This is a genomic window from Cryobacterium aureum (genome assembly GCF_002954245.1).
GTDB classification, from domain to species: domain Bacteria; phylum Actinomycetota; class Actinomycetes; order Actinomycetales; family Microbacteriaceae; genus Cryobacterium; species Cryobacterium aureum.
In genome coordinates this window covers 1-57,671 of record NZ_PPTG01000001.1, presented here as the reverse complement: position 1 = coordinate 57,671, position 57,671 = coordinate 1, and the positions used below count along the sequence as shown (strand labels likewise).

Sequence of the window (57,671 nt, the reverse complement as noted above, 5' to 3'; positions counted from 1 at the left end):
GATCGTGATCTTTCCCTGAAGATCGGTACCATCCTCCCGCAGAGTGGTGGACTGGCCTTCCTCGGCCCGCCCGAAGAAGCCGGCGTTCAGCTCGCTGTCAACGACATCAACGAGGCGGGGCTCGGCATCAACGTGGAAGCAATCTTCCGCGACTCGGGCGATACCACGACCGACACCGCCACCGTCTCCGTGACCGACCTGCTGTCGCAGGACGTCACCGCGATTGTCGGTGCCGCCTCCTCGGGTGTGTCCAAAACCGTGATCGACCAGATCACCGGTGCCGGCGTCGTGCAGTTCTCCCCGGCCAACACATCGCCGGACTTCACGACTTACGCCGACAACGGCCTGTACTGGCGCACCGCGCCGTCTGACCTGCTTCAGGGCGAGGTGCTGGGCAACCAGATCGCCGACGACGGCAATGCCACCCTCGGACTCATCGTGCTCAACGATGCGTACGGAACCGGCTTGGCCAAGGCCACTCGCGCGTCGTTTGAAGCCGCCGGCGGAGAAATCGTCGCCGAGTCGCTCTTCAATGAGGGCGAGTCCAACTTCGCGTCACAGATCGCAGAGGTCACCGCTGAGGCGCCGGACGCCATCGCTCTGATCACCTTCGACCAGTCCAAGGTCATCGTTCCTGACCTGGTCGCCGGTGGTTTCGCTGGTGACAAGCTGTACTTCGTCGACGGCAACCTGAAGGACTATAGTGCCGACTTCGCAGCCGACCTCATCACCGGTTCCAAGGGCACCCTGCCCGGCCTCGACACCGCCACGCTCGGTGACTTCACCGCGCGCCTGCTCGAGGTCGATCCGACTCTGACCGACTATAGCTACGCGGCGGAGTCGTACGACGCCGTGATGCTGATCGCGCTCGCCGCTTACGCGGGTAACGACGTCTCCGGTGAGTCGATTGCCAGCTACCTGCGTCAGGTCTCCGGCGGAACCGGAGACGGCACTACCGTCACCGATTTCGCAGAGGCTGCAGACGCGTTGGCTGCCGGCGAACAGATCAACTTCGACGGGTTCTCCGGTCCCATCACCTTCGATGAGAACGGCGACCCGACCGAGGCGACCATTGGACTCTACGAATACAACTCCGACAACACCTACTCCCGCACCAACTAGCTCCACCGCACGACCTGGCTCTACCGCCTGAAGGAAAGGGCCCCGGCTTCGGTCGGGGCCCTTTTGCATGCTCCTGAGGCCGGCCAAGGTCGAGCGGAGCGGATGCACCGGCTATGCCCCCGGCATCCGCTCGCCAGAGCCTGGGAGAGCACACCAGAAGCGGCGCCCGAGAACATCTCGGACGCCGCTTCTGGTTGGTGCGGGGCTGGGGCGCTAATCCTGCCCGAGAGTGCCCAGGTACAGGCCAATCACCTTGGGGTCGTTCAGCAGCTCGCGGCCGGTGCCGGTGTAGGCGTCACGACCCTGGTCGAGCACGTAGCCGCGGTCGCAGATTTGCAGGCAGCGACGCGCGTTCTGCTCGACCATGATCGTAGTCACACCGGCCTTGTTGATCTCCTTCACGCGCAGAAAGGCTTCGTCCTGGCGCACGGGGGAGAGACCGGCGCTCGGCTCGTCGAGCAGAAGCACATGCGGGCCCATCATGAGCGCGCGGCTCATCGCGACCATCTGGCGTTCACCGCCGGAGAGTGATCCGGCACGCTGCGACATGCGCTTGCCCAGCTCTGGGAAGATTTCGGTGACGAAGGCCAGGCGTTCGACGAGCCCCTTGGGCTTGAGAAAGATGCCCATCTCGAGGTTCTCGCGAATGGTCAGCGTGGGGAACACGTTGTTGTTCTGCGGGACAAAACCGACGCCCTGTGCGACGAGCTTGTTGGCTTTGAGGTTGGTGATGTTCTTGCCGCGCAGCAGAATCTCACCGTCGCGGACCCTGACCTGGCCGAAGATCGACTTGAGCAGCGTCGACTTACCGGCACCGTTCGGGCCGATGATGCCGATCAGCTCACCGTCGTAGGCGGTGAGCGAGCAGGAGTTGAGGATGTTTACGCCGGTGACGTAGCCGGCCGTGACGTTGTTGACCTCGACTACTTTTTCCCGGGTCTCGGTCGGGGCCGGGGCGGCCAGCGGTTCAGCGTTCGTCATCGAGCAACTCCTTTATGGCTGACACGTTCTCTGCTTCGGTGCTCTGGTCTTCGCCGATGTCTTCGTCGTGGTGCTGGCCGAGGTAGGCGTCGATCACCGCCGGGTTCTTCATGACCTCGTGCGGGTCGCCCTCGGCGACCACCTTGCCCTCAGCCATCACGATCACCCAGTCGGCGATGTGCCGCACCATGTGCATGTCGTGCTCAACGAACAGTACGGTCATGCCCTGGGACTTGAGGTTGAGAATGTGGTCGAGCAGCGACTGAGTGAGGGCCGGGTTGACGCCGGCCATCGGCTCATCGAGCATCACCAGGGTCGGGTCGCTCATGAGCGCCCTCGCCATTTCGAGGAGTTTGCGCTGGCCGCCGGAAAGGCTGGCCGCGTAGTCGTCCTTCTTGGTATCGAGCTTGAAACGGGTGAGCAGATCGAGAGCCTTGGCGCGGTTCTCTTCCTCTTGACTGCGCCAGAGGAAAGGCATCAGCGCGCGGAACATGTTCTCGCCGGTCTGGTCCTTGGCACCGAGCAGCATATTGTCCATGACCGTGAGCAGACCGAGCGCCTTGGTCAACTGGAAGGTGCGGATCTGGCCCATGCGGGCCACCCGGTAGGCCGGAACGCCGGCGAGGGAGCGGCCGTCGAAGGTCCACTTGCCGTCGTCGGGCTTGTCGAAGCCGGTCAGCAAATTGAACAGGGTCGTCTTGCCGGCACCGTTGGGCCCGATCAGCGCGGTGATCGCGCCGCGCGGAACCTCGACATGGGCGACATCGACAGCGGTCAGGCCGCCGAAGGTGCGCCGCACATTGTCGACGACGAGAATCGGGTCGACCTTGGCGCAGCCCGGTTCGGCTTCGCCGATGTGCAGGCCGGTCGTTTTGATTGGTTTTTGGGTGGGTACCGGCGGCTCGAGCGGAGCCGCCGAACCCTGAGGACCAGCGTTAGCGGACAAAAGCCAACTCCTTCTTATTGCCGAAGATGCCTTGCGGTCTAAAGATGACGATTAACATAATCGCCACTCCTACCAGGATGAAACGTAGCTGGCCACCCTGGATGGCCGTCATGAACGGCAACCAGCCCGCCTCCACGGCTCGGGCGACGAAACCGGAGAAGAACGACAAGAGCACCCAGAAGATCATCGAACCGATGATCGGGCCGAGCACCGTCGCGGCCCCGCCGAGCAGCAGGATCGCGTAGATGAAGAAGGTCAGCGTGGTTTGGTAGTTCGAGGGAACGACCGCTCTCGGGAGGGCGAAGATCATGCCGGCGATGGTGCCGAGCACGCCACCGAAAATGAGCGACTGCATTTTGTAGGCGTAGACGTTCTTTCCGAGCGCTCGCACGGCGTCTTCGTCTTCACGAATTCCCTTGATGACGCGACCCCACGGGCTGCGCATGACCTGCCAGACCAGCAAGGCTGCGAGAATCACAATCGACCACGCCACAATGCGAAGCCAAGTGTCGTAGGCGTTGTTCTGAAACGGGCCGAAACCGTAACTACCCTCGGCGAGCGGGTTGAGGGCTGCGAATTCGTTCTTGTAGCCGCTGAGTCCGTTGGCCGAACCGGTGACCGAGGCGAAGGTGTTCGTCGTGAACAACAGTCGCACGATTTCCGCGGCCGCGATCGTGACGATGGCCAGGTAGTCTGCCCGCAGTCGCAGGGTGGGAATACCCAGGATCAACGCGAAGACAACGGATGCCCCCACGCCGACCAGAAAAGCGCCCCAGACCGGAAACCCGAAGGTCAGAATCGAGATCGCGTAGCCGTAGGCTCCGAGAGCCATGAATCCGGCCTGGCCGAAGTTCAACAGGCCGGTGTAACCGAAGTGCACGGCGAGCCCGAGAGCGGCGAGTGCGTAGGCGGCAGTGGTCGGGCTGATCAGCTCGACGGCAGCGTTGCTAAAGATTGCTCCCCAGTCCATGTGAACCCCTAACCAATTCTCTCTTTGCGGCCCAGGATGCCTTGCGGCCGGAACAGCAATACCAGGATCAAAACGACAAGTGCGCCGACATACTTCATGTCGGACGGAATCCAGAGGGTCGACAACTCGACGAAGAGACCGACCACGATCGATCCGATGAGGGCACCGAATGCGGTTCCGAGGCCACCCAGGGTGACGGCGGCGAAGACCAAGAGCAGCATCTGGAATCCCATGTCCCAGCTGACGCCCGGGCGGAAGTATGCCCAGAGCACCCCGCTGAGGCCGGCGAGAGCCGCTCCGACCACCCAGACGGTGCGGATCACTCCGTCGACGTCAATGCCACTCGCCGAGGCGAGGCTGGGATTGTCAGATACGGCGCGGGTGGCCTTTCCGATGCGGGTGCGCAACAGGAAGTAGGCGACGCCGAGCAGCACCACGACGCTGATGCCCATGCTGGCCATGTCGATGGGTGACAACGAGATCGGACCGAACTTGAGGTCGGTCATTCCCGCTCCGGGAAGCTGGCTTGTGCTGCCGCCGAAGAAATACTGGTAGAGGTAGCGCAGGGCGAGAGACAGGCCGATGCTCACGATCATGAGCGGGATCACCGCGACGCCCTTGCGCCGTAACGGTTTCCAGAGCACCGCATCGAGGCCGTACCCCAGCACGCCGCTGAGCGCGATGGCGATCAGAATGGCGAGCCAGACCGGTAGCCCTAGATTGACTGAGAAGACCAGAGTCATCAGGGCGCCAAAGGTGATCATCTCGGCGTGCGCGAAGTTGCTCAGGCCCGTGGTACCGAAAATCAGTGAGACCCCGATCGCCGCGAGGGCGAGCAGCAGTCCAAAGTTCAAACCGTTCACGAAGCGGTTGACGAACTGGTCGAAGAAGCTGACCGTGTTGCGGGTGCCTTCACCGAGGAAGAAGTTGACCGACTTGCGATCGGTCAGGCCGAATTCCGTATCAATGACGTTACCTCCCTTGGCGACGACGACGCCCTTCGGCAGGGTTTCCTCGTCGAGGGTTACTTCGTAGGTGCCCTTCTCGGGAACACCGATCGCCCACTTGCCCTCGGCATCTGTCACCGTGTCGGCCGTGTAGCCATTGCCGTCGACGGCGATGGCCACGCCGTCGAGGGCTTCGCCATTGAACTTCACGTTGCCAGAGAGAGTGAAGTCGAACTCTGTGCCCACCTCATCGGCGTGCGCGCTACTCACCGAGAAGGTGGCCATAGTGAGAGCTGCGAGAAGTGTCACGAACAGGATGGCGAGCATCCTGGGTATGTATCTCTGAGCCGTATGTGTGGGCTGCACGGGACCTCCATGTTGGTGCCGACCGATGGGTAACCGGGCGGGCGCCGGGTGACTACTGCCAACGTCGTTGTTGAGAGTATTTGCCGATTATGTCCTATAAGTTTCGAAACTTTGCACCACACGGCAAATGTGAGCGGAATGTGATGAGCCCAAACACGCTTAACATTGAAGGAGCGGTAATTTCAGATCACGTCCCATGGCGTGATCACGCGTTTTGCCGCATATTTTTTTTGTTTTTAGCTACAGGTAAGGGGTTTCATGGATCAGCCAGATCCGTTCGGATTCACCGGGCTCACCTACGACGACGTGCTGCTCCTGCCGGGGCACACGGATGTCATTCCGAGCGAGGCGGTCACTAAATCCAGACTGACCCGGCGCATCGACGTTTCGCTGCCGCTGCTCTCCAGCGCCATGGACACCGTCACAGAAACCCGCATGGCGATCGCCATGGCCCGCGAGGGGGGCCTCGGAATTCTGCACCGCAACCTGTCGATCGGCGACCAGGCCGAACAGGTCGACCTGGTTAAGCGCAGTGAATCCGGCATGATCACCAATCCGGTCACGACCTCGCCCGACGCCACCGTCGCCGAGGTTGACGCCCTGTGCGGCCAGTTCCGCGTCAGCGGGCTGCCCGTCATCGACGGCGACGGAATTCTCGTCGGCATCATCACTAACCGTGACATGCGCTTCGTGCCGCACGCCAGGAAGGCGCTCACCCGAGTGAGCGAGGTCATGACGAGGTCGAAGCTGATCACCGGCAAGGTCGGAATGGCTCCCGAAGACGCCCTCGCTATCTTCGCCAAGCACAAGATCGAGAAGCTCCCCCTGATTGACGCCAACGGCAAGCTCACCGGCCTGATCACAGTGAAGGACTTCGACAAGAGCGAGGAATATCCCTTCGCCACCAAGGACGACGCCGGACGCCTGCGCGTCGGCGCGGCCATCGGCTTCTTCGGCGACGCCTGGCAGCGCGCGACCGCCCTGCTCGAATCGGGCGTTGACGTGCTCGTGGTCGACACCGCCAACGGCGACAGTGCCGGCGTGCTGGACATCATCCGTCGACTGAAGGCGGACCGGGCGTTCGTCGACGTCGACGTAATAGGCGGAAACGTGGCCACCCGCTCCGGCGCTCAGGCGCTCATCGACGCGGGCGCCGACGCCATCAAGGTGGGAGTGGGCCCCGGCTCAATCTGCACCACTCGCATCGTGGCCGGTGTGGGAGTTCCCCAGATCACGGCGGTCTACCAGGCCTCCCTCGCCGCTCGCGAAACCGGCATCCCGGTCATCGCCGACGGCGGATTGCAGTATTCCGGCGACATCGCCAAGGCTCTCGTGGCCGGCGCCGACACCGTCATGCTCGGCTCCCTGCTCGCCGGTTGCACCGAAAGCCCCGGCGAACTCGTGTTCGTCAACGGTAAGCAGTTCAAGACCTATCGCGGCATGGGTTCACTCGGCGCGCTGCAGACCCGCGGCACGAAGACGTCCTATTCCAAAGATCGTTACTTTCAGAGCGACGTTCCCAGCGACGAAAAACTCATTCCAGAGGGCATCGAGGGTCAGGTCCCGTTCCGCGGACCCCTCGCCGCAGTGGCATACCAGCTCATCGGTGGCCTGCGCCAGTCCATGTTCTATGTGGGAGCCCGCACCATCGCCGAGCTCAAGCAGAAGGGCAAGTTCGTGCGCATCACGCCCGCCGGGCTCAAGGAATCGCACCCGCACGACGTGCAGATCGTGGTCGAAGCTCCGAACTACCGTCGGTAGTTGCACCCATCCGGGACCGCCAGCGAGCTGCTGGCGGTCCCGAACTTTTTATGGGACGGTGACGACGGCGCTCACGGTCGAGGTGTTTCCGCCGTAGTCGACCACGTTGAGCTCAACGTAGAGCTCAGTACCCGAATCGAGCCTCACGAAGTCGTACTGTAGGTATGGCAGGTCGGCGTAAAGCCCGTAATCACTCGTGGCCAGCCATTCTTCGGTGCCGTCAGCGAGCACGTTGAGTACCTCGGGCACGATGATGCCGGCCGGATCCGCAGTGAGCTCGCCGTACGTGCCGAGGTCGGCGTTGAAAGCGTAGTAGGTTTCGGTGAGCACGTCCTGTGTCTCTGCATCGGTCGTGATCGTGAGCAGCACGTCCTGGTAGGTCTCGCCGTCCACGTCGTCCGGCGCGTAGTACGCCATCGGAACATCGATCGTCGTCACCCCGGCCTCCTCGTCGGTATCGAGCTGCAGGTAGGCGTTCACGATGTCTTCGTCGTCGCTGATCGTCATGGTGGTCAGATCGAAGAAGCCTTCGGCCAGGCCGGAGCCATCGGTGGAAAAGGAGGCTTCTTCCTGCCCCAGAAAGGTGATCGAGCCATCCGCTTCAACCAGACCGTAGCGGATGCTGGCTTCCGACAGGTTGTCGGCGGAGGCGAACGGTGCGGAGATGTACAGTCCGTCGTCGGCAAAGGAGACCTCGCCGTCGGCGGTGGTGAACTGTGCCTGTTCGGCGGCTGGGATGCTTTCGCCCGCACCGTAATAGGAGGAGAGAAAATCGCTCCAGCCTCCGGTGGGGTCAAGGTCGAGGTAGTCGGCCGAGAAATATTCTTGCTGTGGCGGAAAGTAAATTGAAAGCCCGGTGGCGCCAAGCGTCGACAAGCCGTCGACCTTGTCCAGCACGGCGTCGTTGATCGCGCGCACGAGGGCGTCGGCGGCCTCCGAGATATCGAGGGCCTCAACACCGATTTCCCCGGCCAGAATGCCCAGGTCGGTCATGTGGGTGTCTTCGCTGGGGTCCGGGCTGCGGCCGAAGCCCAGCGTTCCGGCCAGACTCACGCCGACGACCGGGGCCACGGCTGCACCACGGTCGACCAGAGCGCCGCTGAATGTGGCAAGGGCGTCGTCGAGGGCGGGGAGTTGGGTCAGGTCGACGAGCGAGAGCGTGATCTCCGCCTCGTTGCCCTCATCGGCGGCCTGGGCGGCGAAACCGGCCAGCAGCGCGCTGCCGAGAGCCTCGCCGTTGACGGGGTCGCTGGCGGTGTCGAGAGCGGTGTAATCCCAGCCGTGGCCGGGTTCGAGCTCCTGCGACGCGAGCAACAAATCGGCGCGCGGTGCGAGGGTGCTCGCGACCTCGTAGGTGGCCATGAGGCAAGCATCGAAACCGAGCAGGTCGAGCTTGTCTACTCCGGCCGCATCCAGGCCGGAGGCGAGAGCCTCGTCGATCTCGGCGAGGCTGAGCGAGTCGTAGTCGCTCGACTCATCGCCGCCGACGCCCGGCCAGGAAGCACCGTGGTCGGAGATGATGAGTGCGTAGTTGTCGGCGGGATACTCATCGATACCGCGGGTGATGAAATCGGCCAGAACTGCGGGGTCACCGGTGTTCACGTCGCCCAGATCCTCCAGCTCGGTGGCCGAACCCGCGTTGATTTCGAGCAGTTTGCCGCCGGTCCAGTCGTCTATCCCCAGCACGGGATCAGAACTGTAGTCCGCGGCGCGGTCGACGAGGGCGACGATGCTTAGGTTCTCGCTCGAACCAACCTGGCCCATTTCGTCGACGTCGACCATCATGTACGGCTCGAGGTCGGTATCGGCGATCGAGTAGGTGAGCACGGTCCAACTGCCGGCGCCTTCGGAGGAGGCATCGGCATCCGCTTCGAAACTGCAACCGCTCGCGCCGAGCAGGATCAGCCCGAGCATGACGGCGGCGAGGACCGGGCGGGCCACTCTGCGGTTCATCACAGCCCGACGAACGGGATGCCCGCGGTCAGCACGCCGGCGACCACGAAGATCGCCATTCCGATTCCCATCAGCACGATCTGTACCCGCGCCTGCCGCACCACGGCGGCAACACCGAGGAGGAACAACGAGATGGCCATGAGCACGGTGTTCAGGGTGAGCCGGTCGCTGAGGCTGTTGAACACGTCGCCCTCGGCGATCATGGTGTCGGCTTCGGCCTTCTTATCGGACCAGCCGGAGAAGAGAAAGTCCTGGTAATCCTCGTTGTCCTGCGGGTTGTGGTAGAACTCTGCGTCAGAGATGTCCTCGGCCTCGCCCCAGGCGATGGCTGCGCTGAACTCCTCGGAGACCGACATGAAGGTGAGCTCGTCGATCTTGTCGCTCGCATCCAGGGCCAGAGCCTCGTCGGCACTATTGGTTTCGATCGCCAATTCGCTCAGCCGGTTCAGAACCTGGGTGTCCTGGATGAACTGCTGATTGCCTTCGAGGTAGAGCGACTCCGCCTCGGTGGAGAGATTGGAACCCTTCGTGTAGTTGCCGGCCATCTGGCTGTCGTAGAGCGCCGCCTGGAACGAGGCGTACGCGGTCACGATCGAGACCAGACCGAGCAGCACCGCGATCACGAGCTCCAGGTTGCTGAACATGAGATTCAGTCGAGGCTTGTTCGCCTTGGTGACGTGAGTTTCAGACATGGTGCTCCCCGGTTTCTGTGTAGCGGCATTTGGAGCTTAGGGCGCTGGGTAGTCATACCGTATACAGAGCGATCACCCAGTTCTGGGGGAGAAACATCCCACCGGAATGCTGTATCCCCGCGCGTAAAACTGCGGGCCGCACTGGTGTTGATACTCAGATTCAGCGCCCCAAAAATAGTTACCGGTCAGCACTTTTGTGTGGGTACACTTCGGGCGGGGTGAACCGTGTTGGGGGCGCCCGACAAGCTGCAATCAAGGAGCAAAACATGACTGGAACCATCTCCACGCCCGAACTGGGTACAACATCGACCGGTGAAAACCCGGGCAAAAAGCTTGGCGTGATCGGCCTCATTCTCGCGTTTCCGTTCAACGTGATCGGCCTGATCGTCAGCATCGTCGCGCTGCGCAAGTCGAAGAAGGCTGGGTTCAAGAACCTCGCCGCGGTCTGGGGAATCATCGTCGGCCTCGTGGGCGCCATCGGCCTCGCGATCCTGATCATCGTCTCCGTCAGCACCCTGGCCGCGACCGCCTCCTTCTGCGCCGAGAACGGCGCCGGCGTCTTCGAGAACAACGGTGTCACGATCACCTGCGGCTAGCACTACGCCACGCGTGCCGTCGCATCCGCTGTCTGAGAACAGAACAGCACCACAGCGGATGCGACACCCCGCGCCGGTCGGTCGGTGGCTCCCTCTAAACTGGAACCATGGAAATCGAGATCGGCCGTTCCAAGCGCGCTCGCCGCGTATACGCCTTCGACGACATCGCGGTAGTGCCGAGCCGGCGCACCCGCGACCCGGAGGACGTGTCGGTCGGCTGGACCATCGACGCGTACCAGTTCGCCATTCCGGTACTCGCCGCGCCGATGGACTCCGTCGTCTCACCTACTACGGCCATCATGATGGGCCAGCTCGGCGGCGTCGGCGTGCTCGACCTCGAGGGCCTGTGGACCCGGCACGAAAACCCGGAGCCGCTGCTCGCTGAAATTCGCAGTCTGCCCGACACTTTGGCGACCGCGCGCATGCAGGAGATGTACTCCGCTCCGATTCAGCCCGAGCTCGTCACAGCCCGCCTCGCCGAGATTCGCGCCGGCGGCGTCACTGTGGCCGGTGCACTCTCGCCCCAGCGCACCCAGGAACTCTACGAAACCGTCGTCGCCGCAGGCGTCGACCTGTTCGTTATTCGCGGCACGACCGTGTCGGCCGAGCACGTGTCGCAGAACCAGGAACCGCTCAACCTGAAAAAGTTTATCTACGAACTCGACGTTCCCGTCATCGTCGGTGGCGCTGCCACCTACACGGCAGCCCTGCACCTCATGCGCACCGGTGCCGCCGGCGTTCTGGTCGGCTTCGGCGGGGGAGCCGCGTCGACCACCCGCACGACCCTCGGCATCCACGCGCCGATGGCCACGGCCGTAGCGGATGTCGCCGGCGCACGTCGCGATTACATGGACGAGTCGGGCGGGCGCTACGTTCACGTCATCGCGGACGGCGGCCTCGGCACCTCGGGCGACATCGTCAAGGCCGTCGCGTGTGGCGCTGACGCCGTCATGCTCGGCACCGCACTGGCTCGGGCAACGGATGCCCCCGGTGGCGGATTCCATTGGGGCGCCGAGGCGCACCACCCGCAGTTGCCGCGCGGCAAGCGAGTGCAGGTGGGCACAGTGGCGCCGCTCGAAGAGATTCTCTACGGCCCGGCCCCGGTCGCCGACGGTACCGCCAATCTCATCGGAGCCCTCCGCCGGTCGATGGCGACCACCGGCTACTCTGATCTCAAAGAATTTCAACGGGTTGAAGTGGTTGTCGCGCCGTACCGAGTGAACTAGCTTCAGAAGAACTAACGTCTAAGACAGACGTACTTTTCAGCTTCGCCCGCAACAATGTTGTCGCAGCACGCCCTGACCTCTCGTCTTGATCACTGAGTCTGAACAGGAGTAGCAATGGCCTCCCACAATTCGGTCACCCGGTCCGCCAAGTTGGGGCCTGAGGAGCGGGTCGCCGCTCTCGCCAAGCTCAAAGAGAAAGAGCTCGACATTCTCGTCGTCGGCGGCGGCATCGTCGGTGCCGGTGCCGCCCTCGACGCCGTCACGCGTGGCCTGAGCGTGGGCATTCTGGAGGCGAGGGACTGGGCGTCCGGCACGTCGAGCCGGTCGTCTAAACTCGTGCACGGCGGCATCCGCTATTTGGAGCAACTCGACTTTCGTCTGGTGCGCGAGGCGCTCACCGAGCGGGGCCTGCTGCTGCAGCGCATCGCACCGCACCTGGTGAAGCCGGTGCGGTTCCTGTACCCGCTCAAGAAGCGCTTCACCGAACGTTTCTACATCGGCGCCGGCATGCTGCTCTACGACATCTTCTCGTACACCGGCGGTCGCCCGCCCGGCGTGCCGCACCACCGCCACCTGTCGAAGAGCCAAGTGCAGAAGCTCATTCCGAGCCTCGCCAACGGTGCCCTGGTCGGCGGCATCACCTACTACGACGCCCAGGTCGATGACGCCCGCTACGTCTCGTCGCTCGTGCGCACCGCCTCGTTCTACGGCGCCCACGCGGCCAGCCGGGTGCGAGTCGAGGGCTTCATCAAGGTGGGGGAGCGCGTCGTTGGCGTCCGCGCCCACGACCTGCAGACCGACGAACACTTCGAGGTGCGGGCCAAGCAGGTGGTGAATGCGACCGGCGTCTGGACCGACGACACCCAGCGCATGGTCGGCGAACGCGGTACCTTCAAGGTGCGGGCGTCGAAGGGCGTGCACCTCGTGGTGCCGCGGGACCGGTTCCAGAGCGCCATGGGGCTGCTGCTGCGCACCGAGAAGAGCGTTCTGTTCGTCATTCCGTGGGGCCGCCACTGGCTCATCGGAACCACCGACACCGACTGGTACCTCGACAAAGCGCACCCCGCCGCGACGGCGGCCGACATCGACTACATCCTGGAACACATCAATTCGGTGCTGAGCGTGCCGCTCACCCGCGAGGACGTCGAGGGCGTTTACGCCGGGCTTCGGCCCCTGCTGGCCGGTGAGAGCGACCAGACCTCCAAGCTGTCCCGCGAACACCTCGTCGGGCACTCCGTGCCCGGCCTCGTCGTCATCGCCGGCGGCAAATGGACCACCTACCGCATCATGGCCAAAGATGCAGTGGATGCAGCGGTGTCGGCTCTCGACGGCCGCATTCCCGCTTCGACGACCCAAGACATCCCCTTGCTGGGGGCCGAGGGTTACCAGGCCGCCTGGAACAAGCGAGGCAAGATAGCCAGGGCGTTCGGTGTGCACACCGCGCGGGTCGAACACCTGCTCAACCGCTACGGCACCCTCACCGACGAGCTCCTCGACTTGATTCGCGCGAACCCAGCGCTCGCCGACCCGCTGCCCGGCGCCGACGACTACATCGGTGCCGAGGTCGTGTACGCGGCCTCGCACGAGGGCGCCCTGCACCTCGAAGACGTGCTCGCCCGCCGCACCCGCATCTCGATCGAGGCCTGGGACCGCGGGGTCTCGGCCGCGCCGGTCGCCGCAGCTCTTATGGCCGGCGTGCTCGGCTGGGACCAGGAGCGCATCGACCGCGAGGTCGGCTTCTACCTCACCCGCGTCGCCGCCGAGCGAGCCTCACAGGAGGAGCCGAATGACGAATCTGCCGACCGGGTGCGCCTCGAGGCCCCCGACATCGTGGTCACGAACTAGCGCCGCCCCTCGCCCGCCAGCGTTCACCGCTCCAGTTGCCGGTGACGGCGCCACCCATAACTGGCGCGCTGACCCGCACCGGGCGCGGCGAGGGCTCGGATCACCCGGCTCGGCAACGGTTCGACCAGGTAGGGAGCGCTACCGAGCCCGAGGGACCCCGATGCGCGCGAGAAATGCACCGAAGGCCGTGAGGTTGCGTGCGATCTGCCAGTCCCACCGCGAAACGGATGGACCGCACGCGCGAATTCGATCTTCACGGCGCTTCTCGTCCATTACGACTTCGGCGGTCGTGCGGCCCCGGGTGTACGCGTCCTTGACGTATTTGCCGAGCCCGTCGAACTCGCCGACCCTGTTGATGCTTCGCCAGAAGAAATCGACAAAAGCAACGAACCCCGCGGCGTCGTCGAAGCGCACCTGCAACTCGGGGGCGGCGAACCCGAGAAGGAACATATGAGCGCGGCTGATCGATTCACCGCCTGAATCGGACTGCGTTGACGCGAAGTCCCCGGCGCGGAGTGCGGCGGTCTTGCCATAGCGTCGGCCAGAGCTTTCGAGGGTGTCGAGGGCTGCCTGTAACTCGTCCCGTGTGGCCAATGTCGTTCCCGAGCTGCCTCCGGGAAGTACCATGCGGGGCACGTGGATGGCCCGGTCCATCATCGCGACGGACTCCGGAAATGGCAGAATGCGGGCCATCGCGACAGCGGTCTCGGCCGCCGACGTGACCAACAGACCACCGCGCCTGACGGCCCCCGTTGATAGCGAGCCCTGGTCGGTGGCACCGTGCCGCACGATACCGGGTTTGGAACGACCGCCGGATGCCGGCGGGACGGTGACATGGACCTCCCTCGGCCAGTGTGACGGCCGGGGAAATCCCCAGATCACCGCCGCAGAGTGGTGGGAGAACACTTGCGGATCTGCGCTGACCGCAGCGTAGGCGCGGATGCAAAAGAGGTAGCGCGCGTCGAGATCGAGATGTTCCCAGTGCGCGGTGGGCAGGTAGACGCCCCGCCGCAGTCGCGTGATTCGGTGGTGGGTGAACTCTGTGCGGAGCGCCTCATGCAATCCGACCGCGGCAGCATCGGATGCGAGGATGAGCCCATCGGGTCGAAGGAGGGCCGCGATCAGGTAGTTTGATGCAGATTCCGAAGACGCAGTGGTTGCCATGACCCGAGAATGGCAGCGACTGTAGCGGTTGGGACGCGCGCCGGAGGATCTGTGCATAACTCGGCCGTACTCACCACTCACCGCGCCAGCTGTCGGTGGCCGCGCCACCTATTACTGGCGCGCTCACCCGCGCCGGGCGCGGTGACGAAAAGAGGCTCCGGTAGAATAGCCGCACTGCCCCTAAACCTCAGGAGTCATGACAATGGTTGATGTTCGGCGGGTCAAACTTCCCGGCGTGGGTGTGCTGCACACCTTCATCACGGATGACGGTGGCAAGGTCGGCGTTATCGCCCACCGTTCCGGCCACAGCGACCTCATCACCTTCGCCGACGACGAGGGCGGCCCGGACGCGAGCAAGGTCTCACTTCGGCTCAACGAAGACGAGGCGCACACCCTCGCAGAGCTGCTCGGCGGTACCCAGATCACCGAGTCGCTCAGCGCCCTCGACCAGATTCCCGGCCTCAGCATCGACTGGTTCACTGTCGACTACGAAGACCACATCGCCGGCCAGGCGCTCGGCAATCCCGCCGACCGCGGCATCGCCGGCCTCACCGTGGTGGCCGTCGTACGCGGCGACTCCGCCAACCCGGCGCCCGCAGCCGACTTCAAGGTCTTCCCCGGCGACATCCTCGTCGTTGCCGGCTCGCCCGAGAAGGTCGTCAAGGCCTTCGCGTTTTTCCGTACCGGTGAAGTGAAGGCCAAGACCGTCGACGCTCCACCCGGGGGGTAACCGATGCACGTCGGCGAAGACCTCCTCGTTCTCGGCATCCTGCTCGTCGTCGCCTACGTCCTTGGCCGCCTGGGCAAGCTAATCGGGCTCCCGTCCATCCCGATTTACATGATCGTGGGCGTTCTGGCGAGCCCGAACACCGACTTCTTCCCCCTGGACTTTGAGTCCGGCGACATTGAACTCATCGCGGTGTTCGGCCTGATCCTGCTGCTCTTTAGCCTCGGCCTTGAGTTCGACCAAGAAGAATTCTTCGGCAATGCCAAGACCCTGATCATCTCCGGCGGATCCTGGGTGCTCATCAACATGGGTGCCGGCTTCATCTTCGGCCTGCTCGTGGGCTGGGGCCCCCGGGAAGCCCTTGTGATCGCCGGTATGACCGGAACCTCGTCGAGCGCGATCATCACCAAACTCCTCATCGAACTGCGCCGCCTCGCCAACAAGGAGACACCGATGATTCTCGGTGTCACGGTCGTCGGCGACATCTTCATCGCCATCTACCTCTCCATCGTCTCGGTCGTGCTCAGCGGCAAGACCGAGATCTGGCCGATCGTGCTGCAACTCTCCATCGCATTCCTGTTTCTGGTGGCCATGTTCTCGCTCGCCCGCTGGGGTGGCCGCGTTGTCTCGCGCCTCATGCGCACCAAAGACGACGAACTGTTCACCATTTTGTTCTTCGGGCTCGTGGTGTTGTTCGCCGGTATCGGCGAGATCATCGGAGTGACGGATGCGATCGGTGCGTTCCTGATCGGCGTCGTGCTCGGCGCGAGCAGCTACCGCGCCAAGATCGAACGCGTGGCCGTGCCCCTGCGGGATATCTTCGCGGCATTCTTCTTTCTCAACTTCGGACTCGCCCTCGACGTGGCCCAGTTCGGTTCGGTGATCGGCGTCGTGCTCATCGCCATCGTGATGACCTTCGTGCTCAGCCTGCTCTCCGGGGCGCTGCTGGCCTGGCTGCACAAAATGGGGCCACGCGAAGCTCTCAACACCGCCGCGATCTTTGTCAACCGCGGCGAGTTCACCCTGATTCTCGCCACGCTTTCGGTGTCGGCCGGGCTCGATCCAAGGCTGCAACCGTTCGCGGGCCTCTACGTGTTGTCGATGGCTATCCTCGGCCCGCTGTTTGCGGCCAATTCCGAGAAGATCGGGTCGGCTCTGCGTCGCCGGGTGCCGGCATCCGTTGTTGCGCGCGCGCCGCGCAACCCGATGCGGGGCGAGGAGATCGCACTCGTCGAGGCGGCAACCGCGGCCCAGGCAGCGGATGCCGACGAGCACACACGCCGTGCGGCCAAACGCGACTCGGCCAATTCCCAAGCGGCGGAAGATACGGTTGCCAGAGCGAAACGCACGCATTCAGACGTAGATTCAATGGCCGATTTCGCTCTCGGTCAGCACTCTCCAGAACCCGATGACGCGGCCGAGCGACCGGCACGCAAACCCGGGCGAGAAACCCACACAGGTGACTATTCGTGATCAGAATGATGGTGCGCCCCCGCTGGGTGGCCGCACTGCTGCTTGCCCTCGGCGTTGCCGCGGCGTTCGCCCTGCTCGGGCACTGGCAGTTGGAGCGCGCCATCGAATCCGGAGTGGTCGTGGAGCGCAGCACCGAACAGGTCAAGCCGCTCGCCGAGGTGGCGCAGCCTGACGGAGGAGTGACGCAGATTGCTACCGGCCAGATGGTCAGCGCTGACGGCACCTGGGCGCCCGGCGACGAGACGCTCATCACGACGCGGTTCAATGGCGGTGTCGAAGGCTTCTGGGTGGTCAGCCATTTTCAAACGGATGCTGCCGTCAGCATCGCCGTCGCCCGCGGCTGGGCCGCGGACAAAGCCGGTGCCCAGGCCGTCATTGATGATCTCCAGACCGAGCCGGAGGACACCCCGGTCACCATCACCGGACGTTTTCTCACCGGCGAGGCGCCGGAGCTGCCAGACCCGCAGGGTGACTCAATGGAACTGACCAAGGTGGCGCCATCCGCTTTGATCAATCTGTGGGCTGATTTCACCGATGAATCGGTGTATTCCGCCTATATCGTCGCCGCTTCGGCCCCGGCCGGGCTCGACGTGATCGACTCCCCGGTGCCCCAGGTCGACCAGTCGCTGAACTGGCTGAACATCTTCTACGCCATCGAGTGGGTCGTCTTCGCCGGGTTCGCCGTGTTCCTCTGGTATCGCCTGGTGCGGGATGCGCTGGAGCGCGAGCAGGAACAGGCCGAGCTCGAATTAGCCGCTGCAAGCACTCCCAGCACGGGCACGTAGAATTACCCCATGCCACTTGATCCCAAGCCCGCCGATATTTCCCGAATCCCCGGTGCGCTTCGGCTCTACCAGGTGTCGTCCATCATTACCGGTGTCTTTTTGCTGTTGCTCTGCGCCGAGGTCTACGCCAAATTCGTGCTCGGCTACGAACTTGAGATGAACGGCTCCGAAGGCTTTCTCGCCTTCGTGCCGCGCGACACGGTCGCCGCGATCAACCTCAGCACGATCATTTTGATCGTGCACGGCTGGTTCTACGTGCTGTACCTGTTCGCCGATTTCCGCTTGTGGAGCCTGATGCGCTGGCCGTTCCCGCTCTTCGTGCTGATCGCCCTCGGCGGCATCATCCCCACGCTCTCGTTCTTCCTGGAAGGCCCCATGACCCGCCGCGTCAAACGTTCCCTTGAGCAGCTCGAAGCGAAAAAGGCCGCCGAGGTGCGTTCATGAGTGCGCTCGTCGATAGCGCGTCAGCGGATGCCTCACGCGCCAATTCAGGTGCAGTCGCCGACTCTGGGCTCGATCGCCCCGTTCTCGTGGTCGACTTTGGTGCGCAGTACGCGCAGCTGATCGCACGGCGCGTGCGTGAGGCATCCGTCTATTCGGAGATCGTGCCGCACACCATCACCGCTGCCGAGGTGCTCGCCAAAAACCCGCGCGGAATCGTGCTCAGCGGTGGCCCGTCGAGCGTCTATGCCGAGGGTGCGCCCGCCTTCGACGCGGCGATTTTCGAGCTCGGTGTGCCCGTGCTCGGCATTTGCTACGGCTTCCAGGTTATGGCAACCGCCCTCGGCGGTACCGTCGCCCACACCGGAGCCCGCGAATACGGCTCGACCCCGGTCGTGGTGAGCAATGCTGACAACGTTCTGCTGGCCGACCAGCCCGACAGCCAGACGGTGTGGATGAGCCACGGCGACTCGGTTGCTACCGCGCCCGAAGGCTTTACCGTGCTGGCCTCGTCGACGTCGACCCCGGTCGCGGCGTTCGCCAATGACGCGAAACGGCTCTACGGCGTGCAGTGGCACCCCGAGGTCAAGCACTCCGAAAACGGCCAACACGTGCTGGAAAACTTCCTGCACCGCGCCGCCGGCATCAACCCCGACTGGAACAGCGGCAACGTCATCGCCGAGCAGGTTGCCAAGATTCGCGCCCAGGTTGGCACCGGCAAGGTCATCTGCGGCCTCTCCGGCGGAGTTGACTCCGCCGTCGCTGCGGCCCTCGTGCATAAGGCCATCGGCGACCAGCTGGTGTGCGTCTTCGTCGACCATGGCTTGCTCCGCGAAGATGAGCGCCGTCAGGTCGAGGAGGACTACGTCAAGGCCACCGGCATCCGTCTGGTCACCGTTGACGTGCGTGAGCAGTTCCTCAAGGCGCTCGAGGGCGTCAGCGACCCGGAGACCAAGCGCAAGATTATCGGTCGCGAGTTCATCCGCACCTTCGAGCAGGCGCAGGCAGAGCTCATACTCGAAGCCAAGGAAACCGACGGCGACCCCATCGCTTTCTTGGTGCAGGGCACGCTCTACCCCGACGTCGTCGAGTCGGGTGGCGGCAGCGGCACCGCGAATATTAAGAGCCACCACAACGTCGGCGGCCTGCCGGACGACCTCAAGTTCGAACTGGTCGAACCGTTGCGCACCCTGTTCAAGGACGAGGTGCGTGCGATCGGTGCCGAGCTCGGCCTGCCGGCCGAAATCGTGCAGCGCCAGCCGTTTCCCGGCCCCGGCCTCGGCATTCGCATCGTCGGCTCGATCACCCAGGAACGCCTAGACCTGCTGCGCAAAGCGGATGCGATCGTGCGCTTCGAGCTGACCGCCGCCGGCCTCGACCGCGAGATCTGGCAGTGCCCGGTCGTGCTGCTCGCCGATGTGCGATCGGTGGGCGTGCAGGGCGACGGACGTACCTATGGCCACCCGATCGTGCTGCGTCCGGTGTCTTCAGAGGATGCCATGACCGCCGACTGGACTCGACTGCCCTACGACCTGCTCGCCAAGATCTCCAACCGCATCACCAACGAGGTCGACGGCGTGAATCGTGTCGTGCTCGACGTCACGAGCAAGCCGCCGGGAACCATCGAGTGGGAGTGATCCCCAAGTAAGAGGGGCCGACTCGTGCTGAGCCGGCCCCTTTTTGTGTGCCCGGTGTGGGCATCCGTTCGTGGCCGCGCCCGATACGGGTGAGCGCGCCCGCAATAGTTGGAGCGACCACCCGTAGCGGGCGCGGTCGTGCGCTGGGTCATCGTACGGGCCGCTCGAGCAACGAACGGGCCACGTCCCGAGCGACTTCGACAGGATGCGGGAATGTCTCCATGCCGACCGTGACGAGCGCGCCATCGTGGAGGAGCATCATCCGCTTGGCCATGGCCAGCGGGTCGACCATCCCGGCCTCGTGGCACAGGTCAGTGAACAGGTCGAGCAGCCACACCTTCTGCCTTGCGACCTCCGGGAACAGGGGATGCCCGTCGTGGCCGTCGCCGATCTCCGCCCGGGCGTTGATGGCGCTGCAGCCCTTCGGGCCGTTCTCGCCGGACCAGGCGATTGCCGCGTCGAATACCGCCAACACGCGGTCGGGTCCGGGCGTTGGAACCAGGGCAAGGTGGGTGGCGAGATGCTTGCGCCACAGCGCGTCACGGTGCTGCAGGTATGAAACGACCAGCGCTTCCTTCGACCCGAACCGGTCATACAAGGTCTTCTTGGTCACGCCGGCCGCCGCGGCGATCGTGTCAACGCCGACGGCGTGGATGCCGCGTTCATAGAACAGCTCCGACGCGGCGGCGAGCACACGCCGGGCGCCGGGAGTCAGCGGGGCGAGGTCGGGAACGGTTACCATGATCCGATTATACAGATCTGTATAGTTAAGATCATGAATAAACAGATCGGTATACCGGGTTCAGCTGTCACGGTGTTGGCCGCTATCGGGTTCATCGCATCGTGGAGCTCGGGATTCGTCATCGCGGCGGTGGCGGTCGTGGACGTGTCGGCCACGACCCTGCTGCTCTGGCGGTTCGCCCCTCTGGCACTGGTGTTGCTCGTTATCACAGCAGCCTCCGGTGCGGCCCGTAGCGTCACTGGCGCCGAGCTGCGACAGCAAGCCGTCATCGGCCTGTTCGCCCAGCTCGGCTACATCGTCTTCGTCTACGCTGCGATCGGGGCTGGCATCACAACGGGAACCACTGCCCTGATCGATGCCGTGCAACCGCTGGTCGTGGCGACCCTCGTTGGGCCCCTGCTCGGGCTCCGGGTGCGCGGCGCGCAATGGGCCGGGCTCGGCGTCGGTGCACTCGGGGTCGTGCTGGTCGTGCGGTCGCAGATCGGCGGCGCGGCGGCGCATCCGCTTGCTTATGTCCTGCCCGTACTGGCGATGGTCTGCCTCATCGCGGGCACGTTCGTCGAGCGACGCTCGCGCGTGAAGATGCCGGTGCTCGTGACGTTGACCGTGCATGTGACCGTGACATCCCTGGCACTCGTGGTGATTGCGGCGGTGACGGGCACGCTCGTTCCCCCGGCCACGCTGACGTTCTGGCTCGCAACAGTGATCTCGGCGATCGTGCCGACCCTGGCGGCCTACGGCCTCTACTGGTGGCTGCTGCGCCGGGTGGGCATCACCGTGCTCAACGCTCTGCTGTTTCTGGTCGCACCCGCGACGGCCCTGGCCGGTGCCGCGCTGCTCGGCGAGCCGCTGACCCTTCTGACCCTGGCCGGTTTTGCGCTCTGCGGCACGGGTGTCGCGGTCGTGCTGGTCGCTGAGGCTCGCGCGACCAAAGCGGATGCCGGCCCCGCGACGCTGCCGCTGAAAGGTGAGCCCATCATCAGGTCCGCGCCGGTTTGAGGTCGAGCGCCCGTTAGGCTCGCCAGATGACGGACCACCAGCACGTGAGACTGACCTGGCCGGAGTTGCCCGCTTCGATTCACGCCACCGTCGAGAACATTTTGGGCGGATGCGTCGTTGACGCACAGAGCCAGGCCAACGGATTCTCGCCCGGAAGCGCAGACCGAGTTCGTGCGGACAACGGCCGCAGCGCCTTCGTGAAGGCCGTGAGTCGCGAGCGCAACTCCGACACCCTCGACCTCCACCGGCGAGAGTTGGCCGTGCTGCGGATGCTGCCAGAGTCCCTGGCAGTGCCCCGGATTTTGGGGTCCTTCGACGACGGCGAGTGGGTCGCGCTGGTCATCGAGAGCATCGATGGCGGACACCCGAGCGAAACTCCGCCCCTGCCAGAGATCCTCGCTGTTTTGTCGGCGCTCGAGTCACTGCCCAAGATTCGCGGATGCGCGGGCTGGGCCGGTTTACCGGATGCGACGGCGGAGCTGGATTCTGCGTTTGCTGGTTGGCGCAGCATCCGCTCTGAGGGGCGCACGGAGTTGCTGCCGGATGCCGCCAACGAGCACCTCGACGAACTCGAACAGCTTGCCGCCAGCGCTGTACGGGGTGTCCATGGCGACTATCTTCTGCACCTTGACCTGCGGAGTGACAATATCCTGCTCGATGACACCGGTCGGGCATGGCTGGTCGACTGGCCGTGGGCCGGCGTCGGCGTGCGGTGGCTCGACGCGCTCACGTTCCTACTCGACGCGCGCCTGCGCGGAAGTGACGCCGACGCTGATGAGATCATCGCCACGCATCCGCTCTTCGCTGAAGCGGATGATCACGCCATCAACGCCGTGCTCTCGGGTCTGACCGCCTACTTTCTGAACGCAGCTCAGAAACCCGCTCCGGAGAATATGCCGACCCTGCGCGCTTTTCAGCTCTCCGAAGGGCTGGCCGGTCTGTCCTGGCTGGGAGAGCGGCTTGGCTGGACGGCAAATCGCTAGCCATTTGCGCGGGCAGGATCGAGGGGGAGGACGACGACGGCCAGCACCGCACAACCCACGAACACTGCACCACCGACAGCGATCGGCAGTGCGAGGCTCGTGACGGCCAGAAGGCCGCCGAGGGCCGAGCCCAGCGCCAGCCCGAGCAGGCTGAACACGCGTGACGCCGCGTTCACCCGGCCCCGAAGGGAGTCGGGCACGAGTCGCTGCCGGAGGGAGGTAGCGCAGATTCCCCACACCACGGCGTGCAGAATATAGATCGCCAGTAGCAGCGCGGCAACGGCGCCATTCGTCGTGATGGACAGCGCGGAGAGCGAAGCTGCCCCCGTGAGCAGGCTCGCAACGATCGTGGCTCGGTAACCGATCCATCGGGCGACCCGCGCCGTGGTGAACGACCCGACCAGCCCGCCCAGAGCCGAAACGGCAAGGATCACTCCATAGCCGACGGCATCGAGTGCAAGCCGCTCGTCGGCGAACAGCACGAGAATCGAGAATGGGAGCATGTAGCCCACGCTCGCGAGAGCGCCGATCAGGGCAAGACCGCCCACGGTGCGGTTACCCGCGAGCCATCGCGCTCCGTCCAGCGCCTCGCGGAAAACGGGCTGGCGAAGCGGGAGCTCAGGACTCGGCCCACCGAGCCGCCGGAGCGGCAGCGCCAGCGCGAGCAGACCGGCCGCAGCCCAGAGCCCGCCCATAAGATACATCGGAGCCGCGGCCAGGGCGGCAAACAGCAACCCGCCGAGCGGTGGCCCGGCGAACTCATCGGCAATCAGCTGTGCAGCGGAGATGCGGCCGTTGGCCAGGTCCAAATGCCGATCCGGCACGATCGACGGCAGCACAGAAGCGGATGCGTTATCTGCCGCGCTCTCCAGCGTTCCGACCACGGCAAACGCCGCGTAGAGCAGCGGCAGCGAGCCGACCTCGAGTTGCACGGAAATAGCCAGGGCGACCACGACGAGTCCGCGAAGGAGGTTCGCCACGATCAGCATCGTTCGTCGATCGATCCGGTCGACCCACACCCCGATCGGGAGCGCGACCAGAAGTCGCACCAGTGCGTACGTCATTGCCAGACCCGCGACCAACCGCGGATCGTCGGTGAGCGACGCGGCCACAAGCGGCATCGAGACGAAAGCGACGCCGTCCGCCAGATTCGAGGCGGCACCTGCTGCCCACAGCGCTCGAAATGGACGACCGAGAGACATGATCCCGAGTCTAGGGCAGGCAACCCGCTGCGCTCAGGGCGAACCTCGGTCTCACGGCGTCACTGATGCGTTTGACTGGGCAGATGACGCGCACACTCAGTCTTGGCCGCGAGATGGGCGAGCGGCCCGTGGCAGAACGGAGATCATGACCAGCCCTGACCTTCCTGACTGGCCGGAGAGCGACCCACGATTCCGCCGATCGGACGTGTCGGCGATCGTGGGGCGAGGTGACGCGGTCTGGGAGCGCTCCTCCCGGGATGTGCTCCGGTGGCGGGTGAAGACCGCGAGCGGGTTTGCGGTGGAGTCACCAGGTGCGGTGTCCCGTGGCGACCGTGTAATCGTCACGGCAAGCCTGTTCAACCTGACCGTCGTCGAACCGGTGGAGGTCGTGGCTGTCGTTGACGAGCCGGAACGAGTCGGGTTTGCCTATCGCACCCTGCCCGGGCATCCGGTCAGCGGTGAGGAGGCCTTCATCGTGCATCGCCACGGCGACGAGGTGCATATCACCGTGCGCTCGCTCACGAGGGCGGCCCCGCAGCAGCCGTGGCGAGCCCTCTACCCACTGCTCAGAATCGCTCAACTGGTCGCACGTCGGCGCTACCTGCGTTCGCTCCGCTGATCGACCGGATGCGCACTAGACGTTTTCTGATGCTGGGTTAGCGTGGCTTGACCGATTGTAATAAGGAGAATGACGATGATCGACACATCCAAAGGATTCACGATCGTTAGCACCTACGACGCGACCCCCGACGAGGTTTGGACGGCCTGGACTGACGCCGACGCCGCAGCGCAATGGTGGTTTCCACGCGGAACGCGCACGCCGCGAGAAACAGCCGAAATCGACGCGCGCGTGGGTGAAAGCTACGTGTACACGATGGTAAACGACGCCACCGGGGACAAGGTTGTCTCCGGCGGCATCTTCCGCGAAGTCAGGCCTCTCGAGCGCTACCTGGACTAGTCGCCAGTCGCCGCAGCGCCAAGCCTCTGCAGCAGCCCCACGAGGATCGCCTGCTCCTCGCTGCTGAGAATCGCGGTGATGGCGCGCTCGGTCTCGACGTGCGGGGCCAGGGCTGCGTTTATGAGCTGCTTACCGGCATCCGTCAGCGCCACCAGCGTGCCGCGGCCGTCGTGGGGGTTCGCCTCGCGGCTGACCAGACCTCGCGTCTGCAGTTTGTTCAGGCGCTGCGCCACTGCGCTCGTCGAGATCATCGCATCGCGGGCCAGCGCCGCCGGGGCGATCCGATAGGGCGAGCCGCTACGCAGCAGCGTGGCGAGCACGTCGAAAGCGGATGCATCCAGGCCATACCGCGCAAACGTTGCGGCCAGGCGGGAGTCGACAGCCAGGGCCGTGCGGCTCAATCGGCCGATGACGGCCATCGGGGAAACGTCGAGTTCGGGCTTCTCGGTGCTCCACTGCTCAAGGATTCGATCGACGTGGTCTGCCATGGTTCCAGACTAGCAATTGCTAAGCACTTAGCTACACTAGCTAAGTGCTTAGCAATCGACTTCTTCTGTTGACCATCACCGCCCTGGCTCCCATGCTCTGGGGAACGACGTACCTGACGACCACGCTGTTCCTGCCCGCGGATCGGCCGCTCCTCGCGGCATTCCTGCGCGCACTGCCAGCGGGGATCCTGCTCTTGATACTGTGCCGGCGGTTGCCGCGCGGCGAATGGTGGTGGAAATCCTGGGTGCTCGGCGTGCTCAACATTGGGGCGTTCTTCGCCCTGCTCTTCATTGCGGCGTACCGGCTTCCCGGCGGCGTGGCAGCCATTGTCGGCGGCCTGCAGCCGCTCGTGGTCGCATTGCTCGCCAGTCGAGTGCTGCACGAGCGGATGACCGGACGCGTGCTGGTGAGCGGCGCGGCCGGAGCATTCGGCGTCAGTCTCATCGTGCTCCAATCGCAAGCGAGGCTGGACGCTATCGGAATCCTGGCCGCGGTCGGGGGCACCTTCTGCATGTCGTCGGGCATCGTGCTCTCCAAGAAGTGGGGGCAGCCGGCACCGCTGCTGGCGACGACCTCGTGGCAGCTCATCGCGGGCGGACTCAGCCTCCTGCCCGTCATGATCCTGCTCGAAGGCATTCCGACCACGCCGTTGACCGTGACCAACCTCGCTGGGTACGCGTATCTCTCTGTGGCCGGCACAGCATTCGCCTATGTTGCCTGGTTCCACGGCATTACGCGCCTGCCGGCCAGCACCATTGCATTCCTGGGCCTGCTAAGCCCCGTCGTGGCCATCGTGCTCGGCTGGGCGATCGCCGGAGAGCAACTTGCCCCGATTCAGATCGCTGGAATCGTCATCGTTCTGGGGTCGATCTCAGCGGTCATCGTTGCCAGGGCTCCAAAGCCTGCCGGTTCCCGGCGCCGGCGCAGCTGCGCTCGTGGCCGCGCCCGAAACTGGTAGCCGCTAAGGTAACCGGCGTAGCGGCCACCCGTATCGGGCGCGCTCATGCGCTGGCTGTGCGGCCAGTCGGGTGCGGGCATCCGCTCTGTTACTCTTTGGGCGCCTTGAGGTAGCGACGGATGGCGTGGACGACGACATAGGCCAGGCCGAGAAGCCCGATGGCGCTGCCGGTCGGCCGCCTAGCCTGCACCTTCCAGCATGTCAGTTTCGGTGTTTCCGATGTTGCGAATCACCGCGGGGCGATTCCTCGCGAGGTGCACGTACCACGCGATTGCCACGATCATCGTGGCAAGAAAGATGAACGGAATCACATTTAGCGGGTACGCGGGAACGGGATACACATTCGCGATGAAGACGTAGACCATGCTCACCACCGCAATCACGGCACAGATCCAGACGAGGGTGTTGTTCATTCGCTCGCGCCGGGTGTAGACGACGCACGCGACGGCCACGAGTGCGTAAGCCACCATGTAGCCGTAGGTGCCAAAGGTATCGACCCAGACCACGATATTCATGGCATCGACGCGGAAGGCAAGCATGATGACGTCGAGGAGGATCGCAGCGGGGCCGAAGACGAGCAAGACCCGGTGGGGGGTGAGGTGGCGTTCGTGGGTGCGACCAAACGCGGCCGGAAAGACGCCTTCCTTGCCCATGACGTAGAAGATGCGGCCGACGACGTTCAGTGGGGCGACGACAACGGCGAAGAAGGATGCTCCGACACCGAAGGTGAGGATCGGGGCGAACCACTCGGGCATCCCAATGGTTGTGGCAATTTCCTCCAGCGGGCTGGCGCTGCTCGCGAGGCCAGTGCCGAGCACAACCACCTGCGTGTAGGCGGCGAATACGTACAGCACGCCAACTCCGACCGCACTCCACATGATCACGCGGGGGATGGCGACGTAGGGGTTCTTGGCTTCACGCCCCAGGGCGTCGGCCGACGAGAATCCGACAAAGCCGAGAATACCCAGAACCATACCGACCGCAACGCCCCGGAAGGGAACGCCCTCAAAGCTGAACTGCGACGGATCCCACGCGGCCGGGCCGGCCCAGACCAGGGCCAGAATGAGCAAGATCAGGATGATGGTTACCGAGACCAGCTCCAGCACGAGCGATACGCGCGCAGAGAGGCGGATGCCGCGAATCGTGAAGAGGGTGGCCAGACCGCCGAGCACGATGGCCAGCACGATCTGGGTAAAAATTCCCTCGACGGGAACGCCGATCAGATTGAGAAACTGATTGAAGTAGGCCACGGAGCCCCCCAGCGAGCCAGCGGCGATGCCCCAACAGCCGATCAGAAGGGTGATGCCAGCCAGATAGGCGCCGACCGGGCCAAGTCCCTTGGAAACGTAGGTGTAGAGGGATCCTGCCGAGGCATGACGCCGGGCGAAGACGGCCACGCAGTAGCCGACGGCCAGAATGACGATGGTGGCGAGCACGAACGACCACACGGTTCCATTACCGGCTCCCAGGTAGATGGCTGCGGCCGTGAACGCAATAACCGCACTCGGTGCGATGTTGGCGACGGCCTGGGCGGCAAGTTCGGGCCCACTCATGACTCCGCTGCGGAGACCGGCATCGACCGGGGCATCCTTTCGCCGCGCCGATTCTTTACGTTCGGTAAGTGACATTGGACTCTCCAGTGAGTTCGGTAGATGCTTGATTGTGTTGGTGGTGTAGTCGGTTGCGCGGTGCGTGCATTAGGGAATGAGCAGGGTTCGGAGTGCGCTGCCGGTCTCCAATTCGTCCAGAGCGTCCAGCGCCTCACTCAGCGGACGGCGGGCAGAGACGAGGGGATCCAGCTTGAGCTGTCCGTCCATGTAGCAGTCCACCAGAGCCGGAATGTCGATCGAGGGTCGCACGCTGCCATAGTTTGAACCGAGAATTCGCTGGTCAGCTTCGGCGAGCACGAGCGGCTCAAAGGATGCCCGCGCGCCGGTCGGCGGCAAGCCCACGATGACCGCTGCGCCACCCAACCCCAGCATCTGGATGGCCTGCTCCGTGGTTGAGGTGCGACCGATGGCGTCGAATGCGTAGTCCACGCCATCGGGAAGGAGCTCATAGAGAGCTGCAACGGCGTCAACAGCCGAGGCGTCAATGCGATCCGTCGACCCGAATTGGGCGGCAAGTTTCGTCTTCTCTGGTCGAATATCGATGGCGATTATTCGCTCTGCACCGGCGAGCTTCGCGCCCTGGATGATGTTCAGCCCCACGCCGCCGCAGCCGATAACGGCGACGGTCGATCCCGGTTCGACCGCAGCCGTATTGAGGACGGCACCAACCCCGGTGGCCACTGCACAACCAACGAGAGCGATCACATCGAGGGGCGCGTCCTTGCGCACCCTGATGGCGCCGGAGGCCGGAACCACAACCTCTTCAGCGAACGACGAAACGCCGAGGTAATGGTGCAGCATCTCACCGTCTTTAGACAGCCGGGAGGTGCCATCGAAGAGCACCCCCTTCGGCGCAACAACGGTCGCGACCTTCTGGCAGCGTGCCTCGTGGCCAGACAGGCAGTACCGACATTCGCCGCACGGCGGAACCCAGGAGAGCACGACATGGTCGCCGACCGACAGCGAGGTGACTCCGGCACCGAGTTCGATGACGACGCCCGATCCCTCGTGCCCCATGACCAACGGGGAAGGAGCTGCCCATTCCCCGCGCCGAACGTGGAGGTCTGAGTGGCAGACCCCCGCAGCAGCAATCTTCACGCGAACCTCACCGGTGCGCGGGCCGGCAAGCTCGACATCGGCGAATTCCACTGGTTTATCGATTCCTCGAAAGACGACCGCTTTCATCTGGCTCCCTTGTCGTACGTTGTTGGACTCGCTCACTCTACGCAAATCCGTGGCACCAAAGCATTGTAAGAAATGTCCAATGAACGTGCCTGATGTGCCAATTTGTATAATCAACTATGACTCTGGACGTGGCCGCCGTGGCAAGGCTCGTGCAGGCAACAATCGTGGGCAGGTCCACGGCCCCGAACCGTCCTATTGATGACGTAATCTCAGTGGAATTGTTCTCCGTTGTGGCCCATACCGACTTCGTCAGCCTGGTGTTGATCAACGAAGCAGAGTTGCGCGTGCTGGTGCGCGAACAACACGGTCGCCTCGATGTGCTGCGCGGAGCGGTTCTGGTCACGACGACTCCGCAGATCGGCGCGGACAACGTGCAGAGGCTCGTAGAAACTGCTGGACTGACCGTACTATTCTGTGCCAGCCCGAATCTCGATCACATCCGAGATCAGATCGGTTTGTCACTGGCCACGGACCGCGCCGCCGAGGCGCGTCTGGTGACGACCGGCACGAAGGTCTTAACCCAGGTCGCCCGCCGAGGCGGCGTCAGCGCGGTCGTGATGGAACTGGCTCACCGGCTGAACGGTTGGGTCGTGCTGCTCGACAAGAATGGCCAAGTCATCACGAGCGCCGGTGCGGGAGCCCTGCACCTCGATGACGCAGTCGCCGTGGCGTTGCATCGCGTTGTCCGCGTTCAGCATCCGGGCTTGCAGGTGCATCCCATCGGCGAAGCTGAGCAACTCCGGGCCTTTCTGGTCGTGGCATCACGCAGTGGAACGACCAGTCGCACCCGCGATCTCGCGGCGCAATCGGCGGCCCTGATCGATTTGCTGCTGCGCACTCATGATCACACGGCGACGGAGCGTTTGGGGCGGGAAGTAATGATGGAAAGCCTCTTGACCGGCGCGACCGGCGCCCCAGCTCGGCTCCTGCGTCGGTGGGGCGTGCGGGATGACTCGATGACCGGATTCATGCTGTCGTCGCGAACTAAATCGGTTGACCTGGAGCGCCTCGTCCTCAGGTGGCTCGATGAAATGGGCGCCGTGCACGCCTTCACCACTGAACGGGATCGAATAGTCGGCCTCATTCATGACGACCTCGTCGACGAGTTGATCACAAGGGTGGACATGTTTACCGCGGACGCGCAGAAGCCGTTGAGATGCGGCATCGGTTCCAGTGTCGCCCCGGACGCCCTGAAATCTTCGGTACAGGAGGCTGGAGAGGCGCACGATGTCGCGCTCAAGGACAACCGTTCCACCGTGCGGTACGAAACTCTGCCGAGCGTTCAATACGTGCTGAAAGCGCTGGATGCCGAGGCCATCTCACGGATCACGCGCATACTCGATGGCTTGCGTGATCCAGACGGAACACCGGGTGCGCTCATGGAAACTCTCCGAGTTTTTCTCGGCGAGAACGGTTCCTGGGGCGTGTCGGCGCGTCGGCTCAACGTACACCGCCACACGCTAACAAGCCGGATTGCGCAGATCGAGAGCCTCACCGACCTGTCGATGGACAGTCCCGACGACCGCGCCGTGGCTTGGCTGGCTCTGCGTGCTCTCGCTATTCACGGCGCCGGAGCCGACTGAGCGCAGAGCATTAGGGGTCCACGAATGCATCCGTCGGTCAGTCTTTGGGAGCCTTGAGGTAGCGGCGAATGGCGAGCACGACGACCCACGCCAGGCCGAGGAGCACGATGGCGCTGCCGATGTAGCCGAACGTGGCGCTCACGCCGGTGGATTCGAGGGGGAGCAGCGCGTGCAGGTCAGTGAAACTCATTACTTAAGCCAACCACAGTGTGGCGTGCGTGGGTAACGAAAAAGCTCCCGCGTTCCAAAAGAACGCGGGCGCCTGATCAAGCCGATGCTGCTACTCGCGGGTGAGTACGAAAATACGCAGCATTTCGACGTAGAGCCAGACGACGGTCATGATGATGCCGAAAGCGCCGGTCCAGCCGTACTTGCGGGGCAGCCGGTTGTTGACGCCCTTCTGGATGAAGTCGAAATCCAGCACGAGCGAGTACGCAGCCAACAGCACCGCGAGCAGTCCGATGAGGATGCCGAGCTTGATGTCGAAGCCAAGAATGCTGATGCTCGCACTGCGCATGCCGAAGGCCTGGTCGCTGCCGCCGAAGATCATCATTCCCACGTTGATCAGCGAGAATGCGGCGTAGCCGATCATGGCGATCAAGAAGATCTTGGTGGCCTTCTTCGAGGCGCGAATCTTGCCGCTCTTGAACAGGGCCAGGGTGACGGCGACCACGACGAGAGTGGCGAGAACCGCCTGCATCACGACGCCCCCGTAGATGTCTTCGAAGACGCGCGAGATGCCGCCGACGAACAAACCCTGGGCCCCGGCGAAGGCGAGAATCAGCGGAGCCGACGGCTCCTTCTTGAAGGTGTTGACCAGGCCGAGCACGAAACCAACGATGGCACCCAGAATGAACAGGAACGGCAGCACCGGGGTGGCGACCCAGGAGATCATGGCCGCGACGACCAACAGCGCGAAGCCGAGGCCGGTCTTGGTGATGGTGTCTTCATAGGTCATGCGTTCGGTGTCCTGCGCACCGGCGGCCGGCCGGTTGTACATCGACTGCAGATCGTTGTCCGAGAGGGCCTGCGACGACGCCACTGCGCCACGAGCGCCGAACGCTTCGTTGCGGGAGAAAGCGGGGTTGGAGGATGCCATGGGTTGCTGTACTCACAATCAGCTGGTGGAGTATGGGGTGCGCGAAGATGAACCGACACGCAGCGCCTGGTGCGGCACTTCGTTAAAGGTACCTGAGAGCGCCGGCGAATGTGCTGGGGATCAGCCGATTTGCAGCATTTCCGGCGGTGTTTCGCACTCGTTTCGCTGTCAGCGGATGCCCGACCCCTGCATCCGTCATGGCCCCGTTGTTAGCCTGAAAGCATGCAACCGATCGTGATTGGCCACCGCGGGGCGAGCGGCCACCGGCCCGAGCACACGCGTTCCGCTTTTAACCTTGCCTTCGCGCTCGGCGCCGATGCCGTTGAACCCGACCTGGTCGCCACCCGCGACGGGGTGCTCGTCATTCGCCACGAAAACGAGATCTCCGGCACAACGGATGTCGCCACGCGCGCCGAATTCGCCGCTCGCCGCACCGAGAAACACATAGACGGCAAGTCGGTCACCGGCTGGTTTACCGAGGACTTCACCTGGGAGGAACTGAGCATTCTGCGCGCCAGGGAACGCCTGCCGACCCTGCGCCAGAGCAACACCACCTTCGACGATCAGCAGCCGATTCTGCGCCTGCGCGACCTGTTCGACCTGGTCGACGCCGCGGCCGGGCAGACCGACCGGGTGCTCGGCATCGTGGCCGAGATCAAGCACGGCAACTATTTCGCCAGCCTTGACCTGCCACTGCCCGAATTGTTCGCCGCCGAGGTGTCCGGGGCCGGATGGAACACCGACCGGCTCACCGTGGAGAGCTTCGAACCGAGCGTGCTCGCCCAGGTGCGCGCCCAGGGCGTGCGTGGCAAACACATCTTCCTACTCGAAGACCAGGGGCACCCGGCCGACCAGCTCTCCGAGTACGGCGCCGGCGCGCTCAGCTACGCCGAGCACCTCACCGCTGACGGCCTCGCGAGCCTGGCCGCGGGTTCTGATGGGATCGACGGGATCAGCGTGCCCAAATCGCTCATTCTGGAAACGGATGACGCGGGCGAAGTGACCGGGGCATCCGCGCTGGTCGATGATGCCCATGCCGCCGGGCTGGAGATCTACTGCTGGACTTTGCGCCCGGAGAACAAATTCTTGGCGACAACGTTCCAGAGCGGCACCCGCAGGGCGGACTTTGGTCACTGGCAGTCCGAATTTCGCGTCATTCTCGACTCGGGCGTCGACGGCGTGTTCGCCGACCACCCCGATTTGGCCGTGCACGTGCGCGACGGGCTGCGCTAACCCGGCCTCATGTCAGGGGCCTCGCCTACACTGGAAACTGACATGATCACACCTCTTAACGCGGAATCCGCGCCCGCAACCGCCGGCCGCTCGGCCACGCCGATCATTCTTGATGCATCCGGCTACGCGGGCACCGGCAACACCCAGCAGAGTCCGCTGCTCGACGGGCTCAACCCGCAGCAGAAAGAGGCGGTCGAATACCGCGGCCAGGCCTTGCTCATCATCGCCGGCGCCGGTTCGGGCAAGACGAGTGTGCTCACCCGTCGGGTCGCAAGCCTGCTCGAAACCCGCGATGCCTGGCCGAGCCAGATTCTCGCAATCACCTTCACCAACAAGGCCGCCGCCGAGATGCGCGAGCGGGTGCACGCCATCCTCGGCCAGGGCTCCGACGGAATGTGGATCAGCACCTTCCACTCCTCCTGCGTGCGCATTCTGCGCCGCGAAGCCGAGAAGATCGGCCTGTCCAGCACGTTCAGCATCTATGACTCGGCCGATACCAAGGTCACCCTCAAGCGCATCATCAAGGGACTTGACGCCGACACCTACGGGTTCACGCCGGGGTCGGCGGGCGCCAAGATTTCCAAGCTCAAGAACGAGCTCGCCGACGCCGATTCCTACGCTCGCAACGCGAACATGAGCGACCCGCAGGAGGTCATGTTCGTCGAGATTTTTCGGCAATACTCCGCCCGGCTGCGGGCCGCAAGCGCGCTCGACTTCGACGACCTCATCGGCGAGACCGTCTACCTGTTCCGCGCGTTCCCCAAGGTCGCCGCCCTTTACCGGCGTCGATTCCGGCACCTGCTGGTCGACGAATACCAGGACACCAACCACGCCCAGTACGCCCTCGTGCACGAGCTCACAAGGCCGGTCACGCCCGAGCTCGCACAGGAGATGGACGACGACGGCGTGCACGTGCGCAACCTGCGTGACGCCTCCGGCGCCATCCCAGGGGCATCGCTCACCGTGGTCGGCGACTCCGACCAGTCCATCTACGCCTTCCGCGGCGCCGACACCCGCAATATCAGCGGCTTCGAGCGGGACTACCCCGGAGCGAAGGTGATTCTGCTCGAGCAGAACTACCGGTCGACCCAAAACATTCTCTCGGCCGCGAACGCCGTGATCGGCCACAACTTCGACCGCACCGACAAGAAACTGTGGAGCGCGGGCGGCGACGGCGAGAAGATCGTGGGCTTTACAGCCTACTCAGGGCACGACGAAGCCCAGTTCGTCTCCGACGAGATTCAGGTGCTGCACGCGGCAGGCATGGCCTACCGCGACATGGCCGTGTTCTACCGCACCAACGCGCAGACCCGAGCGCTCGAAGAGATCCTGGTGCGCTCGGCCACGCCGTACCGGGTGGTCGGCGGCACCAAGTTCTACGAGCGGGCCGAGATCAAGGACGCCCTGGCCTACCTCATCGCCGTCGCCAACCCGGTCGACGAACTCGCCCTGCGCCGCATTCTGAACACCCCCAAGCGCGGCATCGGCCCGGCCACCGAGACCGGGCTGTCGAGTTTCGCCGACGACAATGACCTCACCTTTCGGCAGGCCATGCGCAACTCCGCTGCGCTTGGCCTCGGCCCTAAGGTGACCGGCGCCATCCTGAAGCTGGCCGAACTGCTCGATGCCGCCGCGCTCATGCTCGTGCCCACCTCGGTCACCGATGACGGTGTGCCGGTGGGCGGCTCGAACGTCAGCGAAGTGTTGGAGTTTCTGCTGAGCGGCAGCGGACTGCTCGCCGTGCTGCGAAACAGCCGTGACCCGCAAGACGAAGTACGAGCCGAGAACATCGAAGAGCTCGTTGCCCAGACCAAGGACTTCAACAAGGAGAACCCCGACGGCGGTCTCGTCGACTTTCTCACCCAGGTGTCACTCGTGGCGGCTGCCGACGACCTCGACGACGCCTCGGGAACCGTGTCGCTGATGACCCTGCACACCGCGAAGGGCCTCGAGTATGAGGCCGTGTTCCTCACCGGTGTCGAAGAGGGGCTGCTGCCGCACCAGATGTCGGCGAACGAGCCCGGCGGCCCGGCCGAAGAACGTCGCCTGTTCTACGTGGGCATCACCCGCGCCCGCAAGCGGCTCTACCTCTCGCTCGCCATGACCCGGGCCCAGTTCGGCGACATCAACGTGGCCATGCCGAGCCGGTACCTGCAGGAGATTCCGGCCGAGCTGATCGACTGGAAGCAGTCGCCGGGCATGGCCAACTCCCGCGGCGGCACCCAACCGCGCGCTCTGAATGCACGCCGCGATGGTGGCCTCGGTACTGGGTTTCGTGGTGGGTTCGGTAATTCCCTCAGCGGATCGTCCGGCGCAAGCGACGGCTACGGCGGCCGCAGCAGTTACGGCAATAGTGCGAAGCCGACCGGCCTTCCGCCGGGCAAGCCGAAGACCGAGTGGGCGAACAAGATCACCGGAACGGTGCGCGACAACGGCAGCCTCGAGCTGGCGGCGGGCGACCGCATCCGCCACCATGATTTCGGCGAGGGCCGGGTCAACCAGGTCACCGGCGAGGGCACCAAACGCATCGCGCACGTGCAGTTCGACACCATGGGTGCCAAAAAGCTGTTGATCAAGATCGCCCCGATCGAAAAGATCTAGCATGCACCCCGTGCAACCCGCGCCGGGGCAGGAATCGGGCCAGCCCGAATCCCTGCGGCAGCCCGAATCCCTGCGGCAGTGGGCGCGCTCCCTGCGATCCTTCCAGTTCGAGGTCGCCACCCGGGCCGCGGTCGCCGCCGCGCTGCCGCTCACCATTCTGGTACTCACCGGCCACCTCGACTGGGCCGCTTATGCCGCCTTCGGCGCCATGACGGCGCTGTTCGGCCGCAACGAGCCGTACCGGGTACGGTTGCGCACGGTCACCGTCGCCGGCGCTCTCATGCTCGCGATCATCACGTTCGCCCTCGCATTCGCCCTGATCGAGGCGCCACTGATCGTGCTCACTGCCGGACTGGTCGTGGTGATCGTCGCCGGAATTCTCGTGGCAGCCACGGCCGGGCTGTTTCCGGCCACACCGATCTTCTTCGTTTTTGGTTATGCCGTGATCGCGCAGCTGCCCACTCCGGGCGAGGAATTCTGGCCGCGGCTGCTCGTTGCCATCGCCTCGGCCGCGTTCGCCTGGCTACTGACGATGTCGGGCTGGTTTCTGCGCCGGGTCTCCGGGCAGCGCGAACCCGACCTCTACAAGAACCTATTGCGCGGTGCCCTCGTGCGTCCGGCTGCTATTCGCGACCGCCAGGTGTGGAACTCCATTGGCCAGAACGTCGTCGGGGCGCTCGCCGCCGGTTCCCTCGCCCTCGCGGCGGGGATCGGACATCCGTATTGGGCGGTGGTCAGCGTTGTAGCGGTGCTGCCACCGCCCGGCGCGAAGCACTCCGTGTCGCGGGCATTCCACCGCATGATCGGCACGACGCTCGGCGTCGGCGTGACCGCGCTCGTGCTGCTGCCTGGCCCGCCGGTCGCGGTGTTGATTCTGGTTATCGCGCTCGGTCAGTTCGGCGCCGAAATTCTGATCGGCCGACACTACGGCGCCGCCCTGTTGTTCGTGACCCCGCTCGCCCTCACCGTGGTGCACCTCACTAGCCCGGTTTCCGTGCCGGCGCTGCTGGTCGATCGCGTGCTCGAGACGGTGCTCGGCAGCGTCATTGCCCTCATCATCGTGCTGCTGGTGCGGGCGCAGGTTCAGCTGAAAAATAGGCATTGACGACACACAGACTGTTCACAGGTTATCGATAGCTGTTCGATGGGACCTCGGTCGATGCTCTACTCATGAGCCTCGACACGCGCACCACCCGAACCGGCCCGGCGGCCGTGAAAACCCCCCGCGCAACTTCGCCGCACCCCGCCTACCAGAAGCGGATGCGCCTCGCCGACAGCCTGCAGATTCTCTGCGTCGCCTCGGTCGCCATCGTCATCGCCATCTTTCTCGCCGACGGGGGAGCGGCCAAGTTCGCCACGCCGGCGGACGCCTTCACCTCCCTCGGAATCATCGCCGGCCTGGTCGGCACCGACCTGCTGCTCGTAATGCTCGTGCTGGCCGCACGGCTGCCCCCAATCGACCGCGCCTTCGGGCATGATCAGGCCATGGCCGTGCACCAGTCGCTCGGCAAGCCGGCCCTCTATCTCATACTGGGCCACGCGGCCCTGCTCATCACCGGCTATGCCCTCGCCGAAAACGTGAACGTGTTCGCCGAGGTCTGGAATATGTTCACGAGCCTGCCCGACATGCCGCTGGCCTTTCTCGGCCTCGCGCTCATGATCGGCGTCGTCATCACCTCGCTCGTGGTCGTGCGTCGCAAATTTCGCTACGAGGCCTGGCATGCCGTGCACCTGCTCGCCTATTTGTCGGTGCTCGTCGCGATTCCGCACCAGTTGAGTGTCGGCAACCTGCTCAGCGAGGGGGCCATCGCCCGCTACTACTGGCTCGCCCTCTATGTAGCGGTTGCCGGTGCCATCATCGTGTTTCGGTTTCTGCTGCCGGTCACGCGGTCGTTGCGCCACCGGCTCGTCGTGGACCGGGTAGACGCCGTCGCCCCGGGCGTTGTCTCCATCACCCTGACCGGGCACCAGCTCGACAAACTCCGGGCGACCTCCGGGCAGTTCTTTGTCTGGCGGTTCTGGGCCAACGGGCTCTGGTGGCAGGCACACCCGTTCTCGCTGTCATCGGCCCCGAGCGAGCGCGGACTGCGCATCACGGTTCGCGGTCTCGGCGATGCCTCGCAGCAGCTTCCCCAATTGAAACGCGGTACCCGGGTGAGCTTCGAAGGCCCTTACGGGCTGTTCACCGAGAACGCTCGCACGTCGCCCCGCGTCGTGCTGGTCGCCGCAGGCATCGGCGTCGCTCCCATCCGCTCGCTGCTGGAAACGGTATCGTTCGCGCCGGGCAACGCCACCGTGCTGCTGCGCTCGCACAGCCTTGGCGACACCTACCTGGTCGACGAGCTCACCGACCTGTGCCGGGTGCGGGGGGCCGAGCTGCGCATCATCGCCGGCAAACGTCCCAAGGGTGTGAGTACCTGGCTGCCAGCGGATGCGGCCCGCGCCGGAATCACCCTGCGCAAGATCGTTCCCGAACTTCTTGACTCCGATATCTACATCTGCGGTCCCCGCCCGTGGACCGACGCCGTCGTGCGTGATGCCCGTGCGGGCGGGGTTCCCAAGAAGCAGATCCATTACGAAAGGTTTGACTGGTGAGAGCACGCGCCGTAGCACTGGCCGCACTGGCCTCGGTGTCGATCGTCGGCATCGGCTGGCAGCTTGGCTCGCAGGCCATTGACGCCTCGCACAGTCTTGCCTTAAGCGCTGTCAGAACCGACCCGGCTGCGGTGGCGGATGCGGCAGCCGCTGCTGCAACCTCTGCGGCATCCGCGACGGCTGCCGCACAATCGGGAACCTTCACCGGCTCGGTCGTGGCCACTCGGTTCGGCAATATGCAGGTCTCCGTCACGATCGACGCCAGCACGATCACCGACATCACCGCCCTGCAGCTCACCAACCACGACGGCAGATCGGTGCAGATCAGCAATCGCGCAGCGCCAATTCTTCGTTCTGAAGTGCTCGCCGCACAGAGTGCGAGCGTACAGAACGTGAGTGGCGCCACCTATACAACCGACGGCTACCTGCAGTCGCTGCAGTCAGCTCTCGATTCGGCTGGGTTCTAGGTGCTGACGATGCGCCGTCAATATGAACGGATGCCTGCGCTCACATTCGCAACAATGGGCACAATGGTGAGCCTGCGACTCGGCGCCGCTGATTTCGAGCACGGCGCGTCTGCCCTGGCTTCTGCTGCGCAGACGGTGGCGACGGTGTTTGGGCGCTGGGATGAGCAGTTCAGCCTGTACCGGAAGGACTCGGAGCTGAGCCGGGTCGCGCGCGGCGACATCCGATTGACCGATGCCAGTGATGGCCTGCGCGATTGCTACGCCGTAGCGCTGAACTGGCGCGATCGCACCCAGGGCGTGTTCACGCCGCATCGTGCCGACGGCGTGATCGACCTCTCTGGAGTGGTCAAGGGGCTCGCCATCGCCGAAGCCGGGGCGGCCCTGAGCACGAACGGCCTCGCCAACTGGTCAATCAACGCGGGCGGTGACGTCTTGGTCAGCGGCCGACCTAGCGATCGATTTGAGGCGTGGGAGTCCGCCGACAGTGCGATGCCGACCGGGCACCGCGTGGCGGCTCCGGCCGCGGTGACCGATATCCCAGAATGGGTCGTCGCGATCGTCGACCCATTCGATCGGGGTGACGTGATTGCGAGCGTGCCGTTGCGACATCCGCTTCGGGCCGTGGCTACCTCTGGCAGCGCGGAACGCGGTGAACACATCTGGACGGCCTTGAACAGCGAGCCATCGCCGTTTCGCCAGGTGAGCGTGTTCGCCGCCGACATCGTCACGGCCGACGTACTCGCGACGGCGATCGTGGCAGGCGGTGAGGCGACGCTGAACGAGATGACCGATCGCTTCGCCATCGACGTGCTCGCGGTGCTGCGTGACGGCCAGTTGCTCGCGACTCCGGGATTGCGCCGGTCTGAGTAAGCCGCTGTGGCCGGCCCGGACAGTTGATACCTGGCGCTTGATCGTCGGGTGACGCGGGGGTACCGTGGCCCGCGAATCAAGCGCCCATCACCCACAGCTCGGTGGTAATGCCAATGCCGGACCGCCCATGATTCAAGCCTGAGAACGGCTTCGAGGATTTAGAACGGGGGACTGTCGCTGTCCTGATTGGGGCTGCCTCTATTGGGGTCGGCCTGGTTTGGGTCGGCCTCGTTGGGATCGGGGAGGTCGGCCCAGACGTCGATGGGCCGTCGCCTGATATCGATGGTGGGGCCGCATTCTTTTGCGGCCGAGGTTGGCCCGAGGCGGGTGGCGGGGTGGGTGGCGTAGTGTTTGCCGGCGGGGCTGCTCCAGTGGAGGACACCGTCGGGGCTTTGTTCGGCGGTCCAGCCGGATTCTGTTTTGAGGCGGTGGCCGCGTTTGCAAAGGTGGGCGAGGTTGTCCCAGCGGGTTTCGCCGTTGTATTGCCAGTCGTGGGTGTGGTCGATTTCGCTGTGTCGTGCCTGGCGGGTGCAGCCGGGGAATCGGCAGGTTCCGTCTCGAATTTCGAGCCATTTCTTCAGGTCGGCGGGGACTTTGTAGCGGGTTTTGCCGACGCTGAGCACCGCACTGGTTTCGGGGTGGATCAGGATGCGGGTGAAGCTTTTCGCGGAGGCGGCGACCCGGCGGGCGGTCTCGGCGTCGATCGGGCCGAATCCGTCGAGGGTGCCTGGCTCTTCGCTGAGGCCCATCAGGGTCAGCGCCGGCACGGTCACGTTCACCAGCCCCTGCACCCCGGCACCGAGCCCGGTCTCGGTCACGCCGGTCAATAGGAGGTCGACGGCGACGTCGAGGCGTTGCTGGCCGAGGGTGCGAGTGTCGACGGGTTCCTGCTGGGCGGCGTTGTGCAGGCTGCGCGCCACGGTGTCGACGCGGTCGTTGATGGCGGCGGCGTCTTCCTGGGTGAGGATCAGCTCGAGGCAGGCCATGCCGTCGCGGGCGGGCATCACCGAGAAACAACGCTGGCTGAGCGCGCTTTTGTGGCGTTTCACGATGGATTCGGGGTGGGAGAGTTCCCGGATGGTGATCGCCCGCTTCTTCAGCTGGTTGGCGGTCAGATCGTCGATCCCGTTGAGGGCTTCGGCTTCGAATGCGGCCCGGGCGTCGTCGGGCAGGGATAGGGCGTTGTCGACGATGACCTCGACGTGTCGGTAGCTGATCGATCCGTCGGCGAGCTTGGCCCGGGTAGTGGGCAGGGTGCGTTGCAGCAGCTTGCTCACGCAGAGCAGGTTGCGTGCCGTGTTCTCGTGCACCCGCAGCAGGCAGGCGAGTTCGGCAACGAGACCTTCCTCGGCGGCTTGTTTCTCCGACCAGCGTTGCAAGGGCAGGCCCTGCTCACCCGCAGTCTGCGCCTCGTGCGTCAGTAACGCCCGGGGCAGCGGACGGCCGGTCACTGCGGTGCTCGCCACAAACAGGGCGAGGTCGTCAATCGCGGCGGCCCGAGCAGCGTGGGCCCGATTGATCTGGAGGTCACAGTGCCGCACTGCGTCGAGCAGCCGCACCTGCTCCACATCGACCGGACGTGCCTTCCACTCTTCCAGGGAGGCTGCGACGACATAGTTCAACGACTGCACCCCGGAGATTGTCTTGGTTCCCGCTGACCGGTGCGTTCGCGGGGACTTACCCGGCTTGATTCCCGCCGCCGCCAGCTCGGCCAGCCACTCCGCGAGCTCGGCGGCATTGGCCGCCGCTCGGGCGCCGGCCGCCGCATCCTCCGCCGCAAGAGCATCAGCCGTCGAAAGAGCAGCGGCCGCAGGATCCTCCGTCGAAGGCGCAGGCGCCGAAACATCTGCCGCCGAAACATCTGCCTCGGAAACATCTGGCTCGCGACTCGCGCTCGATGCCTGCGTACCTGACGGGGTGTCCGGCTGTGTCTCCGAAGGCATCTTTGGAGGCATATCCGGAGGTGGATTGGGAGGTGGATCGTCCTTGATCGCCATACCACAATTATCTCATAAATCGAACAGGAAAGCGAGACTCGTACAAGAAATTAGCGACTATATCTCCCAGAGTGTCGTATCTACATTCGAAATCAATTGTAGCGGCGCGCAGCATCTAGGCTCGCAGGATGACCCGGACCAACGAACGGATGCGCCGGCCAGTGACGCTCGCCCGCCGTCTGCTCGTGGCGGTCGGCGCCGGGATTGTGACCGGGCTGCTGGCCAGAGCGCTCTACACCGTGCTGCCGGAGCCGTGGACCACCCTCGCCAATACCAGCGCGCTGTGGGGTCTGCTCCCGTTCACCGTTGCAGCTCTGACCCGAGCTCGCGGTTCGCGCGCGATCCTGGTCGGCGCGACCGCGCTGGTGGCGCTGGTCGCAACCTGGGCCGCGCTCGGCGCGGAGTCGGAGTCATCCCGCGTGCTCGTGCTGTGGGCGATCGTTGCCATCGGCGCCGGTGCGCTGTGTGGGCTGGCGGGTGACCTGGCCGGCCGCCGGCATCCGCTCTGGCACCGCTTGGGTTTGGCCGTGATGAGCGGGCTTATCCTCGGCGAGGCGTTCTACGGCGCGGTGCTGATCGGCGGCCCGCAATGGTGGGGCGAGGGCGCAGTGGGCCTGCTTCTGATTCTCGGCGGAGGTCGTCGCTGGCCCGATCGGGCAGTGGCGCTCTCGCTGGCCGCGCTGATGGCGGCTGGCCTGTTCGGCGCGTACCTGCTCTTTGACGCGATCGCCGCCGGCTAGAACAGCACAAGGTGCCGCCTGCGGGTCAGACGGCGGTGGGCATCCGCTGGCTAGAGGCGCGTTGTACGAGCGCGGCGATGGCACGCCAGCCGAGCAGGAACACGCCGAGCACGATGGTTGTGACGATCGCGAAACTCAACTGCACGCCCTGGCCGCTGGCCAGGCGCAGCAGGAGACCGCCGGCCACGGTGGCGATCCAGACGCCGAGGCCGGTCCAGACGATTGTGCGCGGGTGACGCCAGGCGCGCAGCACCAGCCAGCCGATGATGAGGCCGCCGAGGAACGGCCAGTAGGTCTCGCCGATGCCGGCCAGGCTCTCGCCGTGGCTGAGGCGACCGATCGCAGCGAAGGCCAGCACGACGCCTGCGTCGAGCACGCCAGCGGTGCGGATTGATGATCGAGAAATGGGGCCAGCTCCGATGTGCAGTGATGCCATATTTTCAGCCTATCCACGCGATGAGGGCGTAACCCGGAGTTGCCTGTGAGCCATCGCCCTAAACACCGCCGCCGATCAGCGCACCGATGACGTAGGTCACCGCGAGGGCGAGAATGCCGCCGATGACGATGCGCGCGATGGCGCGCGGCTTGGGGCTGTTGCCGAGGTGGGCGCTGAGCCAGCCGGTGATGACGAGCGCGATCAGTACCGCGAAGAACGTAGCGCCAATCCGGTATTCGGCCGGGGGCAGCAGTACGGCGAGCAGGGGGAGCGCAGCGCCGACGGTGAAGGCGACAGCGGATGCGTAGGCCGCGTGCCAGGGATTCGACACGTCCTGCTCGGTGATGTGCAACTCGACTTCGAGATGCGCTGCGAGGGCATCATGCTTGGTGAGTTCGAGTGCGACCTGCTGGGCGGTCTGGCTGGAGAGCCCCTTGGCCTCGTAGAATCCGGCCAGTTCGGCGAGTTCTTCTTCGGGCTCGTTTTCGAGCTCCCAGGTCTCCTTGGCAATCAGGGCGCGCTCGGAGTCGCGCTGACTGCTGACCGACACGTACTCGCCGAGGGCCATCGAAATGGCGCCGGCGAGCAGGCTCGCGACCCCGGCGATGAGAATCACATGGGAATCGGTGGTTGCGGCGGCGACACCGACGACGAGGGCGGCGACGGAGACGATGCCGTCATTCGCGCCCAGAACACCGGCGCGCAGCCAGTTCAGCCGGGAGGCGAGGCCGGCGGCGTGCGGTTCCACCGTTTGAACAAGATCAGTCATACCACTAGATAAGCACTCGGTGGCGGCGTCGTCCAGCAAGGTGTGGCTAGCCTTCGCGCTAGCGCTTTGTGGCGGCACAGCATCGTTTCGGGAGCCTGCGGGGTGCGCCGTGACGCTCAATTCACGCGATAGAGTTTCCAAGGGCCAGTTTGTCTTGATGTCGAGCTAATTTACGGCTGAACTGCTGTCACCAACAACCTCATATATCTTCACCGGCGGTGTGATCGCCAAGACGCGGATTGGAAGAGCAGCGTGGATCTTTACGAGTACCAAGCGAGAGACCTCTTTGAGGAATATGGTGTGCCGGTTCTGCCGGGCATCATCGCAGACACCCCCGCCGAAGTACGTGCAGCGGCCGAGAAGCTCGGTGGCGTTGTCGTAGTCAAGGCGCAGGTCAAGGTCGGCGGCCGCGGCAAGGCCGGCGGCGTCAAGGTAGCCAAGACTCCGGATGACGCCGAGGCCGCTGGCCAGAGCATCCTGGGCCTGGACATCAAGGGCCACACCGTTCACCGCGTCATGGTGGCCGGCGGTGCCCGCATCAAGCAGGAATTCTACTTCTCCGTGCTGCTGGACCGGTCCAACCGGTCCTACCTGTCGCTCGCCAGCTACGAGGGCGGCGTGGAGATCGAAGTTCTCGCCGTCGAGAAGCCCGAGGCGCTCGCCTACACCGCCGTCGACCCGATGGTCGGCATCGACCTCGCGCTGGCGAAGCAGATCGCGATCGACGCCAAGTTCCCGGCCGAGCTCGTCGACAAGGTCGCACCGGTCTTCGTCAAGCTCTACGACGTGTTCAAGGGTGAAGACGCGACCCTGGTCGAGGTTAACCCGCTCGTACTCACCGAAGAGGGCGACATCATCGCGCTCGACGGCAAGGTGACGATCGACGAGAACGCCGACTTCCGTCACCCCAAGCACGCGCTCCTCGAGGACGCCGCTGCGGCTGACCCGCTCGAAGCCAAGGCCAAGGCTGCCGGCCTCAACTACGTGAAGCTCGACGGTGAAGTCGGCATCATCGGCAACGGCGCTGGACTGGTCATGTCGACCCTCGACGTCGTCGCCTACGCCGGCGAGAACTTCGGTAGCGTCAAGCCGGCCAACTTCCTCGACATCGGGGGCGGAGCATCCGCTGAGGTCATGGCCGCCGGCCTCGACGTCATTCTCGGCGACCCGCAGGTCAAGAGCGTGTTCGTCAACGTCTTCGGTGGCATCACTGCCTGTGACGCCGTCGCCAAGGGCATCGTGGGCGCGCTCGCCGAGCTCGGTTCTGCCGCCAACAAGCCGCTCGTCGTTCGCCTCGACGGCAACAACGTCGAGGAGGGTCGTCGCATCCTCGCCGAGGCGAACCACCCGCTCGTAACACTGGCCGCCACCATGGACGAGGGCGCCGCCAAGGCCGCCGAACTCGCCCACGCCGCGAAGTAAGGGACAACCAAGAATGTCAATCTTCCTCAACAAGGACTCCAAGGTCATCGTTCAGGGCATCACCGGAGGTGAGGGCTCCAAGCACACCGCCCTCATGCTCAAGGCCGGTACCCAGGTCGTCGGTGGCGTCAACGCGCGCAAGGCCGGCACCACCGTCGTGCACGGTTCGGTCGAACTGCCCGTCTTCGGCACGGTTGCCGAGGCCGTCGAGAAGACCGGCGCCGACGTGTCGATCGTCTTCGTACCGCCGGTGTTCACCAAGGACGCCGTCATCGAAGCGATCGACGCCGAGATTCCGTTGCTCGTCATCATCACCGAGGGTGTCCCAGTGCAGGACTCGGCCGAGTTCTGGGCCTACGCCATCAAAAAGGGCAACAAGACCCGCATCATCGGCCCGAACTGCCCCGGCATCATCACGCCCGGTGAAGCGCTCGTCGGCATCACGCCGGCGAACATCACCGTCAAGGGCCCGGTCGGACTCGTCTCCAAGTCGGGCACCCTGACCTACCAGATGATGTACGAACTGCGGGACCTCGGCTTCTCCACCGCGATCGGCATCGGTGGCGACCCCATCATCGGGACCACGCACATCGATGCGCTCGAAGCCTTCGAGAACGACCCGGAGACCAAGGCGATCGTCATGATCGGCGAAATTGGCGGCGACGCTGAAGAGAAGGCCGCCGAGTACATCAAGGCGCACGTCACGAAGCCGGTCATTGGCTACGTGGCCGGATTCACCGCACCCGAGGGCAAGACCATGGGCCACGCCGGCGCCATCGTCTCCGACGGAGCCGGAACCGCCCAGGGCAAGAAGGAGGCCCTTGAGGCCGCCGGAGTCAAGGTCGGCAAGACGCCGAGCGAGGCTGCGACCCTGCTGCGCGAGGCACTCGCCGCACTGTAGATCGCTCTCAACGAGGGGCTCGCCGGAATGTTGGCGAGCCCCTTTTGCGTGCGTGGGCGGGTGGGCGTGCAGATCTGCGGAGATTTCGAGCGGATGCCCCTGGCGCGCCGCGTAATCGCCCGCACGTTCGGGTGCGGGCCGGCCCTCGCGCCGGGAATCTCCGCAGTTCGGTACCGGGACGTGCGCCTGGCGCGCATTGTCGCCCCGGCGATATAGGCTCGCAACGGATGAACCGCATAACGACCGCCCTGCTCGCCGCTCTCGAGGCATTACTTGTTGTCGCCATTGGCATCGGCATCGCCATGGTGCCGCTCACCGTCCTCTGGGCCGCCCATTTCGGACTGTCGGTGGAATGGTTCGTGTTCTGGCGTGCTGCTGCCGATATCTGGCTGCTCGGCAACGGCGTCGACCTCATGGTGCGGGTCGGTCCGGACGTGGCCGCAGCCCTCGGCCTGGCCGGCGCAGACACGCCATTTCTGATCTCGGTCGTGCCACTCGGTTTCGCCATGCTCTCGGTGCTCATGGGCGTGCACACCGGCCGGCGTGCCGCCGAAACCCCACACCGTTGGACCGGCGTCGGCGTCGCTGTGGGAACCTATGCGATTCTCGCCTGCCTCGTGACCCTGTCCGCAGTGTCGGAGACGGTCGCGCCCGATCAGCTGCAGGGGATCCTGCTGCCACCGCTCATCTATGCCGCCGGGGTTCTGGTGGGGGCCGAACTGGGGCGGCGCAAGACTGCCGAGGCCGTGGAGGGCCTGGACCGGGTGAGCCGGGGCATCCGTTTGTGGTATCAGCGGATACCGCAGATCATTCGCACCGTGATCGAGGGCGCGCTGCGCGGCGGAACGGCGGCCGCAGCCGGGGTGCTGATCGTGTCTGCCGTGGCTGTTACCGTGCTCATCGCCATCAACTACGCGACCATCATCGGGCTCTACGAGGCCGTGCAGGCTGGTGTGTTCGGCGGCGCCACCATCACCCTCGCGCAGCTGGCCCTCATTCCCAACCTCGTCATCTGGGCCGCCGCCTGGTTCGTCGGGCCGGGCGTCGCGCTGGGCGTTGGATCCAGCGTCTCGCCGATCGGTACCGCCGTCGGCACCCTCCCCGGCCTGCCACTGTTCGGCGCGCTGCCCCAGGGCACCCCGGCCTACGGCTTTCTCGGCCTGCTCGTACCCGTGCTCGTCGGTTTCGCCTTCGCGGTCGTGACCCGGCAGTTTCTGGACCGCCAGGGAGTGCCCGAACGCACCACCCTCGAACACGTGCTCACCGGCCTCGGCATGGGAGTCGTCGGCGGCGCCCTGCTTGGCCTGCTGGCCTGGTGGGCGGCCGGCGCGATGGGCCCTGGCCGCCTCGTGGAGGTTGGGCCGAATCCGCTGTTGGTCGGTGCGCTGGCCGCCGCCGAAATCGGTGTCGCGGCGGCACTCGGTATGCTGGCCGGCCGGGTACGACTCCCGTCAGTGCGCCGCGCCAAACGGTAAGCTCAGACCGTGCTGTCTATTGTCGTGTTGATCTCCGGCGGAGGATCCAATCTGCGGGCCCTGCTGGAGGCGTCAGAAGACGCCGAGTTTCCCGCGAGAGTTGTCGCGATCGGCGCCGACCGAGACGCCGACGGGCTCGAGCTCGGGGTCGAATTCGGGATCCCCGCATTCTCCGTTCCCTTTTCCTCCTTCAAGGACCGCGCGGCCTGGGGCGACGAACTGCTCGCGCAGATTCAGCAGTGGCAGCCCGACCTGGTCGTGCTCAGCGGCATGATGCGTCTGCTGCCGCCGCGCGTAGTCGCCGCTCTGTCGCCGAACCTGATCAACACCCATCCCGCCTACCTGCCCGAGTTTCCAGGGGCGCACGCCGTGCGCGACGCCCTCGCTGCCGGGGCCGTGCAGACCGGTGCGAGCATCATCGTGGTCGACAACGGTGTCGACGAGGGCCCAATCCTGGTGCAGGAGCGCGTCGCCGTGCTGCCAGGTGACACCGAAACTTCCCTGCAGAATCGCATCAAGATCGTCGAGCGTCGCCTGCTGATCCAGGCCGTGCTCGACATCGCCAACGGACACATGAACCTCAAGGAGAACTCCAACGCATGAGTGGACACACCAACGCGCCCAGCTCGTACCGTAACCGGGACCAGATCGCCATCGAGCGCGCACTCATCTCCGTGAGCGATAAGACCGGCCTGCTCGAACTCGCCGCGGCTCTGAAAGCGGATGGCGTCGAAATCGTCTCCACCGGTTCGACGGCGGCCACCATTCGCGCCGCAGGCTACGACGTAACCGACGTCGCGGCGGTCACCGGCTTTCCGGAGTCGCTCGACGGCCGCGTCAAGACCCTGCACCCCGGCGTGCACGCCGGCATCCTCGCCGACCTGCGCCTCGAAACGCACGAAGCGCAGCTCGACGAGCTCGGCATCAAGGCGTTCCAGCTCGTCGTCGTCAACCTGTACCCCTTCGTCGAGACCGTAGAGAGCGGCGCCGAGCCTGCCGACGTGATCGAGCAGATCGACATCGGTGGACCGGCGCTGGTGCGGGCATCCGCTAAAAATCACGCGAACGTGGCCATCGTCGTCGACCCGGCCAACTACGGCGAGATCATCGAAGCCGTTGCTACTGGCGGCTCGACCCTCAAGCTGCGCCAGAAGCTCGCCTCGCTCGCCTTCGAGCACACCGCCGACTACGACCTGAGCGTGTCGGCCTGGTTCACCGAGAACGTCTACGACCAGTGGCAAGACGATACCGAGGAACTGGGCGAAGACGTCGCCTTCTCGACCATCGATGACGACGACGAAGAGGAATCCACGTTCCCAACCGGCCTCGGCATCGAGGTCACCCGCGACGCCATCCTGCGTTACGGCGAGAACTCGCACCAGGCCGCCGCGCTCTACGTGGGCGAAGGCGGCCGGGGTATCGCCCAGGCCAAGCAGTTGCACGGCAAGGAAATGTCCTACAACAACTACGTCGACGCGGATGCCGCGGTGCGCGCCGCCTTCGACTTCAGCGAACCGGCCGTTGCCATCGTCAAGCACGCGAACCCATGCGGAATCGCCATTGCCAAGCCCAACGCACCGGATGCCATCGCCTCTGCCCACCTGCGCGCCCACGCCTGCGACCCGATCTCGGCGTTCGGCGGCGTGATCGCCGCGAACCGCGTCGTCACCCTCGGTATGGCCGAGACTATCAGCGAGATCTTCACCGAGGTGCTCGTGGCCCCCGGTTTCGAGCCGGCCGCGGTTGAACTGCTCACCAAGAAGAAGAACATTCGCCTGCTCGAGCTGCCGGCCGACTTCGAGCGTTCCTCGCTCGAACTGCATCAGATCTCCGGCGGCCTGCTCGTGCAGGAGACCGACAGCTTCGAGGGCTTCAGCTCGGACGGCTGGACCCTCGTGGCCGGCCCTGAAGTGGATGCCGCCACCCGCGCCGACCTCGAATTCGCGTGGAAGTCGTGCCGTTCCGTGAAGTCGAACGCCATCCTGCTGGCGCACGCCGGAGCATCCGTCGGTGTGGGGATGGGCCAGGTCAACCGGGTCGACTCCTGCCACCTCGCTGTGAGCCGGGCCGGCGAACGCGCCGAGGGCTCGGTCGCCGCCTCTGACGCGTTCTTCCCCTTCGCTGACGGGCTCGAAGTTCTGCTCGACGCCGGTATCGCAGCGGTTGTGCAGCCCGGCGGATCGGTGCGCGACCCCGAGGTCATCGCCGCTGCCACCGCTGCGGGCGTCTCGATGTACTTCACCGGAGAGCGCCACTTCTTCCACTAGACCAAACCGAAAGAAGCACCTTCGATATTGAATCGGGGGTGCTTTTTGCGCACCCACTCCGGTTATCCTGATCAAGGCGGTTCCATACACCGGCACCGCCGCATTTGGCCCACAAGGCCCGAGACAACGGAGTTTCCATGACCCTCACGCACCCTGCCGCCGCCCTCGATTCCCTCGCGCAGATTCCGCTTTCCCATGAGAAAGTGCTGATCACGACCGGGGAACGATCCGGGCTTATGATCACGGTGGCCATTCACTCGACCCGCCTCGGCCAGGCCCTCGGTGGCGCCCGCCTGTGGCAGTACGCGACCTGGACCGACGCGGTCGCCGACGCCCTACGCCTCTCCGCCGCCATGACCCTGAAAAACGCGGCCGCGGGTCTGAACCGCGGCGGTGGTAAGTCCGTCATCTATCTGCCGCTCGGCACGGTACTGACCGACGCCCAGAAGCGTCTGGCGATGCTTGACCTCGGCGACGCCATCGAGAGCCTGAATGGCGCCTACATGACCGCCGAAGACGTCGGAACGAGCGCCGAGCTTATGGCCATCGTGGCAGAACGCACGAGCCACGTCTGCGGACTGCCCGCCGCGAGCGGCGGCGTCGGTGAGCCAGCGGATGCCACAGCCGCCGGCGTCTACGCGAGCATCGAATCCACCCTGGAGGCCCTGTTCGGCAGCCGTGACGTGCGCGGCCGCCACCTCGTGATCTCGGGCCTCGGCCAGGTCGGCGGACGCCTCGCCACCGCACTCTCCGCGGCCGGCGCCACCCTCACCGTCACCGACATCAACCCCGACAAGCGCGCACTCGCCGACGAGCTCGGTGCCAGCTGGGTGTCGGTGGGCGACGCTCACCGGGTGCACGCCGACCTGTTCGTGCCGTGCGGCCTGGGCGGCGTGCTGAGCGCATCCGTCATCGCGGAGCTGAACGTGCTCGGCGTCTGCGGAGCCGCCAACAACCAGCTCCAGGCACCGGCCGGTGCTGCCCAGCTGGACGCGCGGGGCATTCTCTGGGCACCGGATTTCGTCGTCAACGCCGGTGGCGTCGTCTACCTCGACCTGGCGAGCGAACCGAACGCCGACCTCGGCCAGATCTCGACGCGCGTGGCCGCAATCGGCTCCGTGCTCACCCAGATCTTCACGGATGCCCGCGCGAGCGAGATCACGACGCTCGCGGCCGCCGAACTGCTCGCCGCGACCCGCCTAAACGCCGCTCGGTAGCAGGTGCGAGTCATGAGCGCGCCCGAAACGGGTGGCCGCTACGCCGGTTACCGTAGCAGCTGCCAATCGCGGGCGCGGTCGCGGCGGGTTTACTCGCGCAGATCGGCCGGGATCGTCGGCTGAACGCGGGAGGCGGCACGGCGTTCCTTGAGCGTCGTGCTCGCGGCCTTGCCCAGCTCGGTGAGGATCGGGATTCCAGAGAGCAAAATGATGCCGATGATGAAGAATTCGGAGTACTTCTCGACGAAGGCGATCTGGCCGAGGAAGAACCCGACCAGGGTGAGGCCGACGCCCCAGGCGAAGGCACCGATGGCGTTGTAGGTCACGAAGCTGCGGTAGCGCATCTTGCCGACGCCGGCGGCAACCGGCACGAAGGCACGAAAGACCGGCAGAAATCGGGCCAAAATGATGGACTTGCCGCCGTGTTTGGCGAAGAAGGCGTTGGTGCGCTCGACGTTCTTCGGGTTGAAGAAACGGTTCTTCTCCCGCGAGAACACCGCAGGGCCGGCTTTTCGACCGATGACGTAGGCGAGCTGGTCGCCGGCGAAGGCAGCGATGAAGACCACCAGACAGGTCACCCAGATCGGCAGCGGCACCACACCGGTCGCGGTGAGCAGGCCAACGGTGAACAGCAGGGAATCACCTGGCAGGAACGACAGCACGATGAAACCGGTCTCGATGAACACGACCGCGGCGACGCCCAGCAGAACGAACGATCCAAAAGAGTGGATCAGCCACTCAGAGTCGAGAAAATCGATTCCGAAGAGGGTGGGCAGCATGAAGAATCCTTCCAACGGGCGCGCTGGGCATAGGCGCAGAACCCAGACTACGTGACCTCACGCTGGGAAAGACCGGGTGGTCGCGGCTCGTCGCCGAGTTGTCGTTCCCTCGAGCGGATGCTCCCACCGCAGAAAATACTTGTATTCTGCCCCCGTTTCGCCATAGTCTGAAAGGCTGCCTGATCCGGGGGGCATGTGACACACATTCTTGAGGCGCCCAGGAGGCAGACATGACAAAGACAGCACCGATCACGCTCGCAGCGATTGCGACCGACGGCGCACACTTTGGCGTCTTTGCTGGGTACCTCGCTATCGCCGTGCGTTTCGTCGGCTAGCCGCGCCTCAATCGTCACAACGAGCCATTCGCTCGTTTCGCCCGGCAGCTCGCTGCCTGCGCGTTCTCCAAACGCACACCACCGCTCGCCACCCTGCATCGCCGACCCGCCAGCGCCATATGACGCGAGCGTTTGGTGTCGCGACCTCTCGGTCTGGTGACCACAAGCATCTGCTGCACCCGCACCACATTCAGGACTGGACCATGACCACCACTGCACCACCGGCACCGCCGCCGCCCACCAACGACCCGGCCGTGCGCACGAATACCTTTCGCAGCCTGCAACGGCTCTACCCGTATGCCAAACCGGCGCTACCGCGCATTTATCTCGGCATGGTCGCCGCGCTGCTCGCCGGTCTCGTGGCCCTGGCCATCCCGCAGGTGCTCGCTTGGCTCGTCGACGGCCCGCTCAGCAACGTCGGCAACGGCGACAGCGCCTCACAGATCTGGCCGGCCGTGTGGATCGTGCTGGCCCTCGGCGTGGTCGAGGCGATCATGATCGCCCTGCGCCGCTGGTTCGTGCTCACCCCGGGCACCCACATCGAGGCGCGCATGCGCAACCACCTCTACGCCCGGCTGCAGGACCTGCCGGTGAGTTTTCACGACCGCTGGCCGAGCGGCCAGCTGCTCTCGCGCGCCGTGAGCGACCTCAACCTGATTCGCCGCTGGGTGTCGTTCGGGCTCGTGCTGCTCGTGGTCAACTTTCTCACCATCGTCGTCGGCGTCGCTATATTGCTCTGGATGCACTGGCTGCTCGGCGTGATCTTCGTGGTCTGCTCGATTCCGATCTGGATCTACGGCTACGTCTTCGAGGAGAAATACTCGGTCATCGCCCGCCGCAGCCAGGACCAGGCCGGCGACCTCGCGACCGCCGTCGAGGAGTCCGTGCACGGAATTCGCGTACTCAAGGCGTTCGGCCGCGGCTCGTTCGCGCTGAAGAACTTCGCCTCCCAGGCCGAAAGCCTGCGCGGCACCGAGATCGAGAAGGCGCGTGCCATCGCCGGCATCTGGCTCTGGCTGCTGCTCGTTCCCGACGTCGCGTTCGCGCTGTGCCTCGTGGTCGGCGTCTGGCTTACCAGCCAGGGCGACCTAAGCGGCGGCGAGCTGTTGGCGTTCTTCGCGACCGCCACCGTGCTTAGGTTTCCGGTGGAATCGATCGGATTTTTGCTGTCGATGACCTTCGATGCGCGCACCGCCACCGACCGGTTCTTCGACATTCTCGACACCCCGAACGAGATCACCGACCCCGCTGACCCAGCCACCCTGGCCGCGCCGCTCGGCCGGCTCGCGTTCGACAACGTGCACTTTCGCTACCCGGACTCGCCCGAGCGCTTTCCTGACCTGCTCGACGGCATCGACCTCGTGCTCGAACCGGGGGAGACCATGGCGCTCGTCGGCCTCACCGGCTCGGGCAAGAGCACGCTCACGGCCCTCACCACCCGGCTGTACGACGTGACGGCTGGCGCGGTGACGCTGGACGGCGTCGACGTGCGCGCGCTCGGCCGCGAAGAACTGCGCAGCCACCTCGCAATGGCATTCGAGGATGCGACACTGTTCTCTGCGTCCGTTCGGGACAACGTGCTGCTCGGGCGTGCCGACCTCGCCGTCAGCAGCCCTGAAGCGGATGCCGCGCTCGCGCAGGCACTGCAGATCGCGCAGGCAGGGTTCGTGCACGACCTCCCGCTCGGCGTGGACACCCTCGTCGGTGAGGAAGGCATGAGCCTGTCCGGTGGGCAGCGGCAGCGGCTCGCGCTCGCCCGCGCGGTCGCGGCGCGGCCATCCGTTTTGATCTTGGACGATCCGCTGTCCGCGCTCGACGTGAACACCGAATCGCTCGTGGAGAACGCGCTGCGCGAGGTGCTCGTCGACACCACGGCGCTGATCGTGGCGCACCGACCGTCGACGGTCATGCTCGCAGACCGGGTGGCACTGCTTGAAGACGGCCGCATCACGGCGGTCGGCACGCACTCCGAGCTGCTGCGTACCAGCCCGCACTACACCTTCGTCATCTCCAGTCTGGAAGACGAAGAACGCCGAGAATCGAACCGAGCGGAGGAAGCACTGTGAGCGCCAATGGGAGTGTCCGTGGAGTGCAGGGTGAGGAACGCCACGACTTCACCAAGGCCGAAAGCAAGCAGATCCGGGCCCGCTCGCTGCGGCTGCTCGGCTCGCTGCTCTTTCCGGTGCGCGCCAAGGTCGTGCTCGCCATGCTCGTGGTGGTCGTCTCGACCGCCGCGCAGGTGGCTGGCCCTGCACTGATCGCCTTCGGCATCGACCGCGGTTTGCCCGCACTGCTCGAACAAGACTGGATGCCGCTCGCCGCGACCGGCGCGATCTACCTCGTCGCCGGGGTACTCGGCGCGCTGCTCATCGCCTGGTACACCGTGTTGAGTGCCCGGGTGAGTCAGGCCGTGCTGATTGACCTGCGTAAGCGCGTGTTTTTGCACACCCAGAAGCTGAGCCTCGAATTTCATGAGTCGTACACCTCGGGGCGCATTATCTCGCGCCAGACCAGCGACCTCGATGCCATTCGGGAGCTGCTCGACTCCGGCATCAACCAACTGGTGCAGGGCATCCTCTATATGTCGTTCACGGCAATCGCCTTGGTGCTGCTCGACGGCACCAGCGGTCTCGTGCTCCTGGGCGCGCTGCTGCCGCTGGTCATTCTCACGCGCTGGTTCCAGGTGCGCTCGCAGAGCCTGTTCCGGCAGTCGCGGGTTGCGTCGGCGAGCCTGATCGTACGTTTCGTCGAGACGATGACCGGCATCCGCGCCGTGAAAGCTTTTCGCACCGAGAAGCACAACGAGAGCGTGTTCGGCAAGCTCGTCGAAAGCTACCGCGAGGTCAACGCGCGCGTGATTCAGCTGTTCGGGGTTTTCGACCCTGGGCTGGTGCTGATCGGCAATGTCACGGTCGCCGCCGTGCTGCTGGTCGGTGGTTTTCGGGTGGCCGACGGCCAGCTGGCCATCGGTGCGCTGCTCGCAACGCTGCTCTACACCCGCCGGTTCTTCGACCCAATGGAGGAGATGGCCATGTTCTACAACTCCTACCAGTCGGCCGCGGCGGCGCTCGAAAAGATCTCCGGCGTGCTCGAAGAACGCCCCGGCGTGCCCGATCCGGTCTCCCCGGTGGACCTCTGGGAGGCCCGCGGACGGGTACGGTTCGACAACGTGCAGTTTGCCTACCAGGCTGATCGGGAGATTCTGCCGCACTTCGACCTCGACATTCCGGCCGGACAGACCATCGCCCTGGTCGGGTCGACCGGAGCTGGTAAATCTACGCTCGCCAAGCTGATGAGCCGCTTCTACGACCCGACGGATGGTCGGGTTCGGCTCGACGACGTCGACCTGCGCGATCTGCATCCCAAGGACCTGCGGCGCGCGATCGTCATGGTCACCCAGGAGGCCTACCTGTTCAGCGGTTCGGTCGCCGAGAACATCGCAATAGGCAAACCGGATGCTTCGGTGCAGCAAATTCGCGCCGCCGCGGCCGCCGTCGGTGCTCACAACTTCATCGAGAGCCTGCCGAACGGGTATGACACCGACGTGAACAAGCGCGGTGGTCGAGTCTCGGCCGGGCAGCGCCAGCTGATCTCGTTTGCGCGCGCCTTCCTGGCCAACCCGGCGGTGCTCATCCTCGATGAGGCTACGTCGTCGCTCGACATTCCGAGCGAACGGCTCGTGCAGGAGGCGCTGCAAACTTTGCTCGCTGATCGCACGGCCGTGATTATCGCCCACCGCCTGTCGACGGTGGCGATCGCCGACCGGGTACTCGTGATGGAACACGGTCGCATCGTGGAGGACGGAACCCCGAACGACCTCATCTCGGGAACCGGCCGTTTCGCGACCATGCACGCCGCCTGGCGCGACTCCCTCGTGTAGCCGCTCTCGTGTAGCCGACTCGGGGGCGGTGAGCTTCTTCAGTATCAGCCAGGAGACGGTAATACTGAAACCGCGACCGCCGTGCCAATTGGGCGCTAGTTTCGGTAGTCGTCGTCGTTTGGGTAGTCCGGTCGCTGGTCGAGCCCGTCGACGCTGTGCTGTGGCGCACCGCGATCTGCACGGCCAGCCACCGGGGTGGCCGGCGTCGGAAGGTCAAGTTGTTTGAGTGCGTGCATGAGCGGGCTTTTGGTGGGGAGGGCGATCAAGGTCTGTTCGGGGTCGATCTCGATCGGGGGCTGCAGCCAGTACTCGCCATCGCGGAGATAGATCTTCCAGTGTCGGTTGTGCAGCAGTAGATGATGGTGTGCACAGAGTAATATGGCGAAATCGATATCGGAAAGTCCCAGATCAGACCAGTTTTCTATGTGATGCGATTCTGTCCACGACGGTGGTTGGTCGCAGCCGGGCCAGCGGCATCCGCCGTCGCGCGCGGCGAGGGCCCGGCGTTGCTTGCGGTTGAATAGGCGCTCGTCCCGGCCGACGTTGAGGGGTTGCCCGGCCTCACTGAACAGGATTCCCACGTAGCCGGTGTCACACAGGTGCCGGTCGATCGTCTCCGCCGACACTGGAGCGGGGTTGCCCTCGAGGTAACCGAACGCCGTTTTGGCCGTGTCTGTCGCCGGGGTGCCGCTCCCAGCGGTGCCGCTCTCGGTGCTGGCGGTCTCGGCGGTAGCGGTCGTGGTGCCGCCGCTCGCGGTGATACCCGGCGTCGCGCTGGGGACAGCGCTCGGGCCGGCGGCGGGGTGCATCGTGGGGCGAGGCGCGGGGTCAGCGTCTCGACCCAATGTCGGGTCGGGGATGGTAGTGGGGCGGTCGTGTTCGGTGACGATGATCTGCACGACCGGGCGGCGCCCGCCGAACATGGTGTTCGGGTCGGCGTCAGCGCCGAGCATGAGCAACTGGGTGAAGGAGTCTGCGGCGATCTGGTCGATGGTGCGCGGGTCGTTCTTGACTCGCTGCGCCCACGCCGCACGTTCCGGGTCGACGAACCGCACGCCGCCGCGCCGCGGGCTCGTCAGTGCGTCGTAGGTCGCCATCCACATCTCGCCCTGCTCCGGCGCCATCAGCGCATGCAGGGTCACCATGCCGTCGGCCCGCCGCCACAGCGACCAGGTCGTGTCATCGCGGGCCTGCTTCTCCCGCGCCAAAATACCCGCCGCGTCCAGGCCGTCCCGCAACCGCCGAGCCCGTTTGTAGGCCTGCTCGGTGTTCATCCCGGGCACCTCCACCAGCAGCCCCTACAAGGCGGCGGTGAGTTTCTCGGCGGTGATCGCCTGATCCAGGGTTCCCAGGCCTCGGAGCAGTGCGTCGCCGATGCCGGGCGAGAAGGTGCCGTCGGCGACGGCGTGCACGATCGGCGCCTGCCACGGCACCACCACCGGTGCTGCCACGATGACCGGCAGCACCGGCAGCACCGGCAGCACCGGCAGCACCGGCAGCACCGGCAGCACAGGCAGCACGGGGAGTACCGGGCGGGGCGCGGCCACGGGCAGCGGCGGAAGATTCGGGTGCAGTTCGGCCCATGCCGCCGCCCGCTCCGCCGCCCGCTCCGCCTCCCGCGCCGCTTCACGCTCGGCTTCCGCGGCGGCGGCCGCTGCCCGTGCCGCCCGCTCAGCCTCTCGCGCAGTGTCAGCAGCTCGCCGTTCGGCGGTTTCGGTGTCGTTCATCAGCACGCCCACGGCCAGCAGTCGGCCAGCCTCGATGCGGCTGAGGCCAGTGGCGTCTTGCACCATCATGGTCGGGTTGCCAAATCCGTACCGCGACGCCAACCCTGACTGACCCAGTTCTGGCCGGGACCTGTGCGCGATCGTACCGGCCAGCAATGCCGCCACCGTGTTACTCAGTCGCAGCAGGTCCGCGATCGGGTCGCGCGCCGCGAGCACCTCTGCATCAGACAGGCTTCCGAACTCGGCGCTGGAACCACCGAGCGCGGCGACAGCGGCCGCCGCCCGGGTGAGCTTCATCGCCATGTTGTTCATGATTCAACCCAACACCCGACCACCGACATTCCCGAGGAAAAATCAGGCATACAAGCACTAAATTGCCCAAACCAGCCAAATAATGGCTCTCCTGACTCTTCCGTGGGTTAGTTTCGTCCGGGAAGCACGGGTTTGTGCCCGCCGAGGCTGAGCATGGCGAGGGCGATGAGCGCGTCCGGTAATTTGAAGCCGAAGGCGATGCGGGTCA

Annotated in this window: 51 protein-coding genes (1 of these 51 running past the window's edge); 31 read left to right on the top strand and 20 right to left on the bottom strand. The window is 65.0% G+C overall.

The annotated features are described in order from the left end of the window. A protein-coding gene (locus tag CJ028_RS00255; RefSeq protein WP_105033308.1) for an ABC transporter substrate-binding protein crosses the window boundary here: on the top strand, positions 1-1,122 show its 3' portion. It extends 183 nt beyond the left edge of the window; only the last 1,122 of its 1,305 coding nucleotides appear in the window; the start codon falls outside the window, past its left edge; the stop codon is at positions 1,120-1,122. A 213-nt stretch (positions 1,123-1,335) separates the two neighbouring features. Here the strand turns inward: CJ028_RS00255 and CJ028_RS00250 are convergent, their stop codons facing one another. From CJ028_RS00250 to CJ028_RS00235, 4 genes are read right to left on the bottom strand one after another with little or no spacing between them, the layout of a single operon-like run. Further along, positions 1,336-2,103, bottom strand: a complete 768-nt coding sequence (locus CJ028_RS00250) for an ABC transporter ATP-binding protein (protein ID WP_105033307.1) — start codon at positions 2,101-2,103, stop codon at positions 1,336-1,338. Next, positions 2,090-2,980 (bottom strand): ABC transporter ATP-binding protein, encoded by an 891-nt coding sequence (locus CJ028_RS00245; protein WP_240607011.1) that lies wholly within the window; start codon positions 2,978-2,980, stop codon positions 2,090-2,092. The genes CJ028_RS00250 and CJ028_RS00245 overlap by 14 nt, the downstream gene beginning before the upstream one ends. Positions 2,981-3,038: 58 nt before the next feature. Beyond that, a complete protein-coding gene (locus CJ028_RS00240; protein ID WP_105033305.1) occupies positions 3,039-4,019 on the bottom strand; it encodes a branched-chain amino acid ABC transporter permease in 981 nt (326 codons plus the stop codon). 8 nt (positions 4,020-4,027) lie between these two features. Beyond that, positions 4,028-5,293: a branched-chain amino acid ABC transporter permease gene (locus CJ028_RS00235; RefSeq protein WP_105033304.1), complete on the bottom strand. Its 1,266-nt coding sequence runs from the start codon at positions 5,291-5,293 to the stop codon at positions 4,028-4,030. 297 nt (positions 5,294-5,590) lie between these two features. Between CJ028_RS00235 and guaB the strand changes: the two genes are divergently transcribed. After that, entirely contained in the window at positions 5,591-7,093 is a 1,503-nt protein-coding gene (gene guaB, locus CJ028_RS00230) for an IMP dehydrogenase (protein ID WP_105033303.1), read from the top strand. A 48-nt stretch (positions 7,094-7,141) separates the two neighbouring features. Here guaB and CJ028_RS00225 read toward each other — a convergent pair whose 3' ends face one another. Beyond that, entirely contained in the window at positions 7,142-9,034 is a 1,893-nt protein-coding gene (locus CJ028_RS00225) for a clostripain-related cysteine peptidase (protein WP_161498847.1), read from the bottom strand. An 11-nt stretch (positions 9,035-9,045) separates the two neighbouring features. Further along, positions 9,046-9,738, bottom strand: coding sequence for a hypothetical protein (locus CJ028_RS00220; RefSeq protein WP_105033301.1), 693 nt, complete (start codon positions 9,736-9,738; stop codon positions 9,046-9,048). Positions 9,739-10,004: 266 nt separating this feature from the next. On the opposite strand from CJ028_RS00220, the gene CJ028_RS00215 reads away from it, so the two are divergent. The 3 genes from CJ028_RS00215 to CJ028_RS00205 all read left to right on the top strand — a co-directional run bounded on the left by CJ028_RS00215 (position 10,005) and on the right by CJ028_RS00205 (position 13,405). Beyond that, the gene (locus tag CJ028_RS00215) at positions 10,005-10,334 is read left to right on the top strand and encodes a hypothetical protein (RefSeq protein ID WP_105033300.1); all 330 of its coding nucleotides are present in this window, start codon (positions 10,005-10,007) and stop codon (positions 10,332-10,334) included. 107 nt (positions 10,335-10,441) lie between these two features. Continuing rightward, entirely contained in the window at positions 10,442-11,560 is a 1,119-nt protein-coding gene (locus CJ028_RS00210) for a GuaB3 family IMP dehydrogenase-related protein (protein WP_105033299.1), read from the top strand. A 114-nt stretch (positions 11,561-11,674) separates the two neighbouring features. Continuing rightward, positions 11,675-13,405: a glycerol-3-phosphate dehydrogenase/oxidase gene (locus CJ028_RS00205; RefSeq protein ID WP_105033298.1), complete on the top strand. Its 1,731-nt coding sequence runs from the start codon at positions 11,675-11,677 to the stop codon at positions 13,403-13,405. A 138-nt stretch (positions 13,406-13,543) separates the two neighbouring features. Here CJ028_RS00205 and CJ028_RS00200 read toward each other — a convergent pair whose 3' ends face one another. Then, positions 13,544-14,569 (bottom strand): hypothetical protein, encoded by a 1,026-nt coding sequence (locus tag CJ028_RS00200; protein ID WP_105033297.1) that lies wholly within the window; start codon positions 14,567-14,569, stop codon positions 13,544-13,546. A 196-nt stretch (positions 14,570-14,765) separates the two neighbouring features. Between CJ028_RS00200 and CJ028_RS00195 the strand changes: the two genes are divergently transcribed. The 5 genes from CJ028_RS00195 to guaA are packed head-to-tail and all read left to right on the top strand — an operon-like array spanning position 14,766 to position 19,632. Continuing rightward, complete coding sequence (locus tag CJ028_RS00195) at positions 14,766-15,299, top strand: cation:proton antiporter regulatory subunit (RefSeq protein ID WP_240607006.1); 534 nt, start codon at positions 14,766-14,768, stop codon at positions 15,297-15,299. 3 nt (positions 15,300-15,302) lie between these two features. Next, the gene (locus CJ028_RS00190) at positions 15,303-16,769 is read left to right on the top strand and encodes a cation:proton antiporter (protein ID WP_105033295.1); all 1,467 of its coding nucleotides are present in this window, start codon (positions 15,303-15,305) and stop codon (positions 16,767-16,769) included. A gap of 5 nt (positions 16,770-16,774) precedes the next feature. After that, positions 16,775-17,554 carry an SURF1 family protein gene (locus CJ028_RS00185; RefSeq protein ID WP_105033294.1) on the top strand — a complete coding sequence of 260 codons (780 nt, stop codon included), beginning with the start codon at positions 16,775-16,777 and terminating at the stop codon, positions 17,552-17,554. A gap of 9 nt (positions 17,555-17,563) precedes the next feature. Then, entirely contained in the window at positions 17,564-17,998 is a 435-nt protein-coding gene (locus CJ028_RS00180; protein WP_105033293.1) for a DUF3817 domain-containing protein, read from the top strand. After that, positions 17,995-19,632, top strand: coding sequence for a glutamine-hydrolyzing GMP synthase (gene guaA / locus CJ028_RS00175; RefSeq protein WP_105033292.1), 1,638 nt, complete (start codon positions 17,995-17,997; stop codon positions 19,630-19,632). Before CJ028_RS00180 ends, guaA begins: the two co-directional genes overlap by 4 nt. A gap of 148 nt (positions 19,633-19,780) precedes the next feature. On the opposite strand, the gene CJ028_RS00170 is transcribed toward guaA, so the two are convergent. Then, on the bottom strand, positions 19,781-20,374 hold the full coding sequence (locus CJ028_RS00170) for a TetR/AcrR family transcriptional regulator (protein ID WP_105033291.1): 594 nt from the start codon (positions 20,372-20,374) through the stop codon (positions 19,781-19,783). A gap of 33 nt (positions 20,375-20,407) precedes the next feature. Between CJ028_RS00170 and CJ028_RS00165 the strand changes: the two genes are divergently transcribed. Continuing rightward, positions 20,408-21,373 (top strand): DMT family transporter, encoded by a 966-nt coding sequence (locus tag CJ028_RS00165; protein ID WP_105033290.1) that lies wholly within the window; start codon positions 20,408-20,410, stop codon positions 21,371-21,373. A 26-nt stretch (positions 21,374-21,399) separates the two neighbouring features. Then, positions 21,400-22,356 (top strand): phosphotransferase, encoded by a 957-nt coding sequence (locus CJ028_RS00160; protein WP_105033289.1) that lies wholly within the window; start codon positions 21,400-21,402, stop codon positions 22,354-22,356. On the opposite strand, the gene CJ028_RS00155 is transcribed toward CJ028_RS00160, so the two are convergent. Next, a complete protein-coding gene (locus tag CJ028_RS00155) occupies positions 22,353-23,558 on the bottom strand; it encodes an MFS transporter (RefSeq protein WP_105033288.1) in 1,206 nt (401 codons plus the stop codon). The genes CJ028_RS00160 and CJ028_RS00155 overlap by 4 nt on opposite strands. A 145-nt stretch (positions 23,559-23,703) precedes the next feature. Between CJ028_RS00155 and CJ028_RS00150 the strand changes: the two genes are divergently transcribed. After that, entirely contained in the window at positions 23,704-24,177 is a 474-nt protein-coding gene (locus CJ028_RS00150; RefSeq protein ID WP_105033287.1) for a DUF1990 family protein, read from the top strand. A 75-nt stretch (positions 24,178-24,252) separates the two neighbouring features. Then, a complete protein-coding gene (locus tag CJ028_RS00145; protein WP_161498846.1) occupies positions 24,253-24,516 on the top strand; it encodes an SRPBCC family protein in 264 nt (87 codons plus the stop codon). Here CJ028_RS00145 and CJ028_RS00140 read toward each other — a convergent pair. Then, on the bottom strand, positions 24,513-25,004 hold the full coding sequence (locus CJ028_RS00140) for a MarR family winged helix-turn-helix transcriptional regulator (RefSeq protein WP_105033285.1): 492 nt from the start codon (positions 25,002-25,004) through the stop codon (positions 24,513-24,515). The genes CJ028_RS00145 and CJ028_RS00140 overlap by 4 nt on opposite strands. Positions 25,005-25,048: 44 nt before the next feature. On the opposite strand from CJ028_RS00140, the gene CJ028_RS00135 reads away from it, so the two are divergent. Next, positions 25,049-25,963 carry an EamA family transporter gene (locus CJ028_RS00135; protein WP_240607005.1) on the top strand — a complete coding sequence of 305 codons (915 nt, stop codon included), beginning with the start codon at positions 25,049-25,051 and terminating at the stop codon, positions 25,961-25,963. Positions 25,964-26,142: 179 nt separating this feature from the next. On the opposite strand, the gene CJ028_RS00130 is transcribed toward CJ028_RS00135, so the two are convergent. After that, positions 26,143-27,591 (bottom strand): APC family permease, encoded by a 1,449-nt coding sequence (locus CJ028_RS00130; protein WP_105033284.1) that lies wholly within the window; start codon positions 27,589-27,591, stop codon positions 26,143-26,145. 69 nt (positions 27,592-27,660) lie between these two features. Then, positions 27,661-28,758, bottom strand: coding sequence for an alcohol dehydrogenase catalytic domain-containing protein (locus CJ028_RS00125; protein ID WP_105033283.1), 1,098 nt, complete (start codon positions 28,756-28,758; stop codon positions 27,661-27,663). Between the two features lie 116 nt (positions 28,759-28,874). On the opposite strand from CJ028_RS00125, the gene CJ028_RS00120 reads away from it, so the two are divergent. Then, on the top strand, positions 28,875-30,341 hold the full coding sequence (locus tag CJ028_RS00120; RefSeq protein ID WP_105033282.1) for a PucR family transcriptional regulator: 1,467 nt from the start codon (positions 28,875-28,877) through the stop codon (positions 30,339-30,341). A 37-nt stretch (positions 30,342-30,378) separates the two neighbouring features. Here CJ028_RS00120 and CJ028_RS20815 read toward each other — a convergent pair whose 3' ends face one another. Both CJ028_RS20815 and CJ028_RS00115 read right to left on the bottom strand, forming a co-directional pair. Continuing rightward, complete coding sequence (locus CJ028_RS20815; RefSeq protein ID WP_161498845.1) at positions 30,379-30,531, bottom strand: hypothetical protein; 153 nt, start codon at positions 30,529-30,531, stop codon at positions 30,379-30,381. 90 nt (positions 30,532-30,621) lie between these two features. Continuing rightward, positions 30,622-31,440 carry a Bax inhibitor-1/YccA family protein gene (locus tag CJ028_RS00115; RefSeq protein WP_105033281.1) on the bottom strand — a complete coding sequence of 273 codons (819 nt, stop codon included), beginning with the start codon at positions 31,438-31,440 and terminating at the stop codon, positions 30,622-30,624. 222 nt (positions 31,441-31,662) lie between these two features. Between CJ028_RS00115 and CJ028_RS00110 the strand changes: the two genes are divergently transcribed. The 6 genes from CJ028_RS00110 (at position 31,663) to CJ028_RS00085 (ending at position 39,206) form a co-directional block, all read left to right on the top strand. Then, positions 31,663-32,673 (top strand): glycerophosphodiester phosphodiesterase family protein, encoded by a 1,011-nt coding sequence (locus CJ028_RS00110; protein WP_105033280.1) that lies wholly within the window; start codon positions 31,663-31,665, stop codon positions 32,671-32,673. Positions 32,674-32,715: 42 nt separating this feature from the next. Then, on the top strand, positions 32,716-35,274 hold the full coding sequence (locus tag CJ028_RS00105; protein WP_105033279.1) for an ATP-dependent helicase: 2,559 nt from the start codon (positions 32,716-32,718) through the stop codon (positions 35,272-35,274). Positions 35,275-35,284: 10 nt separating this feature from the next. Next, complete coding sequence (locus tag CJ028_RS00100; RefSeq protein WP_240607004.1) at positions 35,285-36,379, top strand: FUSC family protein; 1,095 nt, start codon at positions 35,285-35,287, stop codon at positions 36,377-36,379. A gap of 65 nt (positions 36,380-36,444) precedes the next feature. After that, on the top strand, positions 36,445-37,869 hold the full coding sequence (locus CJ028_RS00095; RefSeq protein ID WP_240607003.1) for a ferredoxin reductase family protein: 1,425 nt from the start codon (positions 36,445-36,447) through the stop codon (positions 37,867-37,869). Next, positions 37,866-38,336: an FMN-binding protein gene (locus CJ028_RS00090; protein WP_105033277.1), complete on the top strand. Its 471-nt coding sequence runs from the start codon at positions 37,866-37,868 to the stop codon at positions 38,334-38,336. The genes CJ028_RS00095 and CJ028_RS00090 overlap by 4 nt, the downstream gene beginning before the upstream one ends. A gap of 63 nt (positions 38,337-38,399) precedes the next feature. Continuing rightward, positions 38,400-39,206: an FAD:protein FMN transferase gene (locus CJ028_RS00085; protein WP_338064120.1), complete on the top strand. Its 807-nt coding sequence runs from the start codon at positions 38,400-38,402 to the stop codon at positions 39,204-39,206. A 158-nt stretch (positions 39,207-39,364) separates the two neighbouring features. Here CJ028_RS00085 and CJ028_RS00080 read toward each other — a convergent pair whose 3' ends face one another. Continuing rightward, positions 39,365-41,149: an HNH endonuclease signature motif containing protein gene (locus CJ028_RS00080; protein ID WP_161498844.1), complete on the bottom strand. Its 1,785-nt coding sequence runs from the start codon at positions 41,147-41,149 to the stop codon at positions 39,365-39,367. A 182-nt stretch (positions 41,150-41,331) separates the two neighbouring features. Here CJ028_RS00080 and CJ028_RS00075 point away from each other — a divergent pair, with 182 nt between their 5' ends. Further along, positions 41,332-41,943 (top strand): DUF6518 family protein, encoded by a 612-nt coding sequence (locus tag CJ028_RS00075; protein WP_129590320.1) that lies wholly within the window; start codon positions 41,332-41,334, stop codon positions 41,941-41,943. A gap of 25 nt (positions 41,944-41,968) precedes the next feature. Here the strand turns inward: CJ028_RS00075 and CJ028_RS00070 are convergent, their stop codons facing one another. After that, complete coding sequence (locus CJ028_RS00070) at positions 41,969-42,379, bottom strand: DUF3054 domain-containing protein (RefSeq protein ID WP_167395119.1); 411 nt, start codon at positions 42,377-42,379, stop codon at positions 41,969-41,971. Between the two features lie 58 nt (positions 42,380-42,437). Further along, the gene (locus CJ028_RS00065; protein WP_105033273.1) at positions 42,438-43,148 is read right to left on the bottom strand and encodes a VIT1/CCC1 transporter family protein; all 711 of its coding nucleotides are present in this window, start codon (positions 43,146-43,148) and stop codon (positions 42,438-42,440) included. A 252-nt stretch (positions 43,149-43,400) separates the two neighbouring features. Here CJ028_RS00065 and sucC point away from each other — a divergent pair, with 252 nt between their 5' ends. The 6 genes from sucC to CJ028_RS00030 all read left to right on the top strand — a co-directional run bounded on the left by sucC (position 43,401) and on the right by CJ028_RS00030 (position 50,430). After that, positions 43,401-44,570 carry an ADP-forming succinate--CoA ligase subunit beta gene (gene sucC, locus CJ028_RS00060; protein WP_105033272.1) on the top strand — a complete coding sequence of 390 codons (1,170 nt, stop codon included), beginning with the start codon at positions 43,401-43,403 and terminating at the stop codon, positions 44,568-44,570. Between the two features lie 13 nt (positions 44,571-44,583). After that, a complete protein-coding gene (gene sucD, locus CJ028_RS00055; RefSeq protein WP_105033271.1) occupies positions 44,584-45,471 on the top strand; it encodes a succinate--CoA ligase subunit alpha in 888 nt (295 codons plus the stop codon). 227 nt (positions 45,472-45,698) lie between these two features. Then, entirely contained in the window at positions 45,699-46,946 is a 1,248-nt protein-coding gene (locus CJ028_RS00045; RefSeq protein ID WP_105033269.1) for a cell division protein PerM, read from the top strand. A gap of 9 nt (positions 46,947-46,955) precedes the next feature. Next, positions 46,956-47,549 (top strand): phosphoribosylglycinamide formyltransferase, encoded by a 594-nt coding sequence (purN, locus tag CJ028_RS00040; RefSeq protein WP_105033268.1) that lies wholly within the window; start codon positions 46,956-46,958, stop codon positions 47,547-47,549. Further along, on the top strand, positions 47,546-49,213 hold the full coding sequence (purH, locus tag CJ028_RS00035) for a bifunctional phosphoribosylaminoimidazolecarboxamide formyltransferase/IMP cyclohydrolase (protein ID WP_105033267.1): 1,668 nt from the start codon (positions 47,546-47,548) through the stop codon (positions 49,211-49,213). Before purN ends, purH begins: the two co-directional genes overlap by 4 nt. Before the next feature lie 137 nt (positions 49,214-49,350). Then, positions 49,351-50,430: a Glu/Leu/Phe/Val dehydrogenase family protein gene (locus CJ028_RS00030; protein WP_105033266.1), complete on the top strand. Its 1,080-nt coding sequence runs from the start codon at positions 49,351-49,353 to the stop codon at positions 50,428-50,430. An 89-nt stretch (positions 50,431-50,519) separates the two neighbouring features. Here CJ028_RS00030 and CJ028_RS00025 read toward each other — a convergent pair whose 3' ends face one another. Then, entirely contained in the window at positions 50,520-51,209 is a 690-nt protein-coding gene (locus CJ028_RS00025; RefSeq protein WP_105033265.1) for a DedA family protein, read from the bottom strand. Positions 51,210-51,747: 538 nt separating this feature from the next. Between CJ028_RS00025 and CJ028_RS00020 the strand changes: the two genes are divergently transcribed. Further along, positions 51,748-53,610 carry an ABC transporter ATP-binding protein gene (locus CJ028_RS00020; RefSeq protein WP_105033264.1) on the top strand — a complete coding sequence of 621 codons (1,863 nt, stop codon included), beginning with the start codon at positions 51,748-51,750 and terminating at the stop codon, positions 53,608-53,610. After that, positions 53,607-55,424 (top strand): ABC transporter ATP-binding protein, encoded by a 1,818-nt coding sequence (locus CJ028_RS00015; protein WP_105033263.1) that lies wholly within the window; start codon positions 53,607-53,609, stop codon positions 55,422-55,424. Before CJ028_RS00020 ends, CJ028_RS00015 begins: the two co-directional genes overlap by 4 nt. A 95-nt stretch (positions 55,425-55,519) precedes the next feature. Here the strand turns inward: CJ028_RS00015 and CJ028_RS00010 are convergent, their stop codons facing one another. Beyond that, the gene (locus tag CJ028_RS00010) at positions 55,520-56,698 is read right to left on the bottom strand and encodes an HNH endonuclease signature motif containing protein (protein ID WP_105033262.1); all 1,179 of its coding nucleotides are present in this window, start codon (positions 56,696-56,698) and stop codon (positions 55,520-55,522) included. A 24-nt stretch (positions 56,699-56,722) separates the two neighbouring features. Beyond that, complete coding sequence (locus CJ028_RS20810; protein WP_105033261.1) at positions 56,723-57,463, bottom strand: hypothetical protein; 741 nt, start codon at positions 57,461-57,463, stop codon at positions 56,723-56,725. Positions 57,464-57,671 lie beyond the last annotated feature (208 nt).

Coding starts and splice junctions, on each gene's coding strand:
- CJ028_RS00150 (WP_105033287.1), top strand. CDS start 23,704: ATGACCAGCCCTGACCTTCCTGACTGGCCGGAGAGCGACCCACGATTC.
- CJ028_RS00215 (WP_105033300.1), top strand. CDS start 10,005: ATGACTGGAACCATCTCCACGCCCGAACTGGGTACAACATCGACCGGT.
- CJ028_RS00020 (WP_105033264.1), top strand. CDS start 51,748: ATGACCACCACTGCACCACCGGCACCGCCGCCGCCCACCAACGACCCG.
- CJ028_RS00170 (WP_105033291.1), bottom strand. CDS start 20,374: ATGGTAACCGTTCCCGACCTCGCCCCGCTGACTCCCGGCGCCCGGCGT.
- CJ028_RS00095 (WP_240607003.1), top strand. CDS start 36,445: ATGAGCCTCGACACGCGCACCACCCGAACCGGCCCGGCGGCCGTGAAA.
- sucD (WP_105033271.1), top strand. CDS start 44,584: ATGTCAATCTTCCTCAACAAGGACTCCAAGGTCATCGTTCAGGGCATC.
- CJ028_RS00220 (WP_105033301.1), bottom strand. CDS start 9,738: ATGTCTGAAACTCACGTCACCAAGGCGAACAAGCCTCGACTGAATCTC.
- guaB (WP_105033303.1), top strand. CDS start 5,591: ATGGATCAGCCAGATCCGTTCGGATTCACCGGGCTCACCTACGACGAC.
- CJ028_RS00165 (WP_105033290.1), top strand. CDS start 20,408: ATGAATAAACAGATCGGTATACCGGGTTCAGCTGTCACGGTGTTGGCC.
- CJ028_RS20810 (WP_105033261.1), bottom strand. CDS start 57,463: ATGAACAACATGGCGATGAAGCTCACCCGGGCGGCGGCCGCTGTCGCC.
- CJ028_RS00125 (WP_105033283.1), bottom strand. CDS start 28,758: ATGAAAGCGGTCGTCTTTCGAGGAATCGATAAACCAGTGGAATTCGCC.
- CJ028_RS00070 (WP_167395119.1), bottom strand. CDS start 42,379: ATGGCATCACTGCACATCGGAGCTGGCCCCATTTCTCGATCATCAATC.
- CJ028_RS00140 (WP_105033285.1), bottom strand. CDS start 25,004: ATGGCAGACCACGTCGATCGAATCCTTGAGCAGTGGAGCACCGAGAAG.
- CJ028_RS00250 (WP_105033307.1), bottom strand. CDS start 2,103: ATGACGAACGCTGAACCGCTGGCCGCCCCGGCCCCGACCGAGACCCGG.
- CJ028_RS00195 (WP_240607006.1), top strand. CDS start 14,766: ATGACAATGGTTGATGTTCGGCGGGTCAAACTTCCCGGCGTGGGTGTG.
- CJ028_RS00185 (WP_105033294.1), top strand. CDS start 16,775: ATGATGGTGCGCCCCCGCTGGGTGGCCGCACTGCTGCTTGCCCTCGGC.
- CJ028_RS00085 (WP_338064120.1), top strand. CDS start 38,400: ATGGTGAGCCTGCGACTCGGCGCCGCTGATTTCGAGCACGGCGCGTCT.
- CJ028_RS00210 (WP_105033299.1), top strand. CDS start 10,442: ATGGAAATCGAGATCGGCCGTTCCAAGCGCGCTCGCCGCGTATACGCC.
- CJ028_RS00190 (WP_105033295.1), top strand. CDS start 15,303: ATGCACGTCGGCGAAGACCTCCTCGTTCTCGGCATCCTGCTCGTCGTC.
- CJ028_RS00080 (WP_161498844.1), bottom strand. CDS start 41,149: ATGCCTTCGGAGACACAGCCGGACACCCCGTCAGGTACGCAGGCATCG.
- CJ028_RS00025 (WP_105033265.1), bottom strand. CDS start 51,209: ATGCTGCCCACCCTCTTCGGAATCGATTTTCTCGACTCTGAGTGGCTG.
- guaA (WP_105033292.1), top strand. CDS start 17,995: ATGAGTGCGCTCGTCGATAGCGCGTCAGCGGATGCCTCACGCGCCAAT.
- CJ028_RS00110 (WP_105033280.1), top strand. CDS start 31,663: ATGCAACCGATCGTGATTGGCCACCGCGGGGCGAGCGGCCACCGGCCC.
- CJ028_RS00120 (WP_105033282.1), top strand. CDS start 28,875: ATGACTCTGGACGTGGCCGCCGTGGCAAGGCTCGTGCAGGCAACAATC.
- CJ028_RS20815 (WP_161498845.1), bottom strand. CDS start 30,531: ATGAGTTTCACTGACCTGCACGCGCTGCTCCCCCTCGAATCCACCGGC.
- CJ028_RS00205 (WP_105033298.1), top strand. CDS start 11,675: ATGGCCTCCCACAATTCGGTCACCCGGTCCGCCAAGTTGGGGCCTGAG.
- CJ028_RS00160 (WP_105033289.1), top strand. CDS start 21,400: ATGACGGACCACCAGCACGTGAGACTGACCTGGCCGGAGTTGCCCGCT.
- CJ028_RS00030 (WP_105033266.1), top strand. CDS start 49,351: ATGACCCTCACGCACCCTGCCGCCGCCCTCGATTCCCTCGCGCAGATT.
- CJ028_RS00045 (WP_105033269.1), top strand. CDS start 45,699: ATGAACCGCATAACGACCGCCCTGCTCGCCGCTCTCGAGGCATTACTT.
- CJ028_RS00155 (WP_105033288.1), bottom strand. CDS start 23,558: ATGTCTCTCGGTCGTCCATTTCGAGCGCTGTGGGCAGCAGGTGCCGCC.
- CJ028_RS00200 (WP_105033297.1), bottom strand. CDS start 14,569: ATGGCAACCACTGCGTCTTCGGAATCTGCATCAAACTACCTGATCGCG.
- CJ028_RS00130 (WP_105033284.1), bottom strand. CDS start 27,591: ATGTCACTTACCGAACGTAAAGAATCGGCGCGGCGAAAGGATGCCCCG.
- CJ028_RS00075 (WP_129590320.1), top strand. CDS start 41,332: ATGACCCGGACCAACGAACGGATGCGCCGGCCAGTGACGCTCGCCCGC.
- CJ028_RS00115 (WP_105033281.1), bottom strand. CDS start 31,440: ATGGCATCCTCCAACCCCGCTTTCTCCCGCAACGAAGCGTTCGGCGCT.
- CJ028_RS00180 (WP_105033293.1), top strand. CDS start 17,564: ATGCCACTTGATCCCAAGCCCGCCGATATTTCCCGAATCCCCGGTGCG.
- CJ028_RS00235 (WP_105033304.1), bottom strand. CDS start 5,293: ATGCTCGCCATCCTGTTCGTGACACTTCTCGCAGCTCTCACTATGGCC.
- CJ028_RS00065 (WP_105033273.1), bottom strand. CDS start 43,148: ATGACTGATCTTGTTCAAACGGTGGAACCGCACGCCGCCGGCCTCGCC.
- CJ028_RS00145 (WP_161498846.1), top strand. CDS start 24,253: ATGATCGACACATCCAAAGGATTCACGATCGTTAGCACCTACGACGCG.
- CJ028_RS00240 (WP_105033305.1), bottom strand. CDS start 4,019: ATGGACTGGGGAGCAATCTTTAGCAACGCTGCCGTCGAGCTGATCAGC.
- CJ028_RS00105 (WP_105033279.1), top strand. CDS start 32,716: ATGATCACACCTCTTAACGCGGAATCCGCGCCCGCAACCGCCGGCCGC.
- purH (WP_105033267.1), top strand. CDS start 47,546: ATGAGTGGACACACCAACGCGCCCAGCTCGTACCGTAACCGGGACCAG.
- CJ028_RS00010 (WP_105033262.1), bottom strand. CDS start 56,698: ATGAACACCGAGCAGGCCTACAAACGGGCTCGGCGGTTGCGGGACGGC.